The organism is Bacteroides finegoldii DSM 17565 (genome assembly GCF_000156195.1).
Classification (GTDB): domain Bacteria; phylum Bacteroidota; class Bacteroidia; order Bacteroidales; family Bacteroidaceae; genus Bacteroides; species Bacteroides finegoldii.
The window spans coordinates 115343-164691 of record NZ_GG688322.1 but is presented as its reverse complement, the minus strand read 5'-3'; the positions used below and the strand labels follow the sequence as shown (position 1 = coordinate 164691).

Sequence of the window (49349 nt, the reverse complement as noted above, 5' to 3'; positions counted from 1 at the left end):
ACGTTTAATATTAGCTTGCAGCTAAAAAAAATTATAAGTTCATGTTAGCAAAGACACACCCCCCATTAAATATCCTTTGGATATAGTGTTAAGTCTCCAAATGCTTGAAAAGATTCTTCACAAACCCCACTTCAAATTTGTACTTAAAATAAAATCCAACACATTACATTGCTTACATATTTTAAACTTGCAACAAAAATGTTTCTTTTAATCTAAGGTCAAATTTGAGTACTGACAAAATATATTAAAAAGGAGCAGCCAAATAAATTTTGATTGAAAAAACTATTTTAATCTCTACCGAAAATATCGCGTGTATACACTTTCTTTTCTACATCACTTAAACACTCATCAAAACGATTAGCAATAATGGCCTTGCTTAATTCTTTAAAACGAGTAAGATCATTAACGACTTTGGAACCAAAAAAGTTTTCCCCGTTACTAAGTGTAGGTTCGTAGATAATGACTTCTGCCCCTTTAGCCTTTATACGCTTCATAATACCCTGAATAGCGCTCTGTCGAAAATTATCCGAATTAGCCTTCATGGTCAAACGATACACTCCTATAGTGACAGACTCCTTTTGACCATCGTACTGATTGTGTGAATTATAATCGTACCACCCTGCCTTGCGAAGAATGGAATCGGCTATATAATCTTTTCGAGTACGATTACTCTCTACAATAGCAGTTATCATATTCTGGGGTACATCCTGATAGTTGGCAAGGAGTTGCTTGGTATCTTTCGGCAGGCAATAACCGCCATAACCGAATGAGGGATTGTTATAATGTGTCCCGATACGGGGATCAAGACCTACGCCCTCAATGATGGCTTTACTATCCAATCCTTTCATTTCAGCGTATGTGTCAAGTTCATTGAAATAGCTGACACGGAGAGCCAGGTAGGTGTTGGCGAAGAGCTTGACTGCTTCAGCCTCTTTCATACCCATGAAGAGTGTATCAATATTTTCCTTGATAGCCCCTTCCTGCAAAAGGGCGGCAAATATTTTAGCTGCTTCCTCCAACATAGTGACATCCGTGACGGAACGGATCGCCTCATTTTCTTCCGCAAACTCCGGACGGTCGATGATCTTCGGATAACCTACAATGATACGGCTCGGATAGAGATTGTCATAAAGGGCCTTGCTTTCACGAAGGAACTCCGGTGAGAACAGCAGGTTGAACTTCTTTACTCCCTTCTGGGCATATTTTACATAAAGGTTACGGGTATAGCCCACCGGAATTGTCGATTTGATGACCATTACGGCATCGGGATTCACTTCAAGCACAAGATCGATAACTTCCTCCACACGACTCGTATCGAAGTAATTCTTCACAGGGTCGTAGTTTGTAGGAGCGGCTATTACCACAAAGTCGGCGTCAGCATAGGCTAACCTCCCGTCCAAAGTGGCAACAAGATCAAGCGGCTTTTCAGCCAGATACTTCTCGATATAATCATCCTGGATAGGGGAAACCTTGTTGTTCAGTTTCTCCACCTTTTCCGGGATTACATCCACGGCAGTTACATGATGATGTTGTGATAGCAGTGTCGCTATGCTCAGTCCCACATAGCCAGTTCCGGCTACTGCGACCCGAATCTCTTTGAAATCACGCATATTATGTTTGATTTGGTTTTATCAATAGCAGTTTATTTACCCTCCCGACTTGTATGCTGCTCTCCATAACCATAGCCATAACCGTAACGCTTGCCATAGCCATAATACTTGCCGTATTTACCATAACCATAATAATAGCCGTACTTCTTTTTCTGAAGATCCAAGCCGTTAATGGCGATACAGAGGTTAGGCAATTTGTTGTTTTCAGAAAGCTCATTAATCAAAGTAAACTCTGCCTTACGGGTATAATCGGCACGGCATACGTATACCGACAAATCAGCAGTACGCCCTATCAGCAAGGTATCAGTTACCATACCCACGGGGGCAGTATCCAGAATCACATAGTCAAAATTAGCCTTCAACGTTTCGATAGCTTTTTCCAAGCCGTCACGGGCCAATAATTCCGTTGGATTGGGAGGAACTGATCCGCCCGGAAGAATAAACAGATTCTTGTTTATACTGGAAGGCTGTACCAAATCCATCAGATTTTTTGTCGGATTGGTCAGAAACTGGGTAATACCATGTTCCTTTTGGGAAATATTAAAAACCTTATTCAAGCCAGGCTTGCGAATGTCAAGACCAACTATCACAACTTTTTTACCTAATAAAGAAAGACTGATGGCCAAATTGGATGATACGAAAGACTTACCTTCACCACTGATGGTAGATGTCACCAGAATCACATTCTTGCCATTTTCAAGCATAAACTGAAGATTGGTACGTACATTACGGAATGTCTCACTCATCAGGTTATTATGATTCTCAAATACAGCTATAGAACCGGACTTTTCATCCGCCAACGGGATATCGCCAATAACAGGAAGAGAAGTTAGTTTTTCAACATCAGCACGGCCCTCAATCTTGAATTTGGTCAATCCAATCAGATAAATAATACCTACCGGAAATCCTACTCCTAACACCAAGGCGGCAAGATAGACCATCATCCTCTTAGGAGAAACCGGATTGTCGTCCGCTAACGCTTCATCAATAATCTTGGCATTATTTGCTGTAGCTGCCAAAGTGATGGCATTCTCTTCACGTTTTTGAAGTAACATCAAATAAAGGCCGACCTTAATTTCCTGCTGCCGGGCGATACTTACGAACTGACGTTCCTGGGTCGGAGCGTCATTAATGCGACGGGAATAGCGGTTCGCCTCACGGGCAAGGCCTTCTTTGGTTATCTGCAATCCTTTCAATGTAGCATCCAGCGTAGCCTGTACATTGCTCCGCATCGCACGGATACTAGTATCCAAATTTATGATCGTCGGATTATTCTCGGTTGATGTACGGAGCAAACGCTTTCTTTCAACCAACATTTCATTATATCTGTCTATTGCACCAGCTGATGCCGCATCCTGTAATCCAATATTACTTGGTAAGACCTCATATTCATTACCTTGCATATAGCGTTGCAAATCCATCACCAAATTGATTTGAGTCTGGTTTTCCACACGCTTCTTTTCATATTCAGCATTACCGGTTAAGGCTATTTGAGCCTCACTGCTCAAATCTGTAATTCCGGCGCTACGCTTGAAATTCTCCAAGTCTTGTTCGGTACTTCCAAGTTCCTTGGAAATAATGCCGATACGGTCGTCGATGAATTCTGCGGTTTTCTGGGCTACCTCATTCTTGTCATTATTGGCATTGATATTGTACATCTCAAGGAGTTTGTTGATGAAGTCCCTGCCACGCCGGGTATTTGAGTTCTTCAACGAAAGAACAGCTACAGAAGTGGTTTTTGATGTAGGGGCTATCGACAAGGACTGGATATATCCTTTGGCCACAGACATCGGCCGGTTTATAAAAGCTTTTATATGACGCTCTTTACTTTCCTCCTTAGCCTGATTAACCGCCAATGTATCCTTGCTTTCAAAAAAGGCGACCGTCCCCTCATCGGTCGGAAAAACAGCAGGTAATTTATCGAATTGTTTCCGATACTCTTTGTCTTTCACTGTTATCAATACATCCATCCCACCATTGGGAAATAAAGTCATCTCCACTTCCATTGGTGCAGACAGTTTTTCCGCCTCTTGTGGAGTCAAGCTCACCACTACGGGCGAGGTACGGTAAAGTTCCCTATTAGGAAACTCATCTTCATCCTTATAAGTCACAAACAGTCCCAAATTGTTGACCACTTCACGGGCAAGAGACTTTGATTTCAGCACCTCGATTTCATTGTCTACGTTGTTCGACGAGGAAACGAAGCCGTCCAGCCCCATCTTTTCCAGTTCGGAGGACATGCTCGCACCACCGCCTTTCTTGTCATCCTTGATCAAGACTGTAGCGGATATATTATAGACAGGAGTGGCCAGACGCAGGTAACCCCATGCGCAGGCGATACATATTATTACAGAAACCACAAACCAGGGCCAGTGGATCAGGTAACGGAAGAGGATTTCCTGAATGTTCACCTGCTCTTCCGGTTGCTCACCCCGGTTCTCTCTTTTTTCCTCAATCATATCTATATTACTATTTGAAGATTGTTACTAATAAACTTGCCAATGATACCAGAATAGAAGTAGCGGAGAACCACAAGCTGGTACTGTTACCTATATCGGAATTACGGGCTTTTGCTTTATTAGGAGTCACATAAACTATATCATTCTGCTGTAACCAATAATAAGGAGAAAGAATTGTCTCCGCCTTGTTTAAATCCAATGTCACAATTTCCTGTTTGCCATCAGCACCCTCACGAATCAGTTTGACATTGTCACGGACGCCCCAGACCGTCATATCCCCCGCCATAGCCAAGGCTTCTAACAGGTTTACCTTCTCGTTACTGATGGTAAACGTACCCGGACGGGCTACTTCTCCCAATACGGAAATCTTGTAATTAACCATACGCACGGTGACGATCGGAGTCTCCTTGATGTAAGGTTTCAGTTTTTCGACAATCAACTGCTCGGCCTCCTTCTTGGTCAGACCACCAATCTTCAATTCTCCCAATACTGGGAAATCTACCGTGCCTTCGTTGCTGACCAAATAAGTCTGCAAAGAAGGTTGGGATGTTACATAATTATTAGCACTAATATTATTAGGTCCGGCTACTGTCAAATTGAATGGCATAGCCAACTCCGGACTAGTACACGACACCACGATAGTAAGTAAGTCTTTAGGCATTATCTTGGCATCATATAAATTTTCCTGTTGATTGATATCCTTTACAACTCCCGCATCCTGCAAATAAGGTACTTTCTTATAAGACTGACAGGAAGCAAGCAGAAATGCCGCTATCAGGCAAGAAAACAGACTTTCATACAAGCTTCGTACATTCAAATGCGTGCGCAATGATTTATTCATATTAAATGATAATTTATTTATAGAATCTTTTGTTGATTATTTCCTATTTATTCTTTATCCAGTACTTCAAATCGCGGAGAATTTTTTGATTTGAACTCCGGAACTATTTTCTTCATCAACCGCACGGTATCCATGATCTTTACAGCACGCGACAACCTTTCAAACTCTGCATAAGTATCAAGAATATCAGCATATTCATACCGACGAACTTTAGCGATCATGATTTTCTTATTCTCTGTCGGGATTGTATTTTCTTTATCGCTCAATACCTCTTCATAAAGCTTCTCACCCGGACGTAATCCTGTGAATTCTATTTTTATGTCTTCACCTGGACGATAGCCAGCCAATTCGATCATACGAGTCGCCAGATCAACGATCTTGACCGCTTTTCCCATCTCAAAGACAAAGATTTCATTGCCCTCACCCATGGTAGCGGCTTCCATTACCAGACGGCAAGCTTCGGGAATAGTCATGAAGAAACGGATAATATCGGGGTGAGTAACAGTGACTGGACCACCATTCTCTATCTGTTCTTTAAAACGAGGAATAACAGAACCGTTACTACCCAATACATTACCAAAGCGTGTCGTGATAAATTTTGTATGACCTTTCACTTTTCCTTCACGGATAGCACATCCCAGACTTTGAACATAGATTTCTGCCAAACGTTTGGAACAACCCATTACATTAGTAGGATTTACAGCTTTATCCGTAGACACCATAATCATTTTTTCTGCATCATATTCCACAGCCATGTCAGCCACCTGACGAGAACCGGTCACATTGACAAGCACAGCCTCACAAGGATTTTCTTCCATCAATGGTACATGTTTGTAAGCAGCAGCGTGAAAGACGATTTGAGGATGATACAATTCGAATACCATACGAACACGTTCCTTCACACGCACATCACCAATCACCGGAACAAAATCAATATTCGGATATTTTTTCTCAAACTCAAGACGGACATTATGCAGAGGTGTTTCTGCAGAGTCGAACATGATAAGTTTCTGAATTCCCATCTGCACTAATTGACGGCAAAGTTCACTACCAATACTGCCTGCCGCACCAGTCACCAACACCACTTTTCCCCTGAATTCTTCTGCAACTTGACGAAGGTTGATATTAATTTCGGCACGGCCCAGCAAATCCTCAATCTTAATAGGACGTACCCACTGATGAAATTTTCCATCAGAATCCGCCTCACTGATAGTAGGAGCTATCAATGTTTTAAGTTCATTATTTTTACAATATTCCAGAAGGCGTTTTTCTTCCAGACGGGTATCTTCATAACGGGCAAACAGAATCCCCTTAATTCCGCGCTTCCGCATGATATAATCAACATCCGATTCATTTTCAAAGTAATAAACGGGAAGATCTGCCAATCGGCGTCGGCTGTTATTTTTACCATATACATAAAAACCGGCTGCCTTATAATGTGCACTATCCCTAAGACGTAACTTCAGGGCTACACTCTCTTCATTAGTACCATAAATAAGAATACGGGTGTTCTTTTTATTCACCCAATCCAATAAGAAATCATAGATGATTATCAATGATACACGGAAAGTTGTCAAAGTCACTAAGGTCAACAAACCGTCAAATAGAAGATAAGATATTTTATAATTATATGGCAATTGGGTCTCATATATAAATCCGAAAGAAACGATTGCCAAACAAGCTATTTTAAATAATACAGCACACATGATACGCCAAAGTTCACGTGCCTGTGAAAAACGAATCGTATTACGATAAGTATGGAATAATAAAGAGCCAGCAACACTTGCCACCAAAGAAACGCAAGCAAATTTACAAAGCATCCAGTCGGTCATTGGAACATGCGCCATATAATGAATTACCGCATAAGCAACCAATGAACATAATACAGAAATTGCCGTGTCAATACCTAAAATAGACCAATAACTGAAATAATTTTTGCGGGCATATTGCACTATGCCTTTCAATGTCTTTTCCATTATAGTATAAATGAATAAAATAATATTTCGAAATTTGATTTATCTGATTGATTATATCAGCACAAAGGCAATGAGCAGGATTTCAATGTGAGTGTCACCACACCAAGATTCTTTCATCTTTCGATATACACATATATTTCCACACTATATCTTTTACAAGATACAATTCATAATACTGTTATGGATTTTTATTTTTTGAGAGAGATCATCGATAAATATACCCACTGTCTTGTTACCGATGTCAGATAGACTGTCTGCTATTTTACAGACTTTCATTACTATTTTTGCAGTAAAATCCCCCACTACCCCCTATAAAATAGATTGATTACTCACTCACGTAAATCCCCATTTTCAGATACCGGCTCTACACATCCCACCGGTATATCTACACATGCACACCCCAACATTGTCAATCGAACAGCAACTTTAGACTTGCCGTCCACATTTACCAACTCTCCTTCCAAACCTGCCAAAGGTCCTTTTATCACCCGTACCTTTTCTCCCGGTGCCAACGGCGATGTGCTCATACTGATCGTTTCATCCGAATAATCGAGCATAAATTTGAATCGCAACATTTGTTGGTCAGGAATAACAGCTGGAGTACTTTCCCCACGCAGTACCATATAGCGGCTGATAGCGGACAGCGTCAACACCTCTTTTTGTTCTTGAGGGTCGACATGGACAAAAATCATCATCGGAAGTAAAACGCGATCTACCACTTTACGACGATCACTCCATTTATGAACCTCTTGTTGAATAGGAAGGAAATTTTCAATCCCCATTTTCGTTAGTCGCTCACTCGTTTTTTTCTCGTGATATATGCGTACAACCGCCACTAGCCAGCGTTTTGAGCATGCTACGCTTCTGCCAATCACAGTTGTTGGCAGAAGATTTTGATCGTCATTTTTGCTAATGATCATGTATATTTACCCCATATTTCTTGCTACTTCTTAAATGAAGCAACGAAATTTCGTGCAAATATAAATATTATATATCAAACAATATAACAAAAGAATGTTTTTTTTTCACAAATGAAGGCTACCACTTGTAGTTAATACCGAAGCTGAGCAGTTCCTTTAACTGGAAATAGCTGTCACCTTCAGTGGGTTTGGAGCTATCGTCAAAACGGGTGTGAATATAAAGTTTGGTAGAGAGATAACGGTTAAGAACGAAGTTGAACGTGTTTTCCCATTCCACACGTGCCCAATGATAGTTGGTCAGATAGTTGAGACGGGATTCCAATGATACGGCAGAGATGATATTCCAGTTAAACGTAGACTGCAACTGTGAACCGAAGTCATTCTTGGAGCATTTGCCTTTATCCAGACCAAATTTCGTTTCATCCACTTCCGAGTTGTCAATATAACGTAGGTTATAAGTCAATGGCGCCATGAAGACAGAAAGATTGAATTTCTTTTTGTTCAGCTTATAGTCCATACCAATACTGACCGCCAAATCGGCCGGAGACATGAAAGCTGAAACCAGATCTTCGCTGTTGGCCTTGTATCCATTGAAAAACTGGGTCTTGAACTCAGAGGAGATCGTATAATACCAATTCTTAAAAGCTTTCAATCCCAGCTTGTTATAGATGCGAAGTTGGTCGGTTGTGAAAAGATATTTATGGTATTCGTCCGATGGAGTGGAAGTCATACCCACTTTCGCTTCAAGCTGGTTTTCAAACAGCACTTTCTCATTGTCATTATAGTTTGCGAAGATCAGAAAAGTAGCTAATCCGGAGAAGTTGCTCTCCCCTCCCTTATACCAGTTGTCCGAAAGATGGTTCTGGCTGATCTGTAATGAACCGTTACCTCCTACAACCCACCAGTTGGGGCGGCTGATCTTGATATCGGCCTTTCCTACATTATCATTCATATCTTCACGTTGAAACAGATGAATCACATTCGCTTTGGGGGAGATCTTCGGTTTCACATCATGCCGAAAAACATCCCGGCTCATGATACGGTCTTCCGTAGTAACAACCAAATTCGGATGTTGCAGATAAAGATCCATCAAAGCGTTATTGACTAATGTATTGGCACGTCGGGTTTTGGTAAACACCAATGTGTCGTATGGTAAAAGTTCCGATGTCAGTTTGGGGGTAGTGTCCGGCTGCACAGGTTTCCATTCCAGTCTTGAATACTGTTCCATCGGGGCATAGTAATATGCCAAAGGAGTAAACAGACGAAAATAGTCGGGATCCGACGGAATATAGCGTGGCGGTACAGACGGATCATTCAGATAATCCAATTGGGCTATATACTTATTATATAAATAAGAAACGGTATCCAATTTGGGTGTCGGACCGGACATGTTGAGTTTTAACATTAAATATTTCTGGAGTTCTGCCGAAAGTGTATCTGCTTTTATGACTTTGGCCTTAGCCACTACCGTTGAAGATTTGGGAAGTGAAGAATTGCCGGCATTTTCCTGTGCAGAAAGCGATAACGAAAATAACAACAGGATAAAAACTGAATATAAAGTAGTAACTCTCATCATATTTGTTTATGGTTTAGGCTGCAAAGCTACATTATTTTGTTCAGAAATCATAGGATTCTTTCAAAATTGCATTTTTTAATAAAATTGTAGAGACGAAAGTCTGCATTCTTCCTCTTTTTTTATAATTTTGCGCTTTTTAAGTTCATAAGAATACTACTAAGTAAACAATTTTAAAAACAGTTATAGCTGTGGGAGAAACAAAGTATATTTTCGTCACCGGTGGTGTTGCCTCTTCATTAGGAAAAGGTATCATTTCATCTTCCATCGGTAAGTTGCTGCAAGCAAGAGGTTATAATGTAACCATTCAAAAATTTGACCCGTACATCAACATCGACCCGGGAACACTGAATCCATACGAGCACGGAGAATGCTATGTAACGGTAGACGGACACGAAGCCGACCTCGACCTGGGACATTATGAAAGATTTCTGGGAATACAAACGACTAAGGCGAACAACATTACTACAGGACGCATCTACAAAAGCGTCATCGACAAAGAGCGTCGTGGAGATTATCTGGGTAAAACGATTCAGGTGATTCCGCATATCACGGATGAAATCAAACGGAATGTAAAACTGCTCGGTAACAAATACAAATTCGATTTTGTCATCACCGAGATCGGTGGTACGGTAGGCGATATCGAGTCACTCCCCTACCTCGAAAGTATCCGTCAGTTGAAGTGGGAACTCGGTAAGAATGCTCTTTGCGTGCACCTGACTTATGTCCCGTATCTTGCTGCCGCCGGAGAATTGAAAACTAAACCGACTCAACACTCGGTGAAGGAACTCCAAAGTGTGGGTATCCAGCCGGATGTACTGGTACTGCGTGCCGAACACCCGTTAAGCGACGGATTGCGCAAGAAAGTGGCACAATTCTGTAATGTGGATGATAAAGCCGTAGTGCAATCTATCGACGCAGAAACAATCTACGAGGTTCCTATCCTGATGCAGGCACAAGGCTTGGATAGCACCATTCTCGAAAAAATGGGACTGCCGGTAGGAGAAACTCCGGGGCTCGGTCCATGGCGTAAATTCTTGGAACGCCGCCACGCAGCTGAGACCAAAGAGCCTATCAACATCGCATTGGTCGGAAAATATGACTTGCAGGATGCTTACAAATCTATTCGTGAAGCATTGTCGCAGGCCGGTACTTACAACGACCGCAAAGTGGAAGTACATTTCGTAAACAGCGAAAAGCTGACGGACGAGAATGTGGGTGAAGCCTTGAAAGGTATGGCGGGTGTCATGATCGGACCGGGATTCGGCCAACGGGGTATTGACGGTAAGTTTGTAGCTATCAAATATACACGTACACATGATATTCCGACTTTCGGAATCTGTCTGGGGAGTGCAATGTATCGCCATCGAATTTGCCCGCAACGTATTGGGATATACAGACGCCAACTCACGCGAAATGGATGAGAAGACTCCGCACAACGTGATTGATATCATGGAAGAGCAGAAAGCGATCACCAATATGGGCGGAACCATGCGTTTGGGTGCTTACGAGTGTGTATTGCAGAAAGGCTCTAAAGCATATCAGGCATACGGAGAGGAACATATTCAGGAACGCCACCGTCACCGTTACGAGTTCAATAATGACTACAAGGAACAGTACGAAGCTGCCGGTATGAAATGTGTAGGTATCAATCCCGAATCGGATCTGGTGGAAATCGTAGAAATTCCGACATTGAAATGGTTCGTAGGTACGCAGTTCCATCCGGAATATGGAAGCACGGTACTGAACCCGCACCCGTTGTTCGTGGCGTTTGTGAAAGCGGCTATCGAAAACGAAAAGTAATTAGTAATTTGTAATTAAAATAAGAATGGATAAAAATACCATCACAGGTCTCGTTTTAATAGGTATATTGTTAGTAGGATTCAGCTTTCTGAGCCGTCCCAGTGAGGAGCAGATAGCTGCGCAAAAAAGATACTACGATTCTATCGCTCTTGTACAACAGCAGGAAGAGGCGCTGAAAGCAAAAACGGAGGCAGCACTGGCTAACAGCAAGAAAGAGGCGGCATCTGCTGCCGATTCATCCTCCCTGTTTTTCAATGCATTGCAGGGAACAGACTCTAAAGTCAGTATCCAAAACAATGTAGCGGAAATCACTTTCACAACCAAAGGCGGACGTGTCTATTCGGCCATGCTGAAGGATTACATGGCACAGGACAAGAAGACATCGGTTGTACTGTTTGACGGTGACGATGCATCGATGAATTTCAACTTCTATAATAAGGAAGGAGCTATCCAGACAAAGGATTATTTCTTTGAAGTGGCAAACAAGACGGATAGCAGTGTGGTCATGCGTCTGGCGGCAGATAGCGCAAGTTATATCGACTTTATCTATACGTTGAAACCGGACAGCTATCTGATGAACTTTGAAATCAAGGCGACAGGTATGACAGACAAATTGGCAAACACCAATTATGTGGATATCGATTGGTCACAGCGTGCCCGCCAACTGGAAAAAGGATTCACTTACGAAAACCGCTTGGCAGAGCTTACTTATAAGATCAAAGGAGATGATGTGGATAATCTGTCGGCAGCCAAAGACGACAGCAAGACACTGGAAAGCCGCATTGACTGGGTAGCTTTCAAGAACCAGTTCTTTTCATCGGTATTCATTGCCGAGCAGGACTTCGACAAGGTTTCCGTGAAATCAAGAATGGAGCAACAGGGAAGCGGATATATCAAAGATTATTCTGCTGAAATGAATACTTTCTTCGATCCATCGGGTAAAGAACCGACAGAGATGTATTTCTATTTTGGTCCGAACCACTTCAAAACGTTGAAAGCATTGGATAAGGGACGTGACGAAAAATGGGAATTGAACAGACTGGTATACTTAGGGTGGCCGTTAATCCGCTGGATCAATCAGTTTATCACGATTAACGTATTCGACTGGCTGTCGGGCTGGGGCTTGAGCATGGGTATCGTGTTGTTGATTCTGACCATCATGGTGAAGGTTGTGGTTTATCCGGCTACGTGGAAGACCTATATGTCATCTGCCAAGATGCGTGTACTGAAACCGAAAATCGACGAAATCAACAAGAAATATCCGAAGCAGGAGGATGCGATGAAGAAGCAACAGGAGGTGATGAGCCTTTACAGCCAGTACGGGGTAAGCCCGATGGGCGGCTGTCTGCCGATGTTATTGCAATTCCCTATCCTGATGGCTTTGTTCATGTTCGTTCCGAGTGCTATCGAGCTGCGTCAACAGAGTTTCTTGTGGGCGGACGACCTCTCTACTTATGACGCTATCATCACATTCCCGTTCCATATCCCGTTCTTGGGCAACCACCTCAGTTTGTTCTGCTTGCTGATGACGGTGACTAATATTCTGAATACGAAGTACACAATGTCTATGCAGGATAATGGAGCGCAACCGCAAATGGCGGCTATGAAATGGATGATGTATCTGATGCCGATTATGTTCCTGTTTGTCTTGAACGATTATCCGTCAGGTTTGAACTACTACTACTTCGTGTCGACCTTGATTAGCGTAGGTACCATGATTTTGCTTCGCAAAACGACTGACGAAACAAAATTGCTGGCTATCCTAGAAGCGAAAAAGAAAGACCCGAAACAAATGAAAAAGACCGGATTTGCTGCCCGCCTGGAGGCAATGCAAAAACAACAAGAGTTATTGCAGCAGCAAAGACAGAATAAGAAATAAGGAAGAAAATCCTATTATATTCTGAAAGAGCCGGACATCCTACTTGGGTTGCCCGGCTTTCTTTCTCTAAAAATGAAATAAGATGAAAACAAAATATACTTATAAACAAATTTGGACAATAGCCTACCCTATCCTCATCAGTCTGATCATGGAGCAAATGATCGGTATGACGGATACTGCTTTTCTGGGACGTGTCGGGGAAATTGAACTGGGCGCGTCCGCCATTGCCGGTGTATATTATCTGGCTATTTTCATGATGGCATTCGGATTCAGTATCGGTGCGCAAATATTAATTGCCCGCCGTAACGGAGAAGGAAACTACAAGGAAATAGGACCGATCTTCTATCAGGGAATCTATTTCCTGCTGGCTGTTGCCGTCATTCTATTCACGCTGTCCATCGTATTTTCACCACATATTCTAAGGAATATCATTTCGTCACCACATATTTATGATGCAGCCGAAAGTTATATCCATTGGCGTGTATATGGTTTCTTTTTCTCGTTTGTCATGGTGATGTTCCGTGCATTCTTTGTTGGTACGACACAAACAAAGACACTGACTCTGAACTCCATTGTTATGGTGCTTTCGAATGTGGTATTCAACTATATCCTGATTTTCGGTAAGTTCGGTTTCCCGCAACTGGGAATTGCCGGTGCCGCTATCGGTTCTTCATTGGCGGAAATGGTATCGGTGATTTTCTTTATCATTTATACCTGGAAGCGGATTGACTGCAAGAAATATGCATTGAATATATTACCCAAATTCCAGAGAAAGACATTGAAGCGGATTCTCAATGTTTCGGTGTGGACGATGATTCAGAATTTTGTTTCTTTGTCCACCTGGTTCATGTTCTTCCTGTTCGTAGAACATCTGGGAGAACGCTCACTGGCTATCGCCAATATTATCCGCAACGTATCGGGAATACCGTTTATGATTGCAATGGCTTTTGCCGCCACCTGCGGTTCGCTGGTCAGCAACCTCATCGGGGCGGGCGAACAAGATTGTGTTCGAGGGACCGTCAGACAACATATCCGTATCGGATACGTATTCGTATTGCCAATATTGATTTTCTTCTGTCTGTTTCCCGACCTGATTCTGAGTATTTACACGGATATGCCGGATCTAAGGGCTGCCTCTGTACCTTCATTATGGGTGTTGTGCTCCGCTTATCTGGTGTTAGTACCCGCCAATGTCTATTTCCAATCGGTATCCGGTACGGGAAATACGCGGACTGCATTGGCTATGGAACTTTGCGTATTGGCAATTTATGTAGCCTATGCCACGTACTTCATTCTCTATCTGAAAATGGATGTCGCTTTTTCTTGGACAACGGAAAGCGTGTATGGTACTTTCATTCTGCTCTTCTGTTATCAATACATGAAGAAAGGAAACTGGCAGAAAAAGAAAATCTAAATTCTTTTTTCACTATCTTCGCAAGAAAATAAACATTTTATAAAATATATGAGACAAGCTAATTTATTTATGATGTCGGCAGCAATGTTGTTAGCTGCCTGCGGAGGAACCAAAGACGCAGGCAAGACAGATCAGGTGCTTATCGAGAAATCGGATATTAAGATCGAAGGGAAGCGCATGACTCCCGAAGCACTTTGGGCTATGGGACGTATCGGCGGATTCGCCGTATCGCCCGACGGAAAGAAGATCGCGTATACGGTAGCGTATTACAGTGTGCCGGAGAACAAGAGTAACCGCGAAGTATTTGTAATGAATGCAGATGGAAGCGATAACCTACAAATTACCCACACTCCTTATCAAGAGAATGAGGTGACTTGGATAAAAGGGGGCAGCAAACTAGCATTCCTAAGCAATGACAGCGGTAGTAGCCAGCTTTATGAAATGAATCCGGATGGTAGCGAACGCAGACAACTGACTAACTACGACGGAGATATCGAGGGATTTTCCATCTCACCGGATGGCAAAAAGCTTTTGTTTATCTCACAAGTAAAGACTAAAGACAGCACAGTAGATAAGTATCCGGATTTACCTAAAGCTACGGGTATCATCGTTACCGACCTGATGTACAAGCATTGGGATGAATGGGTCACGATGGCACCGCATCCGTTCATTGCAGATTTTGATGGAAACAGTATTTCCAATGTCATAGACATTTTGGACGGCGAACCGTATGAAAGTCCGATGAGACCTTGGGGGAGTATCGAACAACTTGCCTGGAATACGACTTCGGATAAGGTGGCCTATACTTGTCGTAAAAAAACCGGACTGGAATATGCAATCTCTACGAATTCGGACATTTATATTTATGACCTGAACACGAAGAAAACGGAGAATATAACGGAAGAGAACAAAGGATACGACACCAATCCGCAATATTCACCAGATGGGAAGTATATTGCCTGGCAGAGCATGGAACGTGACGGATACGAAGCTGATCTGAACCGTCTGTTCATCATGAACCTGGAAACCGGCGAGAAGCGTTTTGTGAGCAAAGCGTTCGAATCGAATGTAGATGCTTTTGTCTGGGGAGCAGATGCTAAAGTGATCTATTTCACAGGTGTATGGCATGGAGAATCACAAATTTATGCGCTTGACCTGGCAAATGATTCGGTAAAGGCTATTACTTCAGGGATGTATGATTACGAAGGGGTAGCTCTTTTCGGAGATAAGCTGATTGCGAAACGTCATTCAATGAGTATGGGTGATGAGATTTACACTGTGGCACTGGATGGTTCTACCACTCAACTGACACAGGAGAACAAACAAATCTATGACCAGCTGGAAATGGGTAAAGTGGAAGGTCGCTGGATGAAAACAACAGATGGTAAACAGATGTTGACATGGGTGATTTATCCTCCACAGTTTGATCCGAACAAGAAATATCCGACTTTGCTGTTCTGTGAAGGAGGTCCGCAGAGCCCGGTAAGCCAGTTCTGGTCTTATCGCTGGAACTTCCAGATTATGGCAGCTAATGATTATATCATCGTTGCTCCGAACCGTCGCGGTTTGCCGGGATTCGGTGTGGAATGGAACGAACAGATTAGTGGCGATTACGGTGGCCAGTGTATGAAGGATTACTTCACTGCTATCGATGAAATGGCAAAAGAGCCGTATGTGGACAAAGATCGTCTGGGATGCGTAGGTGCCAGCTTCGGAGGATTCTCTGTATATTGGTTGGCCGGACATCACGACAAACGGTTCAAAGCGTTCATTGCTCATGATGGCATCTTCAACATGGAAATGCAGTATCTGGAAACTGAAGAAAAATGGTTTGCCAACTGGGATATGGGAGGCGCATACTGGGAAAAACAGAATCCGGTGGCACAGCGTACGTTTGCCAACTCTCCTCACCTATTCGTAGAGAAATGGGATACTCCTATTCTCTGTATTCATGGAGAAAAAGACTACCGTATTCTGGCTAATCAGGCAATGGCTGCTTTTGATGCTGCCGTGATGCGTGGTGTTCCTGCAGAGTTGCTGATTTATCCGGATGAAAACCACTGGGTATTGAAGCCACAGAATGGAGTGTTATGGCAGCGCACATTCTTTGAATGGCTGGATAAATGGGTAAAGAAAGCGCCGTCCAAATAAAATTTTACGTTAATTACATAGTAGAATAAACATAGTAAACTAAAAGAAGCCCCTGTTCTCAATCTTTTGAGTTCAGGGGCTTCTCCATTGCATTCATCAAAATCGGCTAAAATTATAAAAAAGTTCGCTAAATTTACTCCGAATAAATATTTTCAATTTCTACAATATACATCTTATGGAAACCGCCATGAGCACCACCGTACCACTTTTCCAATGATTCCTTATCCAGAAAACATTCCGGTTTGATAGCGTCAGCATAAAGTTTCTTACATTCCAGGCTCAAACGTGCCTGCTCGAACAGGACATTACCTTTTTCTGTAAATACAGGTTTCAATCCGGTTTCTTTTACTTTATCTATATTACGTCCCGACTTGGAACCACAAACAGCGTGAATCTTCTTATTTTCTTCTCCTAAGAAAGAAAGTGTCAGGTGATCGTTCTCCTCTAAAAACTCGTATGTATACCGTTCGGGACGGATAAAGACGAAAGCAACCGGTTTATTCCACAACCAGCCAATGCCACCCCAACTTGCTGTCATGGTGTTAAACTTCTCTTTTGTTCCCGCCGTTACGAGCATCCACTCTTTTCCGATTGCTTCGAAAAAGTTTTCTTTCAGGTCTTTTACTTCTAATTTCTTCATCTCTTTATTCGTATCTAAGTATTCTTATTTCTGTTTCTTCAATTTCACGATCTCTCCCAAATAAGGAATTTCCACAGAGATCTTCCGTTTCTTTGCCTCTGTTGCAAAGACTTTCGGGGGATCATGCAAAGGCTCGTCAGACAAATCGAATGTGCCATAATGCATGGGGATAGTAAGTCCTGCATGCATTTCTTCGGCAGCAGTCAAAGACTCGTGAGGCGATATATGATTGGGACGCATAAACCAGCGAGGTTTATATGCCCCGATACCCAACAAAGCGTAATCAGGTGCTCCGAACAGATCGGGGATTTCACGAAAGTGGCTGGAATAACCTGTGTCACCACTGTAATAAAGGGAGATTCCATCTCCTTGCAGCATGAAGGCTCCCCACAATCGCTGGCCGCCATCGCGTACGGAACGTTTGCTCCAGTGTTGTGCCGGTAGAAAAGCAATCTTCAATCCCTCATCTTCCATTTGTTGATACCATCCGGCTTCAATCACCTTCATTTCAGGAAACCATCCCTGAATCAGTTCACCGGTTCCCAATCCACAAAAGAGTTTCATTTGCGGGTTATTCTTCAATAGGCGTGCTATACTCTTCTTGTCCAGATGATCGAAATGGTCATGGCTGACAAGTAGATAATCAATCCCTGTAAATATGTCAGGATTAGCAGGAAACTCGCTCTGTCTCTTCACAAAAGGAATACTGCCGAACACAGGATCGAACATGATTCGTTTACCTGCTAATTGCAGAAAGAAAGAATTATGTCCGAGCCATATCAGAGAATCTCCTACCACCGCATCCAATGAACGGAGGTAACAAACTTTCGGGTCCCATTTCACCGTCTTCTTCTCTTTGCGTTGAGGATTGGGCGAAAGACGCCATTTCAGTACACTCCCCATCCCCGGACGGAAGCGATGCTGCCGATTAAAAAAACGCCCGCGCACCATCGGATTTCCTCTCCAATAAGGGTTGACTGTCGCTAAACGTTCGTTTCTCCTAAAACATATATGTTCACCCATTTTTATTTCCTGAATACGTATTTACAAACTTACTAAAAATTTCTCGATTTACGATGAATTAGAGTAAACAAAAAATGTACCCCGGACACACTATCGGGGTACATTTACTTATAAAAGAATAAATATTATCCTTTTTTTAATAGAATGAGACTTCGTTAAGAGCAGTGCAAGCCGTACAAAGGCAGTTGCCAGCCAAGAGCTGAAAAATTAATAATCATTATGACTGCACCCAATATCCATAGAATCAATAGCGACCATTTCAAGCCTGTTCCCATCGGTGACCAATGGAATAATTGCCGCAAGATAGTATACAAGAAAGCTCCTAACGGAATACCGATGAGAGCAACTCCGGCAATCGTACCTAGCAGTGTCATCATTGGAGATACGGAAGCAACCGGCATCCAGTCGATGGCAGGCAGCATCTCGTAAAGCAGTGCTCCTCCGCTAACTACCACGGCAATTGCTGCAAACACCAATACTACCAGTACAACGGCCAGTACGAACAAGACAGGGCAGCAAAGAATAACAAGAGCTACCAGAAATATTTTAAAGAGAACAGCAGCAATGGAAACAAATACATCGCCTATCTTTTGAAGAAAGGTACGAGGTTTGCCGGAATTCATATAGTTGTTGACTCCGTCCGCTACGCGTTCGAAACCGTCTGTCACTGTTTTGCCAATATTCTCAATGGTCACTGCTTCTCCACGCATACTCAATTTTTCCGCAGCAGTACGGGCTTCCGGAATAACGATCCATCCGATAATATAAAGTATAATCATCGGGCAATAAGGTACAAATACCAGGATAATCATCAATATACGCACTAATGTGATATCCCAACCGAAGTAAGCTGCCAATCCTGCCGCTACGCCTCCCAACAATTTATTATCCGGATCACGAAACCAACGGCGTTGAGCAGCGGTTTGCGTACTGCCTTGATTAGCGGACGATGTTTGTTCCGTTCTTTTCTGTGAGTCCATATCCTCATCAGCAATTCCAAAGTCTTCCGGTTTGCCGACACGGGCGATAATTTCTTCTACATCCGAAACTGTGATGACCTGTTTCCCTTCAGTTACTTTCTCGGCAAACAGTTCGGCAATACGCATTTCAATATCGTTTACGATCTCTTCCGCACCCTCCTGTTTACGAAAGTAATGTTTGAGGTTAGACAGATAATTGTCTAACAATCGGTAGGCATCATCATCTATATGATAGACAATTCCTCCTAAATTTATGGTCAATGTCTTTTTCATTTTTATTTCTTCTTTTTCGGATTATCTATTGGCAATATGATTCACTGTTTCATTGAGTTCTTTCCAGGAAATTTCAAGTTCTCCCAAAAAGACTTCTCCCTGTTCGGTCAATTTATAGTATTTGCGGGGAGGTCCTTGGGTAGATTCTACCCATTCATAACTTAACAGGTCGTCATTTTTCAGACGGGTAAGCAATGGATACAAGGTGCCTTCCACCACGATCAGTTGGGCTTCTTTCAATTTTTGAATGATATCAGAAGCATAAGAGGGTTCCTTGTGTAGCAAAAGCATGATGCAATATTCAAGCATACCTTTCCTCATCTGTGATTTTACATTGTCTACTTTCATTATTCACTTCTTTTAGATACACAAATATATGCATTACTTTAGTACCTTGCATTACAAAGTACTATAAATTAATAATAATTAAAACATTAGAGACTCTCCACCTTATTATAAAAAGAAATAATGGCTATATTTGTGCCCATTAAATAATAGATATGTTTACAATTCGAAAAGCAACAGTAGCCGATTGCGAGCTTATTCATAAGATGGCAAAGGAGGTATTCCCCGCCACCTACAAGGAAATTTTATCTCCCGAACAACTGGATTATATGATGGACTGGATGTATGCTCCTTCCAATGTGCGTAAACAAATGGAGGAAGAAGGACATGTGTACTCCATTGCTTATAAGGAGAATGAACCATGCGGATACGTTTCCATTCAACAACAGGAGAAAGATGTATTCCATCTTCAGAAGATATATGTCCTCCCACGTTTTCAGGGCACGCATTGCGGCAGTTTTTTATTCAAGGAAGCAATCAAGTGTATCAAAGAAATACACCCGGAACCTTGTTTGATGGAGCTCAATGTAAATCGTAATAATAAGGCTTTGCAGTTTTACGAGCACATGGGAATGAGAAAGTTGCGAGAAGGTGATTTCCCGATTGGTAACGGGTATTATATGAATGATTATATTATGGGACTGGATATTTGATATACAAAAATGCCCCGGAACATTTATGATACTTGTTCCGGGGCATTTTGTTTATTTAGTTAATGGCAAGATTTTATTTCGCTACACGCTCCAGCCATTTTACCATTGAAAGCATTACAATCATGGAAGCACCTGTTGCTCCTACAAATACCAACCAACAAGCCCAAATAGGAACAGTTGTATAAAGAATACCACCGATAAACAACAGTGAGTTACCCACAGCTGTCGCAGCCAACCAGCAACCTTGCATCAATCCTTGCAAATGAGGAGGGGCTACTTTAGATACAAATGATAATCCCAGAGGAGAGATGAACAGTTCGGCAACCGTAAGAATGAAATACAGGCCGATCATAATCCATGGAGTAACACGGATAGCATTGATTTCAGCAGCACTCATAGTACCCAACACCTCTTTCGAAGGCAATGTAAAGGAGAATACCATCAAGAATACATACGCTAATGCGGCAATACCCATACCGATGGCAATCTTCATCGGGGTAGAAGGTTCCTTACCATTCTTTTTCATTGAGCCGAACATCCACATAATAAATGGGGTCAGGAATACAACGAAGAATGGATTAACGCTCTGGAATATTTCAGCTCCCTTGATCTGCGTAAAACCTAAGTCGATATTAATCACACTTAAATCCACATAGTCACGGGCAAAATAGGTCAAAGAATAACCATTCTGATGGAAAGATAACCAGAAGAAAATAACAACACCGAATACAGCAAACAGGGCATAGATACGCTGTCTTATTTCAGTAGCACTCATCCGAATTTCTTCTTTATTCACCGTTGTCGCTCCTTTATCTGTTTTTGCTTTCGTTGCCGGATCCGGGAAGCGCTTCTTATTTGCCATATAAATAATCAACGAAATAATCATAGCACCGATAGCAGCCATAAAGGCATATTGGAAACCGCGATTAAATACATCAAGGTAATTATTTACAAATACGCCCATATCTGTTACATGAGTTTTATCCAAGACAACACTGTTAGCTAACGTAGTCAGATTTTCCATAGCCTGTGGAGCCATATCTTTTCCTTTTTCCAAATATTGATGACATAACTCCGGCAAAGTGGCATCATAATCAAAGTTATTCACTTTCAACCACCAGTTACGCACACCGATAGCAATAAACGGTGCAAAAACAGCACCGATATTAATAAACATATAAAATATCTGGAAACCGGCATCACGAAGATTGGAATATTTAGGATCATCATACATCTGACCTACCAGAGCTTGCAGGTTTCCTTTAAACAAGCCGTTACCAAAAGCAATCACTAAAAGTCCGAAACAAGTCAGCCCCAAATAAAGAGCCATATTAGGAACCGGAGTAGGAGTAGGAATGGCAATAATCAAATAACCGACAGCCATCAGTATTAATCCCACCAAAATAGTGCCTTTGAAATTTTTCGTCTTATCAGCAATAACACCTCCCGCTAAAGCTAAAATATAAATGGATGCGTAAAATGCGGAATAGATGTATCCGGTAGTCGTCTCGGACAATCCGAATTTCGCTGAAATAAATAACGTCAAAATCGCCATCATAATATAGAAGCCAAAACGCTCTCCCATATTAGCTAAAGCCGCAGCAATCAAACCTTTAGGGTGTTTACTGAACATAGATATAAGTTTTTAGAATTAATAATTGATTGAATTAAATAAATATTTCTTGCAAATATATACTTTTTCCTGAGTTTTTGCACAAATAATTTGTAAAACTAGTCTTCAAACAAACGACAAGTTTCCGCTCCGGATTCACGAATCAAATCGTCCGGAGCTATTTTTATTTGAAGCCCTCTTGTGCCGGCACTTACATAAATATACGGGAATTTCCGGCAAGTCTCATGAATATAAGTCGGAAAATGCTTCTTCATACCAATAGGGGAACAACCGCCACGAATATATCCGGTAAGCGGCAATAGCTCTTTCATAGGTATCAGGTCGCATTTCTTATTGCCGGAAGCCTTAGCCGCCAATTTCAAATCGACTTCGTGCTCTCCCGGAATAACACATACAAAATATCCGTTCTTATCACCGTGCAAAACAAGCGTCTTGAATACTTGTTCAATATTCTCACCCAAACTGGCTGCCACATGCACGGCACTTAAATCATTCTCGTCTACTTCGTATGGGATTAACTCATATATTATCTTTGCTTTATCCAACAAGCGGGCAGCATTTGTTTTATTAATTTTCATCTTCTATAAATTGGCATTTATTATTCAGATCATCAAGGTCACCATTCTTTGCAAAATCAAAGTCCTAATTCTTCGCGAAGAAACCTAGGTGTATATCCTTTAGAACTCTTCGCAACTTCTTCGGGTGTCCCGCAACTAAGGAGTTCTCCCCCGCCTTTACCACCTTCCGGCCCCATATCGATGATATAATCCGCCATTTTTATAACGTCCAGATTATGCTCGATAACGATAACTGTATTACCTTTATCGACTAGTTTGTTCAATACTCCCATCAGCACCCGTATATCCTCAAAATGAAGTCCGGTAGTCGGCTCATCCAAAATATAAAGTGTTTTGCCCGTATCTCTCTTCGACAGTTCCGTAGCCAGTTTCACACGCTGGCTCTCGCCACCGGAAAGAGTGGTAGAAGATTGACCTAACTTAATATAGCCCAATCCGACATCTTGCAGAACTTTAATTTTATTGAGAATCTGCGGAACATTTTCAAAGAATTCCACAGCACGATTGATTGTCATATCCAGCACATCGGCAATGGATTTCCCCTTAAAACGGACTTCCAACGTCTCGCGGTTGTAACGTTTGCCATGACATACTTCACAGGGCACATATACATCCGGAAGGAAGTTCATTTCAATCGTCTTATAACCGTTTCCCGAACACGCTTCGCAACGCCCGCCCGCTACATTGAAGGAGAAACGTCCCGGCTTGTAACCACGAATCTTAGCTTCCGGCAATCCAACGAACAAATTACGAATGTCCGAAAATACGCCTGTGTAAGTAGCCGGGTTGGAACGAGGAGTACGTCCCAACGGGGACTGGTCAACGTCCACCACCTTATCTATATATTCCAGCCCTTCAATAGAATCGTACTCCAAAGGATCTTGCAAAGAACGGTAGAATTTCTGTGAAAGAATCGGTTGCAAGGTTTCATTAATCAAGGTGGATTTTCCACTTCCCGATACTCCTGTTACGCAAATCAATTTGCCTAACGGGAACTCCACATCTACATTTTTCAGGTTATTTCCTTTCGCTCCTTTCAACAAGATAGACTTTCCGTTTCCTTTTCTGCGTTTGGCTGGAACTTCTATCTTCATCTGTCCGTTCAAGTATTGCGAAGTCATTGTACTGGTTTTCAGCATCTCTTGTGGAGTGCCTGCAAAAACCACTTCCCCACCAAGACGACCGGCCTTCGGCCCCATATCAATGACATAATCGGCAGCAAGCATCATATCCTTATCATGCTCTACCACGATCACGGAATTACCGATGTCCCGAAGTTCTTTCAAAGAATTGATAAGGCGCAAATTATCACGCTGATGCAGACCGATACTCGGCTCGTCGAGAATATACAACACATTCACCAACTGCGAACCGATCTGAGTGGCCAAACGGATACGCTGGCTTTCTCCTCCGGACAGACTAACGGAACTACGGTTTAAGGCAAGATAGTCCAACCCTACATCTAACAGGAACTTCAAACGTGTACGGATTTCTTTCAAAATCTCCACTGATATCTTTTTCTGCTTGTCGGAAAGAAATTCATCCACCTTCATCAACCAGTCGTACAACTCGTTGATATCCATATTCGCCAGCTCATTGATATTCTTATCATGGATACGGAAATGCAATGCCTCCTTATTCAAACGGGCTCCCTTACATTCGGGGCAAACAGTGGTTTTAGCAAATTGCTCCGCCCATTTCTGCGCTGTTGCGGAAGCGTCTTTCTCTTGCAACATCTGGATGTACTTCACAACACCTTCATAGGTAACAAAATAGTCAGAGGAAGTACCAATCAACGAGCTTTTGATCTTAATCCGTTCATCAGAACCATAGAGAACTTCTTCGATGGCATCATCCGGCAATTCCTTGACCGGAGTTTTTAATGACGCATCGTACTTTTCCAGCAAAGCACTGATTTGCCAGAAAATCATGGCATTTTTATATTTTCCCAGAGGTGCGATTGCCCCCTCATAAATGGATAGTTCACGGTCGGGAATCACCTTATCCACATCAATCTGATTGACAACGCCCAGCCCTTTACATTTCGGGCATGCTCCCTGCGGGGAGTTGAATGAAAAGTTATGCGGGGCAGGTTCGCGATAAGAAAGTCCTGTCACAGGACACATAAGACGTTTACTATAATGACGGATACTTTCCGACTGGGCATCTAAAATCATCATCAAGCCGTCTCCCTGACGCATAGCAGTCGCCACACTTTGTTTCAGCCGCCGGTCGTCTTTTTCGGTCACCACCAGTTTATCAATCACCACTTCCACATCGTGATTCTTATAACGGTCGAGCTTCATTCCATGCGTTACTTCACGCACTTCACCATCTACCCGGACATATAAATATCCTTTTTTTCGCACCTGCTCGAACAGTTCCCTATAATGTCCTTTACGTGCACGAACCAACGGGGCGAGCAAATAGATCTTCTTTCCTTTATAATCTTTCAGGATCAATTCCAGAATCTGTTCTTCGGTGTATTTCACCATTTCCTCACCGGACAAATACGAATAAGCTACTCCGGCACGGGCATATAGCAGACGGAGGTAGTCATAGATCTCAGTCGTCGTACCCACCGTAGAACGGGGATTCTTGTTCGTCGTTTTCTGCTCAATGGAAATCACCGGGCTCAGACCTGTGATTTTGTCGACATCCGGACGCTCCAAATTACCCAGAAAATTGCGGGCATACGCTGAAAAGGTCTCAATATAGCGGCGCTGCCCTTCTGCAAAAATCGTATCGAAAGCTAAAGAAGATTTCCCACTGCCGCTCAATCCGGTGATGACAGTCAGACTGTTACGGGGAATCTCAGCGTCAATATCCTTCAAATTGTGCACGCGCGCACCGTACACATTAATATATTCTGTTTCCTGCATATTCATATCCTTCATAAATGCTGCAAAATTAATGTTTCCGCCCGAAATATGCTCCTAAAAAAGCACAATATTATTTTCTTAACTCAAATCTTATGAAGATATAGGGCATTATTCGTACCTTTGTTCCTTGATTTCAAAAACCAATAGTTATAATTTGATGAAACCGATAAACCGAATATTCTTATTTCTGCTTTTTATAAGCGTTTCATACGCCGTCAGTTATGCACAGGAGAATCAATCCTATTTCTTGCATACCATCGAAAAAGGACAAAGTTTATATTCTATATCCAAGATGTACAATGTCACAACATCGGATATTATCCATTTGAATCCCGGTTGTGACGAGAAAATTTATGCCGGACAAACCATTAAAATTCCCAAAGGAAAAGAAAGCCAGAAAGGAGAAACATTCCATACAATTCAAGCCGGAGAGACACTGTATAAACTGACAACAATGTACAATATATCTGCTAAGGATATATGTGAAGCGAATCCGGGATTGAGCGCTGAGAATTTCCGTATCGGACAGGTAATTCTTATCCCGCAAAAGGAGAAAGAACAGGTCGTTACCGCCCAAAAACCGACTGAGCAAAGTAATATTCAAGGTCCTGTGGTTCCCAGATGCAAAGAAATGCATAAAGTAAAACGCAAAGAAACAATCTTTAGCGTAAGCCGCGAATACGGAATCAGTGAAGAGGAACTGATTGCCGCTAATCCCGAACTTAAAAAAGGGATGAAAAAAGGACAACTTCTATGTATCCCCTACCCGGTGGCAACAACCACGCAACCCACCCAGAAAGAAGATCCATATGCTATCCCTCCAAGTAACAGCGAACTTTTCCGCGAAAGTAAGGAGACTCCCAAGAAGATGTCGACCATTAAAGCCGCATTGATACTGCCTTTCCAGGAAGACAAACGTATGGTGGAATACTACGAAGGTTTTCTTATGGCAGTGGATAGTCTGAAACGTACAGGTACTTCTTTGGATTTATATGTATATGACAGTGGAAAAGAGGTTTCTACCTTGAATGCGATTCTTTCAAAGAATGAGATGAAGAAGATGGATGTTATTTTTGGGCCGATGCATCAGAAGCAAATCAAGCCACTGTCTGATTTCGCAAAAAAGAATGATATACGTCTAGTGATTCCTTTCTCTCAAAAGGGTGAAGAGGTATTCAATAATCCGGCTGTTTATCAGATCAACACACCACAATCTTATTTATATTCAGAAGTTTACGAGCATTTCACACGTCAATTTCCCAATGCGCATGTTATCTTTATCGAGCCTATCAGTGCCGACAAAGAAAAGGCTGAATTTATCAGTGGCTTGAAACAAGAGCTAAAGAATAAGGGCATCTCCATGCAAACGGTCAACGAGAATGCAACAAAAGAAACGTTGAAAGCAGCGCTCCGCAATGATAAGGAGAACATCTTTATTCCTACCTCAGGAAAAAATGTATTGCTTATTAAAGTACTCCCGCAATTGACGCTGTTAGTCAGAGATAATGCAGGACAGAACATCCATTTGTTCGGCTATCCGGAATGGCAGACTTACACGAGAGATCATTTGGAAAGCTTCTTTGAGCTGGACGTGTATTTCTATTCTTCGTTTTATACGAACACACTATTCCCAGCTGCCGTGCAGTTTACCAACGCTTACCACAAATGGTACAGTAAAGACCTAAGCAGCAAGTATCCCAATTATGCAATGCTCGGTTTTGACACCGGATTCTTTTTCTTAAAAGGATTGTCACGTTATGGCTCGGAACTTGAAAATAATCTGTCTAAAATGAATCTGACTCCTATTCAAACCGGCTTCAAATTCCAACGTGTGAATAATTGGGGAGGATTTATTAATAAGAAAGTGTTCTTCATTCGTTTCACTAAAAACTTTGAATTAGTAAAACTTGACTTCGAATAATACGGAAAATGATAAAGATAAAACCATTTTTGATCGCAGGCCTTCTGCTAACAGGATTCACTCTCTCCGCCACTGCTCAGATCGGAGAGGCACGAAGCAATTTTTCTGTAGGTGTCAACGGAGGTGTCAACTTAAATAGTGTATCCTTCACTCCTACCATCAAACAGAACAGCCTGATGGGAATAACCGGAGGATTGACAGCCCGTTATATTTCTGAAAAGTATTTTGCCATGATTTGCGGGGCACAGGTCGAACTGAACTTCTCACAACGAGGTTGGGATCAATTATTTGAGATTCCAGGAGAAAATGGAGATATGGTAGAAGACCCCACTCAAATTTACACTCGTAAAATGAGCTACATTGATATTCCTTTCCTTGCACATCTAGCATTTGGTAATGAGAGAGGCTTACAATTTTTCATCCATGCCGGACCGCAAATAGGATTTCTCATTGGAGAATCAGAGAAGATTGAAGGAGTCAATATGAATAAACTCAATGATACCCAAAAAGCGGTATATGGTACTAAGATTCAGAATAAATTTGATTATGGCATTACCGGAGGCGGTGGTGTAGAGCTTAGAACGAAAAAGCCGGTAGTTTTATAGTGGAAGGACGTTATTATTTTGCCTTATCCGATTTCTACAAGACAACCAAAAAGGATTATTTTGCCCGTGCAGCGCATGGAACAATTTCAATAAAACTCACTTATTTATTCGATTTGAAGAAATAAACCCCCTCCTACGCAAAAAGAATTTCCACATCTGCAAAGCATCGTTTTAAAGATGCTAAAGCGCAGCTTTAGATAGCAAAAAGCATAGCTTTAACTCCTATAAAGCTATGCTTTTTATCTATCATATTATTAACGAATTATTCAGAGAGTATAGGGAAAATTTTATCTTAATCTATCCGCAGCCTTTACCATCACTTCATCACGTCCGATAGCACGAACAGCCAATATATTCAGAATAATGGAAACAAGCGGCAAACACAAAGCCCACCCCACCCGAAACATATTCGCATCATTTTTCAATGCAAAATAGAAAGCAAGAAAAGCAATGTAATAGCCTACCAGCAATAAGCTGTTGAAAATCGTCATACGTATCTGCAACATACGATTCTTATATAAGAAAATTGTAGCTACGGCAACAATAGTACTAAGCAATAAAATGCAGAATAAGCCCCATGTAGACTCGTAAGCACCGTTTAGTTCTATTCCTAGAGCTTTAAAAGAGTGCTCTCCCATCGTATCAGTAAAATACCCCATCGGCAAGCACATTGCTGTAATCAGCAAACCTGTAACAATCAGTAAATAAACTGTTTGAATTCTTTGAATCATAAATAGTATAAATAGTAGTTGAGTTAAACAATAATAGCCAAGCAATAAGGAGCAGGGATTATCATCCCACTTACTACTTGACTATCAATTCTTTCGTCAGAAAATAAATTACTGAAGTTTTTCCTTCTCTTTAGCCGGATTTCTATAGTATATTTTCCCTTCGATGTATTCTTGCGTAGCAATCAGGTCCGGTTTCGGCAACTTCTCATAATAACGAGAAATCTCGATTTGCTCTCTATTTTCAAACACTTCTTCCATGTTGTCAGTATAAGAAGCAAACTCTGCCAATTTCTTAGAAAGATCGTTCTTGATTTCCACACTAATCTGATTAGCACGCTTACCAATAATGGCAACTGTTTCATAAACATTCCCTGTATCGGAGCAGAGTTCCATCATGTCACGGGTTACCGTTGTAGTAGGAGCATTCGTCTTTTTGTAGTCCATAAATCTATTTAAATTTAGTCTTTAATTACTTTCTGTGATTCATTGAAAATTTTCTCAGCCTCTTTCAGATATTTGCTTTCCGGAAACTCATTCTTAAAAGCATAATATTCATCGATTGTCTCACGATACCGATCCATTTTCTTATCTTCCACGCTATAAATAGCCATCTCATACCTTGCACGCAGAATCAAGATGGAAAGTTCTTCGCGATAATCAGTATAAGGATAATCCTTCAGTGCATTTTGAGCCGTGATTACACAAGACTCATAGTTGTTGCCCAAATAATTACCCAAGTTATAATATAATTTGGCTGAATAAAGTTCTTTCAACACCAACTTATCCTGCAAAGCAAAAATCATATCCTGTGCCTCTTGCTTTTTACTACTGTTCGGGAAATATTCCATGAACATCTGTAATTGTTGGATAGCCTGATAAGTACTTGACTGATCCAAACGTGGCTCCGGAGTATCCAAAAATAACGCTTTACCTGCATGGAAACGTGCCAATTCAGTAAAAGTTCCACGGGGATATGTATTAAAATAGGTGATAAAAGTCTGAGCCGCAGTCTGATAATCTTTTTGATTATAATAACTCATGCCCAACATATACAAAGATTCTTCCGCTTTATCCGTTCCTTTAAGAATAGTAATCAATTCGTTCAACAAAGTAGCCGAACGGTTATACTGTCCTTTTGCAAAATAGTTTTTAGCGGCTTCGTACTTGTATTCGTAATCGGTGCTTTTCAGCAATTTATTATACTCCCCACATGAAGTGAGAGTAGCTGCCGCAAGCAAAGTTATAATGATATTTTTCTTCATCCTATTTTAAAATATTGCGCAAAGTTACTTATTCGCAGGGAATTTAGCAATTAATCTATGTTTTTTAATACATAAAAGGCGTTAAACATCGACAAATGGGGAGAAAAAGACAATTAAAGTTTATACAAATCGCTAGCCGCCAGCAGATCAACTTTCTTTTCTTTCAACACCTCAATACATTTATCCAGATTGCTAGGACGAATCACTACATTGGCCACATTATTATTGGCAAACGAGTACATATATTCGATAAACACCCCTTCAGCGGACAAATATCCCAATACAGTTGCCAAAGCTCCCGGCACATTAGGACAACTGATCCCGACCACATCAGTCACATTTACTGCAAAATGATTATCCTTCAAAGCTTTATATGCTCTATCCGGATCGGACACAATTCCGCGCAAAATACCGAAATCAGCATTTTCAGCGATGCACAAAGCAGAAAGATTGATATCTTCTTTCGCCAGCACTTCAGTCACTTCCGTCAAACGACCTGACTTGTTTTACCAAAAAGATAGAAAGTTGTTTTGCTACCATAATCGTAGAGTATTAATTTTAAGTTTTAAAGTTTTCTGTTATCAATCACCCGTTTCGCTTTACCCACACTGCGTTCAATGCTACGCGGTTCTACCAGCTTCACATTGACTCCCAATCCGAGTACACTCTGCAGACGCGCACCCAATTTCTTCTTCAGAGCCAACATCTTATTGATTTCATCAGAATAGAATTCCGGCCGTACTTCTACTTGAAGTTCCATCGTATCGGTATTATTCTCGCGTCCCACTATCAGCAGATAATGCGGTTCAAATTCCGCCATTTCAAAAATAACGGATTCTATTTGTGTCGGGAATACATTGACACCACGAATAATCAACATATCATCACTGCGTCCCAAGATACGATCCATGCGTACCAATGTACGTCCACAGGAACATTTGTCATAATGTAGAGCGGTAAGGTCGCGCGTACGATAACGGAGCAGCGGCATACCTTCCTTTGTAAGGTGAGTAAACACCAGTTCGCCTGTTTGACCGGGTTCTATCGGCTGTAATGTATTCGGATCAATAATTTCGGGGAAGTAATGGTCTTCATTCAAGTGGGTTCCATGCTGGCATTCACACTCGTAGCCCACACCCGGTCCGGCAATTTCACTCAATCCATAAATATCGTATGCCTTAATGCCCAGCTTTTCTTCAATCTCATGGCGCATATTTTCCGTCCAAGGTTCTGCACCGAAAGCACCGACTTTCAGCTTAAACTCCTCACGTGGATACCCCGAATCCTTAATCGCATCTGCCAGATACAGTGCATAAGAAGGCGTGCAACAAAGTACTGTCGAACCGAAGTCATGCATCAACGTTATCTGCTTTTCAGTGTTACCGCTAGACATTGGAATCACAGAAGCTCCGATATTTTCGGCTCCGGCATGTGCCCCCAGTCCGCCTGTGAAAAGTCCATATCCGTATGATACTTGAAAAATGTCCGATCGGCCTGCCCCGTATGCGGTAAAGGCACGAGAAATACATTCCGCCCATGAAGACAAATCCTTACGAGTATAGCCGACAACCGTCGGTTTCCCCGTCGTACCGGATGAAGCATGGATACGTACAATCTGACTCATCGGTACAGCACAAAGCCCGAACGGATAATTATCTCTTAAATCATGTTTCGTGGTAAACGGCAGTTTCACAATATCATCAATGCTATTGATATCATCGGGAGTGACTCCCATTTCCTGCATCTTCTTCCGATAGAAGGGTGTGTTGTGATAAACGTAATCTACAATTTTCTTGAGTCGTATGCTTTGAATCTTACGAAGACTCTCACGATCCATACACTCAATGCTCTCATTCCAAATCATGCTTTTCATTATTAAAATTAAAAAATAGAGAATCGAGAATGAAAGGGAATTATCTGCTTCTGCAATACTTTTTAATTTTCAATTCTCAATTTTCAATTATTTTGTTGCAAAGTAAAGGATTTATTTGGAAAAATGATTTGTAATCTCGATTATTTTGCCGAATATTGTTCCAATTTTAGAATTAACTATGAATTTTGAACTAACATCAGCTTATAAACCTACCGGAGACCAGCCGGAAGCAATCGCACAACTGACTGAAGGGGTACTTCAAGGAGTTCCCGCACAGACTTTATTGGGGGTCACAGGATCGGGAAAAACATTTACCATTGCCAATGTAATCGCTAATATCAATAAGCCGACATTGATTTTGAGCCATAATAAGACGCTGGCCGCCCAATTATATGGAGAGTTTAAGGGATTCTTTCCGAATAATGCGGTGGAATATTACGTTTCATACTACGATTATTACCAGCCGGAAGCCTATTTGCCTAGCAGCGATACTTATATAGAAAAGGATCTTGCCATCAATGACGAGATAGACAAGCTCCGTCTCGCCGCAACTTCCGCCCTACTCTCCGGACGAAAAGACGTAGTAGTGGTCTCTTCCGTTTCCTGTATCTATGGGATGGGAAACCCTTCGGACTTTTATAAAAATGTGATTGAAATAGAACGGGGACGCATGATTGACCGCAATGTTTTCCTCCGCCGCCTGGTAGACAGTCTGTATGTCCGCAACGATATCGACCTTAATCGTGGTAATTTCCGCGTCAAAGGAGATACTGTGGATATTTATCTGGCATATACGGACAACCTGTTGCGCGTCACATTTTGGGGAGACGAGATTGATGGCATAGAGGAGGTAGACCCAGTCAGCGGAGTCACTGTCGCCCCCTTCGAGGCTTATAAGATTTATCCCGCCAATTTGTTCATGACTACTAAGGAGGCAACCCTCCGCGCTATTCATGAGATAGAAGATGACTTGACCAAACAGGTCGCTTTCTTTGAGTCTATCGGCAAAGAATATGAAGCGAAAAGACTATACGAGCGTGTCACATACGATATGGAAATGATTCGGGAATTGGGACATTGCTCCGGCATTGAGAATTATTCCCGCTATTTCGACGGTCGTGCTGCAGGTACCCGCCCTTATTGTCTGCTGGATTTCTTTCCGGACGATTTTCTGATTGTCATTGACGAAAGCCATGTCAGTGTTCCTCAGATCCGTGCAATGTACGGAGGCGACAGGGCACGTAAAATCAATCTTGTGGAGTATGGTTTCCGCCTACCTGCCGCCATGGATAACCGACCGTTGAAATTTGAAGAATTTCAGGAAATGGCGAAGCAAGTGATCTATGTCAGCGCTACACCGGCAGACTATGAACTCATCCAATCCGAAGGGATTGTAGTGGAACAGGTAATCCGTCCTACCGGACTGTTGGACCCGATTATTGAAGTACGCCCGAGCTTGAACCAGATCGATGATCTGATGGAAGAAATTCAACTGCGTATTGAGAAAGAAGAGCGTGTTCTTGTCACTACTCTTACCAAGCGTATGGCGGAGGAGCTAACTGAATATCTCCTCAACAATAATATAAGGTGTAATTATATTCATAGCGACGTTGATACTCTCGAACGTGTAAAAATCATGGATGACCTCCGACAGGGAATTTACGATGTGCTGATCGGGGTCAATCTGCTACGTGAAGGTCTCGATTTGCCGGAAGTATCTCTTGTAGCTATCCTTGATGCAGACAAGGAAGGCTTCCTTCGTTCCCATCGTTCGTTGACGCAGACAGCCGGACGTGCAGCGCGCAATGTGAACGGAAAAGTAATCATGTATGCCGATAAAATTACGGACAGCATGAGACTGACCATCGACGAGACCAATCGTCGACGAGAGAAACAGTTGGCATACAATGAGGCAAACGGCATTACTCCACAGCAGATCAAGAAAGCGAGAAACTTGGATGTATTCGGCAACGCTAATTCGGAAACAAATGAATTGCTGAAAGAAAAACAAGCCTATATTGAACCGACAACTCCGAACATTGCGGCAGATCCGGTAGTACAGTATATGAGTAAAGCACAAATGGAAAAGAGTATCGAACGTACGCGCAAACTAATGCAGGAAGCAGCCAAAAAGCTTGAATTTATTGAAGCTGCCCAATACCGTGACGAATTATTAAAATTGGAAAACTTAATGAAAGAGAAATGGGGATAGATTTCCCTACTTCTCTTCTACTACAAATTTGATTGTCAAGCATAGAAAATCTTAACAAACCTATATCACGTCATCCATTCCGTTAATTAGAGTTATAAAAACACTTATCAATGGCTGATAATTTGCAAAGTTGCCGGAAGTCCGTATCTTTGCATTGTGTTTTTCATAGTATTAGATTTAAGGTTAACAAAGGTTGGAGCAAGGCGTTGCTCCTTTTTTTATGTCTATACGTTATCTTCGTATTCAAAGTGCTTTATCAATCGCTTTCTTTATCAACGGTTCCATGATATCATATCCTTCACTGTTCGGATGTACTCCGTCTTTTGTATATTGAGGATTCAAGGCCTGGTTTTCATTAACCACCAATGCTTGATAATAATCCACATACGGAATTTTATTTGCTTTTGCATAAGCCTCTATCCGATCATTTAAAGATTTAATCTTCTGAGGAGCATCTTTAATTTCCATTCTCCACTTGAATGCAGCAGCAGGAAGTACGGAAGTCAGAATAACTTTAATTTTATTCGCTTTAGCCAATTCGACCATGGAGATGATATTTCCAAACGTATAATCTTCATTATAAGCCTGTGTATTTTCGGCAACATCATTTGTTCCGGCATTAATCACTACTAAAGCAGGAGAAAGATTAATCACATCTTCCCGAAAACGTAACAAGAATTGATAAGAAGTCTGCCCACTGATTCCGCGACCAATATATCCATTTGTCTTGAAGAAGTCCGGATGAGTCCTTACCCAACCTTCAGTGATGGAATTTCCCATAAAAACAACCCGTTTATCTTTTTTTGTCGCTTGCGGAAGCGCAGCATTTTGTTTTGAATAACGAGCTAAATTTGCAAAATCCTTTTTCTGTGCATAGCTCTCTCCCATTGAGAAGCTTAAACAAATAATTGCCAACAGTAACCATTGGTACATTCTTCTTTTATCCATATTTATATTAGGTATTAGTAATAGATATTGGACGCAAAGATAAAAAAAAATCTCTGTACATAGACAGTAAAATTCCGAATAACCGTTAAGACAGGAATGCATTTTCTTAATCTATGTTATATAACATACATTTTTTCTTGGATTATTTGCAAATATCACAGAAGTCCGTACCTTTGCAATGTGTTTTTCATAGTATTAGATTTAAGGTTAACAAAGGTTGGAGCAAGGCGTTGCTCCTTTTTTTATATCTATACGTATAGGATCTATCGTAAAATAGAAACAATCAATTCAAATAACTAAATCCAATGGAACAACAAATTCAACTCAACGATCACAACAAGCAGGAATACCCTCCTATGCATACAGCAGAGCATTTACTCAATGCCACCATGGTGAAAACCTTTGGCTGCCCACGTTCTCGCAATGCCCACATCGAAAGGAAAAAGAGCAAATGTGACTATATACTTTCGTCATGTCCGACAGCGGAACAAATCCAGTCTATTGAAAATAAAGTGAACGAGGCAATCAGTCAGAACCTACCTGTGACTGTTGAGTATATGACACATGAACAGGCCAAAGACATCGTAGATTTAAGCAAACTACCTGCCGATGCAAGCGAAACTCTTCGCATTGTCCGCATTGGAGATTATGATGCCTGCGCCTGCATCGGATTGCATGTGTCCAATACTTCTGAAGTGGGTACCTTCAAAATCATTAGTTATGATTATGACGAAGAAAGGCAAACACTAAGAATAAGGTTCAAACTGATCGAGAAGAAGTAAACAGGTTATCAAATTAATATCTATCTTATATAAAATAAATAAAAACAGGATACATTTTGTCACTTATATTGCAAAATTGACATTATAAAAATGACAAATAGACAATTTTAGTCTCAAAAATCACTTGGCATAAGGTTTGCACTTATAGAAGCGAAACAACGGTTCGAGAGCAGACGATGGAAACCGGGACAACCGGTGCCATCAGAAGTGAAAATACCGAAGTTCAAGAATAATTAACTGAATGTTTAACTTAAAGATAGGAGACTAAAATTATGATGCCTGTTAGAAGAACTCAAAGTTGGTTACCAAGTATCTTTAATGATTTCTTTGATAACGATTGGATGGTAAAAGCAAATGCTACTGCACCTGCAATTAATGTTTTGGAAACAGAAAAAGAATACAAAGTGGAATTGGCTGCTCCGGGTATGACGAAGGATGATTTCAATGTTCGCATTGATGAAGATAATAACCTCGTTATCAGCATGGAGAAGAAGACAGAAAACAAGGAGGAAAAGAAAGACGGTCGCTATCTGCGTCGCGAATTCTCATACTCTAAGTTCCAGCAAACAATGATTCTACCGGATAATGTAGACAAAGAAAAAATTGCTGCATCTGTAGAACATGGCGTTCTAAATATCGAACTTCCGAAACTCTCTGAAGAAGAAGTAAAGAAGCCAAATAGACAAATCGAAATAAAGTAATACAGTAACCACTTACTATTCACCGGAGACGGTGATGAAAAAGATCAAAAACAGCTCTCTCCCTTAAAGGGAAACGAGCTGTTTTTTTATTGTCTTTGCAGGCAATGCCGCCTTATTAACATAACATACCCACAGGGTTTTCGGACTGCCCCCTTATTATCTTCAGTTGTTCTTCCGATAGCTAATTACCGCCCAACTATTAAACACGACTGCAAAAAGCAACAATATTCCGAACTGCGGCAGCAAATCAAAGAAACCACTCCCCTTCAGATATATCATTCGCATCACCTCCATAAAATACTTCAAAGGATTGAATATCGTTATTATTTGTGCCCATTCCGGCATGCTGCTAATGGGGGTAAACAAACCGCTCATCAAAATCACCACCAACAAACAGAACCACATAACAAACATTGATTGCTGCATCGTTGCTGAATAGTTGGAAATGACTAGTCCGAAGCCGGACATCACCAGAACAAAAAGAACCGCGAAAAAGTAAATCAACAGAAAATGCCCGACAGGTACTATGCCATAAATTAACCAGGCTAATATGAAACACACCGTCAGCACCAGAAAACCAATCAGCCAATAAGGCAAGAGCTTTGCCAGAATAAAGACAAACTTCGGAACCGGAGTCACATTGATTTGCTCTATTGTCCCGACTTCCTTCTCGCTAACCACATTCAACGCAGGCAGGAAACCACAAATCAAAGTCAACAACATAACCATCAATGCCGGAATCATATAGAGCTTATAGTTCAGATTCGGATTAAACAATCCCTGCGTATCAACCTGTATGGAAGGGAAAGCACCAGAAACAGTAGCTGCTTCGGGATGTTCCGAACGTAGTTCGGCTGCATAATCATTAATGATAGAAGACAAATAAGAACTGCCCAGACCGCCTTTCGTTCCATTCACGGCATTGGCTGCTATCAAAACATGAGCATCCTCTCCATTCATCCAATCCCGTTCCAAATGCCTTGGAATTTCCATCACAATATCAGCCGTTCCAATTTCAATGTTTCGAAGACCTTCTTCATACGAGGCCGGTACTTCTACCAAACGAAAGTAAGTGGAGGCAGCAATCTTATTCACTAAACGTTGTGAAATAGCCGAATGATCATTATCCACAATATTCAACTGTATATTCTTGATTTCCAAATTTACCGCCCAAGGCATCAATAGCATAATCATGCATGGAAATACAAGAATCAATTTCGGAAGAAACGAATTGCGAAGCAATTGTTTAAACTCTTTTTCTATCAGGAACTTTATCATCAATAATTCTTCAATTTGCTGATATGTTTATATGTCAATGCCATGTAGTATAACACAGCCAATTGGCACATTAACATATTATTCTTATCTACTCCAATCTATACTTGAATTTCTTGATACTAACCGTAATAAGTACCGTCGCCATCAATAATAAGATACCAATCTCCTTATATACCAATACAACAGGCACTCCTTCAATCATCAACTTTCGCACAGCCTGAATATACCAACGTGCCGGAAGTATATCCGAAATCCACTGAAGTATCAACGGCATACTCTCAATAGGGAAAATCATCCCCGATAAAAGCATCGTGGGCATCATCAACATCAAACCGGAAACCAGCATGGCCGCAACCTGTGTACGCGTGACTGATGAAATCAATAAGCCCAACGCCAAGGATACGAAGATAAACAACAAAGAGACGGTTATCAACCAGAACAAACTTCCTACTACCGGAACATCCAGCACAAAGACCGAAAGTAAAAGGATAGTGATCAGATTGACAAAAGACAATACAAAATAAGGCACAGCCTTTGCCAAAATAATAAATAGTGGCTTCACAGGCGAAACCAGTAATACTTCCATGGTCCCCGTCTCTTTTTCACGAACGATGGAAATCGAGGTCATCATAGCACAAATCAGCATCAAGATCAACCCCATTACCCCCGGAACAAAGTTATAAGCACTCTTCATTTGCGGGTTATACAACAGTTTTATATCCGACGTTAAACAGGCAGCCGACATATTGGGCGGCATCATTTCCTGACCTACCATAGAAACAATTCCCGTTGCATAATTAACCTGCGAAGTCGACATATTCGGATCTGTCGCATCTACTACCAGCTGCACACGAGCATCACCCGTATAGAGATCATCTATAAAACGTTCGCTAAAAACAATCGCCATATCAACCTTATTCTTCAGAAAAGCAGCTTCCATTTCCTGGGGCGAATGAAAACGTGCAGTAACGGTGAAGTACTCACTGGCGTCCAAACGATCAATTATTTTTCGCGTCACCACATCATTAGAAGGATCGAGTACCGCCAACCGGACATTTTTCACCTCTGTACTGATGGCAAAACCGAATAGTACAATTTGTACAACCGGCATCCCCAACAAAATCAGCATGGTTCGCCGGTCACGGAAAATATGATAAAATTCCTTCTTTACAAAAGCTATAAACTGTCTCATAATCAATCTGCTTTGCGCACCGCACCGCGGGCTAATTGCTGAAAAACATCATCCATCGTTTCCGCACCGAATTGTTGCTTCAGACGGGCAGGTGTATCAAGAGCTTTAATCTGACCGTCCACCATGATAGATATCCGGTTACAATATTCCGCTTCATCCATATAATGGGTAGTGACAAACACGGTGATTCCCTGATCTGCTGCCTGATAAATCAATTCCCAGAACTGCCTTCTCGTAGCAGGATCTACTCCACCCGTCGGCTCATCCAGAAAAACAATTCTCGGCTCATGGAAGATTGAAACTGAAAAAGCTAATTTCTGCTTCCACCCCACCGGAAGGCTTTTCACCAGAGTATCCCGTTCGGCAGTAAGCTCCAGGCGATCCAACAATTCTTCTGTCTTCCGCTCTATTTCTTGCTCTTTCATCCCATAAATCCCGGCAAACAGACGGATATTCTCCCACACTTTCAAATCTTCATACAGCGAAAACTTCTGACTCATATAGCCGATATGCTTCTTTACTTGTTCAGCTTCCCGGAAAATATCATATCCTGCCACCTTTCCGATGCCTGATGTCGGTTTACTTAATCCGCAAAGCATGCGCATGGCCGTAGTCTTTCCGGCACCGTTAGCACCCAGGAAGCCAAATATCTCTCCCCGGTTCACCTGAAAAGAGATATGATCTACCGCTGTAAAATTGCCAAAACACTTTGTCAGCAGCTCCACTTCAATGACCGGAGCGGTTTCATGCCTCACCTCCTCCCGTTCCAAAGAAGGCGGGCAAAGGATGGATGCAAATTGCTGAAGAATACGCTCGGGAGTATCAATTCCATGAATCTTTCCATGATTGATAAAAGCAATCCGGTCACATTGCCGGGCTTCATCCATGATGGGAGTAGAAACAACAATGGTAATACCCTGTTCCCGCAAGTTACGAAGCATTTGCCAAAATTCCTTGCGCGACACAGGATCCACTCCGGTAGTGGGTTCATCCAGAAATAAAATATCCGGTTTATGGATCAAAGCACAACTCAATGCCAATTTCTGCTTCATACCACCCGACAAAGCCCCTGCCCTTCTTTTCCTGAACGGTTCTATCTGCTGATAGATATCTTTAATTAAATCATAGTTCTCCTGAACAGTCGTATGGAATACGGTAGCGAAAAACTCCAGATTCTCCTCTACTGAAAGATCCTGGTAAAGTGAAAAACGACCGGGCATATATCCAACCTTCGTACGAATCTGTCTATATTCTGTTGCCACATCCAGTCCGCCGATCGTGGCCGTTCCCTTATCTGCCAGCAGCAAAGTAGTCAGAATACGGAATAAGGTACTCTTACCGGCACCGTCAGGACCTATCAGCCCAAAGATCTCTCCCCGTTCTACCACAAAAGAAACATCTTTCAGCGCTTCCACCGTTCCATAGCTCTTGCCGACTTCTTTCACAACCACTATGGGTGCATCCTTCTCCATCTCCCAGACTTTAATTTTTAATCTTCATTCTTTAATTTTACTCCGCCATACATACCAATCTTCAACGCTCCGTCATTCTTCACCGCAATCTTCACTGCATATACCAGATTAGCACGTTCATTCTTCGTCAGAATTGTTTTTGGAGTGAATTCCGAACGATCGGAAATCCAGGTCACTTCCCCCGGATAAGCTTTCTGCTCCGAGTTGCCATAGTCAGCATACACAGTCACTTGATCTCCCAGTTTCACTTTTGACAACTGTTCGGAAGTGATGTAAGCCCTCAAATACATACGATCCACTTCGCCCACCTTAAATAAAGGCTTACCGATAGCCGCCAATTCACCGGCTTCCGCATATTTAGCCAATACTGTACCTGCGATAGGTGACTGAACATGACATTTAGCTAACTGATCCTCCACTTGCGCTACCTGTATAGCAACCGAATTGCCTTGTTCTGTAAGGCTATTCGTACTATTACGCAACGATGATTCCTGTGCAACGAGCTGTCGTTCGAGTAATTTGACTTGCGCGTCCCAATCATCCAGTTGTTTCTGATTGGCCGCACCTGCAGCAAGCAAGTTTTCCACCCGTTTCCTCTCACGCTCTGCCGTGACAATTTGCTGCTTGGTAGCGGCAATCTGTTTGGCAAGATCAGGACGCTGGTTTTCTACCGATTTCATACTGGCTTCCAATTGCAATTTCTTTAAATACAATTGTACCGTATCTACCAACCCGATCTCCTCACCCGCTTCCAGCTTTGTTCCCTCTTCTACTTCCAGTCGTAGCAATTTTCCGGCAGCCTCGGCGGACACTATTACTTCCGTAGCTTCAAATGTACCGGTTGCGTCATAATCAGGTGTTCCATTTCCACAGGCAGATAACATCATCAGCGTTATCCCCCACATTCCTATTTTTGTTATTCTTTTCATACCCGGAGAAGTTATATTAATCATTCGTTGTATATTTCAATTGATAAATTCCCATTAACCGTTGAATCTCATGCATAGCTTTCGACTGACGCGCCAAGCTCTCATTAGTCAGTTCACGTAACATTTCAGTCACGGTCAATGTTCCATTTGCCACCTTTGCTTCGGCAGCTTTACGGATATTTGTACGCAACCGGATTATTTCATCATCATCCCGCATTTGCTTCTCCAAAGAATGGATAACCTGATCCTGCTGCGTCATTTCCAGTCTTGTATTGAAAAGGAATATATCCCGGTTATTATCCAGTTGCTGTCTTTTCTTCTCGATCACCCGACGGTCATTTTTCAAAGTATACAGACTACCGAAATTCCATGAAAGCCGGACACCTGCCATATAATAAGGAGAGAATTCATTCTTCAGCATATCCAATCCGGGATTTCCGTATGCCCCCTGCACAAACAGTCCGAACTGCGGAAGATGACGCACATTCAAAGCCTTCTCCTGCACTTGCAGTCCAGCTCCCTGTGCATCAAACAAAGCCAACTCCGGCCGACGAATCTCACTGACAGCCGAAACCGTACTTTGAGGTACAGGTTTCTCCAGCACCGTCTCCGGAGACAGTGCTTCTCCTACCAACAGCGAAAGCATTTTCAAATAAGCTGCACGTGATGATACTAAATCCACTCTTTTCTGTTTTGTATTCAGCTGCTCCACTTTCACTGCATCCAAATCAGCTTGATTGGCTATTCCATTTTCCACATAAGCAGTAATCTGACGATAATTTCTCTCTAGCTCATCTTGTAACAATGTATTCTGTTTGATTTGCTCGTCCAGCAGGAGAATTCCAAAATAAAGATCATTCACGCGGTCATTCAGCGCATACATATCTACATTCAGTTTTTCTTTCTCCACTTCAGCCTCTGCAATCGTCTGCTTCTTCTGCATACGGATTCCTCCCCCGTCCCATATCTTCTGTTGCAACTCCAACATGACCTGATATTGGTCTTTGGGCAATCCTTTTAAATCTACTCCGGGAAGTTTTGCCGGAATTTCTGTCACATCACTCTGATAAGAGGCCTTAGCCGAAAGAGCAAATTGAGGTAAATATCCCTTGGCTGCATTTTCCAGATTATATTCCTTTGTCTTCTCCACTAAACCATACTGATGTACCAGCGGATAATTGTCCTGCGTCTTCCGCAGACATTCTTCCAATGTAATCTGCGCATACGCTCCTGCTACATACAGTAAAAAGGAGAAACTGAAAATCATTCTTTTCATATCCATTATTTCTTTGGTTTCTTCGAAAGACAAAGATAGGGATTTCAAAGACACTGGTCATTTCCAAGAGTTGGCAAATATGTCCCATTAGTTCGATAAAACAGAAAAAAGAAAATAAATATGCCGCATTTTATTACCTTTGCCGGAAAAGAGAGAAAGAAATGGAACAAAAAGGACCGATAGAGTTAGCACTTAAATTATTAGACAATCTCAAAATTGTCCGACATAACGAGCATCGTTATATATCTTCTGATTTCGGATTCGTCAATAGCTTTGTAAAAATGGAAACGACTCTTTTCTCACTCGGTCAACCGTATCGTATTAAAGAAGGGCGTATTGCATTCGTCAAACAAGGTTCTGTCCGAGTTCTCATTAATCTGATCGAATATACCATCCAACCGGGATACATCGCAGTGATCGCTCCTAACTCCATTATTCAAATCACAGAAGTGTCTCCTGATTTTGATATGCAAATGATAGCAGCCGACCACAATTTCCTTCCTATATCCGGAAAAGACGATTTTTTCTCTTACCTTCTCCATCATCAGAAAAGCATCATATTGTTACTATCTCCGCAAGAACAGCAACAAGTGGAACATTATTTCACCTTGATATGGGGAGTATTGCAGGAACCGCCATTCCGCAAAGAAGCTATACAACATCTTTTGGCCAGCCTCCTCTATTATTTAGAATATATCGCTCAAAACAGCATTGAGCAGAATCCTGCACAGTTGACAAGACAGGAAGAGATTTTCCAACGCTTCATCTCTCTTGTCAACACACACAGCAAGAAAGAGCGTAACGTGAACTTCTATGCGGATAAGCTATGTCTCACTCCGCGTTATCTGAATACAGTTATCCGGCAGGCCAGTCAACAAACAGTAATGGACTGGATAAACCAGTCCATTATACTAGAAGCAAAAGTATTGCTAAAACATAGCAATCTGCTCGTTTATCAAGTTTCTGATGAATTAAATTTCCCTAATCCTTCTTTTTTCTCGAAGTTCTTCAAACGAATGACAGGAATGACACCACACGAATATCAGCAAACGAAATAATCTTTATTTCGAGAACTCTGAATACAGTCAGCCACTTTCTATGAGTTGGCAAAATGTTCTGAAGAGATAATGGATAAAATGATGAGAAAAATTAAAGAAAAAGTAGTCTAAAATTGCTTTTATGTAATTTATAAGTTACCTTTGTAAAATGAAAGTAAGAGAAGTCATAACATATAAAGAATATTTTGATGATTTTTTCAAGAAACAACCACAGAAGGTTCGCGATAAAATCATCAAAGTGCTAGATATTATCGAGCAGATAGACCGAATCCCAACGACATATCTAAAATACATAGAAGGTACTAATGGACTATTTGAGGTTCGCGTGCAACTAGGCAATAATATCTTCCGCATTTTTTGTTTCTTTGACGGTAATAAATTGGTTGTTTTGTTAAGTGGCTTTCAGAAAAAGACACAAAAAACGCCACCAGAAGAAATAAAAAGAGCAGAACGGCTTATGACCGACTATTATAAAGAAAAAGAAAAGGAGATTTTAGAATGAATACAAAAACATTAGACCAAATTAAAAATGAGTATTACGGTGAAGTTGGAGCACCGGAACGAGACAGGCTTGAGAGAGAACTTGAGGCTTTGCGCATTGGCTTTAAGATACGAAGTGCCAGAGAAAAATTAGATATGACACAAGCAGAGCTTGCAAGTCGCATTGACAAGAAACGTACATTCATATCAAAAGTTGAAAACGATGGAGAAAATATTACTCTCAAAACATTATTTGATATTGTAGAACGTGGACTTGGTGGAAAATTAAATATCGAAGTGCAATTATAAAAATAATGCCGGAGTGCTTAACTCCGGCTTTCAATTGAATATCAGCTGAATGACAGGAATGACACCACACGAATATCAGCAAACGAAATAATCTTTATTTCGAGAACTCTTTAATCCGTTGTTCCTCTTCCAGTTTACAAATCAGTAATGTATTATCTTTCTCCGCGATGATATATCCATCTAATCCTTGAACAACAACTCGTTTTTCTTCGCTGGCATGCACAATACAATTCTTACTGTCATACAAACGTATATCGGTTCCTACCGTAGCATTTCCCGATTTATCCTGTGGCAAAAGACCGCGAAGTGCTCCCCATGTACCTAAGTCCGACCAGCCGAAAGAAGCCGGTAACACGTAAATTGCCTCCGCTTTTTCCATCACCGCATAGTCGATAGAAATACTTTCGCAAGTCGGGAACAACTTTTTGATTGTTTCATTTTCTTTTTCCGTATAGAAATCCGGGAAAATACGGTCAAAAATCTGTGCGATACCCGGAGCATATACACGCATCACGGAAGTGATAGTACGCACGTTCCACACAAAGATTCCCGCATTCCAGAAGTAATTACCTTCCGCCAAATACTTTTCAGCTGTCTCTTTATCGGGTTTTTCCTTGAATGCGTCTACTGTATAAATTTCTTTATCTGTTTGAAGCTGGTTGGCAGCAGCAATATATCCGTAGCCTGTCTCCGGACGAGTCGGCCGAATACCTATTGTGACAATAGCACTGCTATCATCCGTAAAACGAAGTGCTTTCTCCATCACTCTACGGAACTCGCCCGTATCGATGACTAATGCATCCGAAGGAGTTACTACAATATTAGCACGGGGATGCTTCTTTTTGATTTTCCAGCAAGCAAATGCGATACAAGGTGCAGTATTTCGTGCACAAGGTTCCGCTAAAATATTACTTTCCGGAATTTCCGGCAACTGCTCCCGAACAATATCAATGTATTTTTCAGAAGTTACCACCCACATATTTTCTCTGGGGCAAACACCATCAAACCGGTCTGCCGTCAATTGAATCAGTGACCGGCCACATCCCATTACATCAATAAATTGTTTAGGACATTCCGGAGTGCTCATCGGCCAGAAACGGCTCCCTATGCCACCAGCCATTATTACAACATGATTATCCATACCTATCATCCTCCTGTAAAAAAAAATATTATTTAAATAAGTGCGCAAGTTACATTAAAATGTCCAAAACAGCAAATAAAGACCAAGAGTATTTAATTTTCCAACTGAATAATCGAATAATTGTATTTCTACAATAAAAGACAAAGGCCGCTCCCGAATAACAGGAACGACCTTTGTCTTTTCATTTCAATAGAATATAATCATCTTATTTATATTCTGCCCAGCTCTTGATAGCTATATCATCCACACTCATCGTACAGAAGGCATTGATAAATGCACTAGCCAGACGAGCGTTCGTAATCAACGGAATATTTAAATCGATGGCGGCACGACGGATTTTATACCCATTGCTTAATTCTCCGGCAGTCAAGTTCTTTGGTATATTGACTACCATATCTATTTCCTTACTATGAAGCATCTCCAACGCTTGCGGATGCCCCTCTTCACTCGGCCAATAAACATGAGTACTCTCAATACCGCTCTCGGCAAGCGCTTTATGCGTACCGCCTGTCGCAAAGAGTTTATATCCCTTATTCACCAACATACGGGCTGCATCCATCATATCCGCTTTTTGCTTCATGGTACCTGTAGAAAGCAGGATATTCTTCTTCGGAATACGATAGCCTACAGAAAGCATTGCTTTCAATACGGCACAAGAAGTATCCATACCAATACAACCTACTTCACCAGTGGAAGCCATATCTACTCCCAACACCGGGTCGGCTTTCTGCAAACGGTTGAAAGAGAACTGTGAAGCTTTGATTCCCACATAGTCCAGTTCGAAAAGATTCTTTTCCGGTTTTTCAACAGGCAGGCCGAGCATAACCTTAGTTGCCAATTCAATAAAGTTGATCTTCAATACCTTGCTGACAAATGGGAAAGAACGACTGGCACGCAAGTTACATTCAATCACCTTGATATCATTATCTTTCGCCAAATACTGAATATTAAACGGACCAGAGATATTCAAAGCCTTGGCAATCTCACGGCTGATACGTTTGATACGGCGAACAGTTTCTACATATAGCTTCTGTGGCGGGAACTGAATAGTCGCGTCACCGGAGTGTACTCCTGCAAATTCGATATGCTCACTAATCGCGTATGCCACAATTTCGCCATTCTGCGCCACGGCATCCATTTCTACTTCCTTGGCATGTTCAATAAACTGACTTACTACTACCGGATGTTTTTTCGATACATTGGCGGCCAGTTTCAGGAAGCGCTCCAGCTCTTCCTGATTGGAACAAACATTCATCGCAGCTCCCGAAAGCACGTATGACGGACGGACAAGTACAGGAAAACCCACTTCTTCAACAAACTCCTGAATGTCATCCATAGATGTTAATTCACGCCAACGGGGCTGATCCACACCGATACGGTCGAGCATGGCAGAGAATTTTTCACGATCTTCAGCGTTGTCAATGCTCTTGGCACTTGTGCCAAGGATATTGATATTCTGTGCATCCAGACGCAAAGCAAGGTTATTTGGAATCTGACCACCGGTAGATACAATTACCCCATGCGGATTCTCAAGCTCCAGAATATCCATCACGCGTTCGAAAGTCAATTCGTCGAAGTACAAGCGATCGCACATATCGTAGTCCGTAGATACGGTTTCGGGATTATAGTTAATCATCACGCTGCGCCATCCTTCTTTACGAATAGTATTTAAAGCCTGCACTCCACACCAGTCAAATTCTACGGAAGAACCGATACGATAAGCGCCGGAACCCAATACAACAATAGACTTATGATCTCCCAGATAATGTACATCGTTCGCTACACCGCTATAAGTAAGATACAGATAATTGGTCTGTGCAGGATATTCGGCAGCCAGCGTATCAATCTGCTTCACTACCGGAAGAATACCCGCCTCTTTACGATGTTTGCGGACATAAAGAATACCATCCTCCATATCACCTTCGTAGCCGATGGCACGGGCAACCTGGAAATCAGAGAAACCTTGAACCTTGGCTTTACGAAGCAGTTCGTTTGGCAGATCGGCTATTTGTTTGTGATTATTTCCCCAGCTATGCAGTTCTTCGGAAGTCTGCATGATATTCATCAATTTCTGAAGGAACCATTTATCAATCTTAGTCAGTTCGTGTACCTGATCGATGGTGTAGCCGGCACGAAAAGCCTTCGAGATAACAAAAATACGTTTATCAGTCGGTTCGCGCAAAGCCTTGTCGATGTCGGAAATAACTAGCTCCTTATTTTCTACAAATCCGTGCATTCCCTGTCCAATCATGCGAAGCCCTTTCTGGATAGCTTCTTCAAAAGTGCGACCGATAGCCATCACCTCACCGACAGATTTCATAGAAGATCCCAATTCTTTATCTACACCGTGGAATTTACCCAAATCCCAACGTGGAATCTTACATACGACATAATCCAATGCCGGTTCGAAGAAAGCAGAAGTAGTCTTTGTTACAGAGTTCTTCAGGTCGAAGAGTCCATAACCCAGTCCCAATTTAGCCGCAACGAAAGCCAGCGGATAACCCGTTGCCTTAGATGCCAAAGCCGATGAACGGGAAAGGCGCGCATTTACTTCAATGACCCGATAGTCTTCGGATTCGGGGTCGAAGGCATATTGTACATTACATTCGCCCACAATACCGATGTGACGGATGATACGTATTGCCAGTTCCCGGAGTTTATGATATTCTTTGTTCGTAAGCGTTTGTGACGGAGCAATAACGATAGATTCACCGGTATGAATACCCAGCGGGTCGAAGTTTTCCATATTACAAACTGTAATACAGTTGTCGAAACGGTCGCGCACCACTTCATATTCCACTTCTTTCCAACCACGAAGTGATTTTTCCACTAATACCTGTGGGGAGAAAGAGAATGCTTTTTCTACCAGAATATCCAGTTGCTGTTCATTATCACAGAAACCGGAGCCCAAGCCTCCCAAGGCGTATGCGGCACGAACAATCACGGGATATCCCAATTCTTTTGCTGCGCGACGAGCATCTTCCGCATTTTCTACGGCTTCACTCTTAATGGTCTTTACATTGATTTCATTCAATTTCTGAACGAAAAGTTCGCGGTCCTCGGTATCCATGATGGCCTGCACCGGAGTGCCGAGTACTTTTACATTATATTTTTCAAGAATACCTTCCTTATACAATGCCACTCCACAGTTCAAGGCTGTCTGACCGCCGAACGCCAGCATAATGCCTTCCGGTTTTTCTTTCTGAATCACTTTCTCTACGAAATACGGAGTCACCGGGAGGAAGTAGATTTGATCCGCCACTCCTTCGGAAGTCTGTACCGTAGCAATATTAGGATTGATAAGAATCGTTTCAATGCCTTCTTCTTTCAAGGCTTTGAGTGCCTGCGAACCGGAATAGTCAAACTCACCGGCCTCACCGATCTTCAGGGCACCGGAACCCAACAACAATACTTTCTTTATATTTTCTTTCATTGATTCTACTTTCTGGTTCATCACAGATTACACAGATTGACACAGATTTTTTATAATCCGTGATGAATATGGGTTACAATAGTTTTACAAATTCGTCGAACAGGAATTCCGTA

General features: G+C 41.8%; 37 protein-coding genes and 3 pseudogenes (1 of these 40 cut by a window edge). 13 read left to right on the top strand and 27 right to left on the bottom strand.

What is annotated here, in order from left to right; all coding sequences use genetic code 11:
- Positions 1 to 287: 287 nt before the first annotated feature.
- The 6 genes from BACFIN_RS11345 to BACFIN_RS11370 form a co-directional block, all read right to left on the bottom strand.
- A complete protein-coding gene (locus BACFIN_RS11345; protein ID WP_007752444.1) occupies positions 288 to 1610 on the bottom strand; it encodes a nucleotide sugar dehydrogenase in 1323 nt (440 codons plus the stop codon).
- Between the two features lie 32 nt (positions 1611 to 1642).
- The gene (locus BACFIN_RS11350) at positions 1643 to 4069 is read right to left on the bottom strand and encodes a GumC family protein (protein WP_007752442.1); all 2427 of its coding nucleotides are present in this window, start codon (positions 4067 to 4069) and stop codon (positions 1643 to 1645) included.
- A 10-nt stretch (positions 4070 to 4079) separates the two neighbouring features.
- Positions 4080 to 4910, bottom strand: coding sequence for a polysaccharide biosynthesis/export family protein (locus BACFIN_RS11355; protein ID WP_007752439.1), 831 nt, complete (start codon positions 4908 to 4910; stop codon positions 4080 to 4082).
- Positions 4911 to 4957: 47 nt separating this feature from the next.
- Positions 4958 to 6886, bottom strand: a complete 1929-nt coding sequence (locus BACFIN_RS11360; protein ID WP_007752437.1) for a polysaccharide biosynthesis protein — start codon at positions 6884 to 6886, stop codon at positions 4958 to 4960.
- A gap of 329 nt (positions 6887 to 7215) precedes the next feature.
- Complete coding sequence (locus BACFIN_RS11365; protein ID WP_007752428.1) at positions 7216 to 7806, bottom strand: UpxY family transcription antiterminator; 591 nt, start codon at positions 7804 to 7806, stop codon at positions 7216 to 7218.
- 118 nt (positions 7807 to 7924) lie between these two features.
- Complete coding sequence (locus BACFIN_RS11370) at positions 7925 to 9382, bottom strand: DUF3078 domain-containing protein (protein ID WP_007752426.1); 1458 nt, start codon at positions 9380 to 9382, stop codon at positions 7925 to 7927.
- A gap of 188 nt (positions 9383 to 9570) precedes the next feature.
- Between BACFIN_RS11370 and BACFIN_RS20720 the strand changes: the two are divergent.
- From BACFIN_RS20720 to BACFIN_RS11385, 4 genes and pseudogenes are all read left to right on the top strand, one after another.
- Positions 9571 to 11182, top strand: a pseudogene (locus tag BACFIN_RS20720) (CTP synthase).
- A gap of 25 nt (positions 11183 to 11207) precedes the next feature.
- Complete coding sequence (yidC, locus tag BACFIN_RS11375; protein WP_007752418.1) at positions 11208 to 13061, top strand: membrane protein insertase YidC; 1854 nt, start codon at positions 11208 to 11210, stop codon at positions 13059 to 13061.
- A gap of 82 nt (positions 13062 to 13143) precedes the next feature.
- Positions 13144 to 14475, top strand: coding sequence for a multidrug efflux MATE transporter BexA (gene bexA, locus BACFIN_RS11380; protein ID WP_007752400.1), 1332 nt, complete (start codon positions 13144 to 13146; stop codon positions 14473 to 14475).
- 48 nt (positions 14476 to 14523) lie between these two features.
- Positions 14524 to 16626 (top strand): S9 family peptidase, encoded by a 2103-nt coding sequence (locus BACFIN_RS11385; protein ID WP_007752398.1) that lies wholly within the window; start codon positions 14524 to 14526, stop codon positions 16624 to 16626.
- A 133-nt stretch (positions 16627 to 16759) separates the two neighbouring features.
- Here BACFIN_RS11385 and BACFIN_RS11390 read toward each other — a convergent pair whose 3' ends face one another.
- The 4 genes from BACFIN_RS11390 to BACFIN_RS11405 form a co-directional block, all read right to left on the bottom strand.
- Complete coding sequence (locus tag BACFIN_RS11390) at positions 16760 to 17266, bottom strand: flavin reductase family protein (protein WP_007752396.1); 507 nt, start codon at positions 17264 to 17266, stop codon at positions 16760 to 16762.
- A gap of 24 nt (positions 17267 to 17290) precedes the next feature.
- On the bottom strand, positions 17291 to 18289 hold the full coding sequence (locus BACFIN_RS11395) for an MBL fold metallo-hydrolase (protein WP_032839514.1): 999 nt from the start codon (positions 18287 to 18289) through the stop codon (positions 17291 to 17293).
- Positions 18290 to 18444: 155 nt separating this feature from the next.
- Positions 18445 to 19542 (bottom strand): PspC domain-containing protein, encoded by a 1098-nt coding sequence (locus BACFIN_RS11400; protein WP_007752392.1) that lies wholly within the window; start codon positions 19540 to 19542, stop codon positions 18445 to 18447.
- Positions 19543 to 19563: 21 nt separating this feature from the next.
- A complete protein-coding gene (locus tag BACFIN_RS11405) occupies positions 19564 to 19890 on the bottom strand; it encodes a PadR family transcriptional regulator (RefSeq protein WP_007752390.1) in 327 nt (108 codons plus the stop codon).
- A 152-nt stretch (positions 19891 to 20042) separates the two neighbouring features.
- Here BACFIN_RS11405 and BACFIN_RS11410 point away from each other — a divergent pair, with 152 nt between their 5' ends.
- A complete protein-coding gene (locus tag BACFIN_RS11410; protein WP_004299981.1) occupies positions 20043 to 20540 on the top strand; it encodes a GNAT family N-acetyltransferase in 498 nt (165 codons plus the stop codon).
- Positions 20541 to 20613: 73 nt separating this feature from the next.
- Here the strand turns inward: BACFIN_RS11410 and BACFIN_RS11415 are convergent, their stop codons facing one another.
- The 3 genes from BACFIN_RS11415 to uvrA form a co-directional block, all read right to left on the bottom strand.
- A complete protein-coding gene (locus tag BACFIN_RS11415; protein WP_007752386.1) occupies positions 20614 to 22173 on the bottom strand; it encodes a peptide MFS transporter in 1560 nt (519 codons plus the stop codon).
- A 98-nt stretch (positions 22174 to 22271) separates the two neighbouring features.
- Complete coding sequence (gene ybaK, locus BACFIN_RS11420; RefSeq protein ID WP_007752384.1) at positions 22272 to 22751, bottom strand: Cys-tRNA(Pro) deacylase; 480 nt, start codon at positions 22749 to 22751, stop codon at positions 22272 to 22274.
- Positions 22752 to 22807: 56 nt separating this feature from the next.
- Positions 22808 to 25633 carry an excinuclease ABC subunit UvrA gene (gene uvrA / locus BACFIN_RS11425; RefSeq protein ID WP_032839532.1) on the bottom strand — a complete coding sequence of 942 codons (2826 nt, stop codon included), beginning with the start codon at positions 25631 to 25633 and terminating at the stop codon, positions 22808 to 22810.
- A 157-nt stretch (positions 25634 to 25790) separates the two neighbouring features.
- Between uvrA and BACFIN_RS11430 the strand changes: the two genes are divergently transcribed.
- Positions 25791 to 27554 (top strand): LysM peptidoglycan-binding domain-containing protein, encoded by a 1764-nt coding sequence (locus BACFIN_RS11430; RefSeq protein ID WP_007752380.1) that lies wholly within the window; start codon positions 25791 to 25793, stop codon positions 27552 to 27554.
- An 8-nt stretch (positions 27555 to 27562) separates the two neighbouring features.
- Positions 27563 to 28284: pseudogene (locus tag BACFIN_RS20715) on the top strand (porin family protein).
- Between the two features lie 162 nt (positions 28285 to 28446).
- On the opposite strand, the gene BACFIN_RS11440 reads toward BACFIN_RS20715, so the two are convergent.
- The 5 genes and pseudogenes from BACFIN_RS11440 to BACFIN_RS11460 form a co-directional block, all read right to left on the bottom strand.
- Entirely contained in the window at positions 28447 to 28890 is a 444-nt protein-coding gene (locus tag BACFIN_RS11440) for a DUF4293 domain-containing protein (RefSeq protein ID WP_007752375.1), read from the bottom strand.
- 108 nt (positions 28891 to 28998) lie between these two features.
- Positions 28999 to 29334 (bottom strand): DNA-directed RNA polymerase subunit omega, encoded by a 336-nt coding sequence (locus BACFIN_RS11445; RefSeq protein WP_007752374.1) that lies wholly within the window; start codon positions 29332 to 29334, stop codon positions 28999 to 29001.
- Positions 29335 to 29348: 14 nt separating this feature from the next.
- Complete coding sequence (locus BACFIN_RS11450) at positions 29349 to 30152, bottom strand: outer membrane protein assembly factor BamD (RefSeq protein ID WP_007752362.1); 804 nt, start codon at positions 30150 to 30152, stop codon at positions 29349 to 29351.
- 113 nt (positions 30153 to 30265) lie between these two features.
- Positions 30266 to 30692, bottom strand: a pseudogene (locus BACFIN_RS20710) (amino acid-binding protein).
- A 25-nt stretch (positions 30693 to 30717) separates the two neighbouring features.
- Complete coding sequence (locus tag BACFIN_RS11460; protein ID WP_032839513.1) at positions 30718 to 32016, bottom strand: phenylacetate--CoA ligase family protein; 1299 nt, start codon at positions 32014 to 32016, stop codon at positions 30718 to 30720.
- Between the two features lie 187 nt (positions 32017 to 32203).
- Here BACFIN_RS11460 and uvrB point away from each other — a divergent pair, with 187 nt between their 5' ends.
- Entirely contained in the window at positions 32204 to 34237 is a 2034-nt protein-coding gene (gene uvrB / locus BACFIN_RS11465) for an excinuclease ABC subunit UvrB (protein ID WP_007752351.1), read from the top strand.
- Positions 34238 to 34480: 243 nt separating this feature from the next.
- On the opposite strand, the gene BACFIN_RS11470 is transcribed toward uvrB, so the two are convergent.
- Positions 34481 to 35185 carry an SGNH/GDSL hydrolase family protein gene (locus tag BACFIN_RS11470; RefSeq protein ID WP_007752344.1) on the bottom strand — a complete coding sequence of 235 codons (705 nt, stop codon included), beginning with the start codon at positions 35183 to 35185 and terminating at the stop codon, positions 34481 to 34483.
- A gap of 305 nt (positions 35186 to 35490) precedes the next feature.
- Here BACFIN_RS11470 and BACFIN_RS11475 point away from each other — a divergent pair, with 305 nt between their 5' ends.
- Both BACFIN_RS11475 and BACFIN_RS11480 read left to right on the top strand, forming a co-directional pair.
- The gene (locus tag BACFIN_RS11475; protein WP_007752343.1) at positions 35491 to 35967 is read left to right on the top strand and encodes an alanyl-tRNA editing protein; all 477 of its coding nucleotides are present in this window, start codon (positions 35491 to 35493) and stop codon (positions 35965 to 35967) included.
- A gap of 272 nt (positions 35968 to 36239) precedes the next feature.
- Positions 36240 to 36668 (top strand): Hsp20/alpha crystallin family protein, encoded by a 429-nt coding sequence (locus BACFIN_RS11480; RefSeq protein ID WP_004300008.1) that lies wholly within the window; start codon positions 36240 to 36242, stop codon positions 36666 to 36668.
- A gap of 162 nt (positions 36669 to 36830) precedes the next feature.
- On the opposite strand, the gene BACFIN_RS11485 is transcribed toward BACFIN_RS11480, so the two are convergent.
- The 5 genes from BACFIN_RS11485 to BACFIN_RS11505 form a co-directional block, all read right to left on the bottom strand.
- Complete coding sequence (locus BACFIN_RS11485; protein ID WP_007752332.1) at positions 36831 to 37946, bottom strand: ABC transporter permease; 1116 nt, start codon at positions 37944 to 37946, stop codon at positions 36831 to 36833.
- Positions 37947 to 38034: 88 nt separating this feature from the next.
- Entirely contained in the window at positions 38035 to 39138 is a 1104-nt protein-coding gene (locus BACFIN_RS11490; protein ID WP_007752313.1) for an ABC transporter permease, read from the bottom strand.
- A 2-nt stretch (positions 39139 to 39140) separates the two neighbouring features.
- Complete coding sequence (locus tag BACFIN_RS11495; protein ID WP_007752311.1) at positions 39141 to 40610, bottom strand: ATP-binding cassette domain-containing protein; 1470 nt, start codon at positions 40608 to 40610, stop codon at positions 39141 to 39143.
- 17 nt (positions 40611 to 40627) lie between these two features.
- The gene (locus tag BACFIN_RS11500) at positions 40628 to 41539 is read right to left on the bottom strand and encodes an HlyD family secretion protein (protein WP_022275049.1); all 912 of its coding nucleotides are present in this window, start codon (positions 41537 to 41539) and stop codon (positions 40628 to 40630) included.
- A gap of 16 nt (positions 41540 to 41555) precedes the next feature.
- On the bottom strand, positions 41556 to 42815 hold the full coding sequence (locus tag BACFIN_RS11505; protein WP_032839531.1) for a TolC family protein: 1260 nt from the start codon (positions 42813 to 42815) through the stop codon (positions 41556 to 41558).
- A 161-nt stretch (positions 42816 to 42976) separates the two neighbouring features.
- On the opposite strand from BACFIN_RS11505, the gene BACFIN_RS11510 reads away from it, so the two are divergent.
- From BACFIN_RS11510 to BACFIN_RS11520, 3 genes are all read left to right on the top strand, one after another.
- Positions 42977 to 43873, top strand: coding sequence for an AraC family transcriptional regulator (locus BACFIN_RS11510; protein ID WP_007752306.1), 897 nt, complete (start codon positions 42977 to 42979; stop codon positions 43871 to 43873).
- 148 nt (positions 43874 to 44021) lie between these two features.
- Positions 44022 to 44375: a type II toxin-antitoxin system RelE/ParE family toxin gene (locus BACFIN_RS11515; protein ID WP_007752298.1), complete on the top strand. Its 354-nt coding sequence runs from the start codon at positions 44022 to 44024 to the stop codon at positions 44373 to 44375.
- Positions 44372 to 44662, top strand: coding sequence for a helix-turn-helix transcriptional regulator (locus BACFIN_RS11520; protein ID WP_007752287.1), 291 nt, complete (start codon positions 44372 to 44374; stop codon positions 44660 to 44662). The genes BACFIN_RS11515 and BACFIN_RS11520 overlap by 4 nt, the downstream gene beginning before the upstream one ends.
- 94 nt (positions 44663 to 44756) lie before the next feature.
- Here the strand turns inward: BACFIN_RS11520 and BACFIN_RS11525 are convergent, their stop codons facing one another.
- From BACFIN_RS11525 to carA, 3 genes are all read right to left on the bottom strand, one after another.
- Positions 44757 to 45803, bottom strand: coding sequence for a mannose-1-phosphate guanylyltransferase (locus BACFIN_RS11525; protein ID WP_032839530.1), 1047 nt, complete (start codon positions 45801 to 45803; stop codon positions 44757 to 44759).
- Positions 45804 to 46008: 205 nt separating this feature from the next.
- Complete coding sequence (gene carB, locus BACFIN_RS11530; protein ID WP_032839529.1) at positions 46009 to 49236, bottom strand: carbamoyl-phosphate synthase (glutamine-hydrolyzing) large subunit; 3228 nt, start codon at positions 49234 to 49236, stop codon at positions 46009 to 46011.
- Between the two features lie 73 nt (positions 49237 to 49309).
- Positions 49310 to 49349, bottom strand: partial view of a glutamine-hydrolyzing carbamoyl-phosphate synthase small subunit gene (gene carA / locus BACFIN_RS11535; protein ID WP_007752280.1) — the 3' portion only. Its footprint extends 1094 nt past the window's final position; 40 of the gene's 1134 nt are visible here — the last part of the coding sequence; the start codon falls outside the window, past its right edge; its stop codon occupies positions 49310 to 49312.

What these genes read in the sequence shown, in the direction of transcription:
- BACFIN_RS11355 (WP_007752439.1), bottom strand. Translation starts at nt 4,910, where the DNA reads ATGAATAAATCATTGCGCACGCATTTGAATGTACGAAGCTTGTATGAA.
- BACFIN_RS11390 (WP_007752396.1), bottom strand. Translation starts at nt 17,266, where the DNA reads ATGAAGAAATTAGAAGTAAAAGACCTGAAAGAAAACTTTTTCGAAGCA.
- BACFIN_RS11510 (WP_007752306.1), top strand. Translation starts at nt 42,977, where the DNA reads ATGGAACAAAAAGGACCGATAGAGTTAGCACTTAAATTATTAGACAAT.
- BACFIN_RS11505 (WP_032839531.1), bottom strand. Translation starts at nt 42,815, where the DNA reads ATGAAAAGAATGATTTTCAGTTTCTCCTTTTTACTGTATGTAGCAGGA.
- BACFIN_RS11445 (WP_007752374.1), bottom strand. Translation starts at nt 29,334, where the DNA reads ATGGACTACAAAAAGACGAATGCTCCTACTACAACGGTAACCCGTGAC.
- BACFIN_RS11360 (WP_007752437.1), bottom strand. Translation starts at nt 6,886, where the DNA reads ATGGAAAAGACATTGAAAGGCATAGTGCAATATGCCCGCAAAAATTAT.
- BACFIN_RS11480 (WP_004300008.1), top strand. Translation starts at nt 36,240, where the DNA reads ATGATGCCTGTTAGAAGAACTCAAAGTTGGTTACCAAGTATCTTTAAT.
- BACFIN_RS11470 (WP_007752344.1), bottom strand. Translation starts at nt 35,185, where the DNA reads ATGGATAAAAGAAGAATGTACCAATGGTTACTGTTGGCAATTATTTGT.
- BACFIN_RS11515 (WP_007752298.1), top strand. Translation starts at nt 44,022, where the DNA reads ATGAAAGTAAGAGAAGTCATAACATATAAAGAATATTTTGATGATTTT.
- carB (WP_032839529.1), bottom strand. Translation starts at nt 49,236, where the DNA reads ATGAAAGAAAATATAAAGAAAGTATTGTTGTTGGGTTCCGGTGCCCTG.
- BACFIN_RS11405 (WP_007752390.1), bottom strand. Translation starts at nt 19,890, where the DNA reads ATGAAAGTAGACAATGTAAAATCACAGATGAGGAAAGGTATGCTTGAA.
- BACFIN_RS11365 (WP_007752428.1), bottom strand. Translation starts at nt 7,806, where the DNA reads ATGATCATTAGCAAAAATGACGATCAAAATCTTCTGCCAACAACTGTG.
- uvrB (WP_007752351.1), top strand. Translation starts at nt 32,204, where the DNA reads ATGAATTTTGAACTAACATCAGCTTATAAACCTACCGGAGACCAGCCG.
- BACFIN_RS11350 (WP_007752442.1), bottom strand. Translation starts at nt 4,069, where the DNA reads ATGATTGAGGAAAAAAGAGAGAACCGGGGTGAGCAACCGGAAGAGCAG.
- BACFIN_RS11395 (WP_032839514.1), bottom strand. Translation starts at nt 18,289, where the DNA reads ATGGGTGAACATATATGTTTTAGGAGAAACGAACGTTTAGCGACAGTC.
- BACFIN_RS11440 (WP_007752375.1), bottom strand. Translation starts at nt 28,890, where the DNA reads ATGATTCAAAGAATTCAAACAGTTTATTTACTGATTGTTACAGGTTTG.
- BACFIN_RS11490 (WP_007752313.1), bottom strand. Translation starts at nt 39,138, where the DNA reads ATGAGACAGTTTATAGCTTTTGTAAAGAAGGAATTTTATCATATTTTC.
- uvrA (WP_032839532.1), bottom strand. Translation starts at nt 25,633, where the DNA reads ATGCAGGAAACAGAATATATTAATGTGTACGGTGCGCGCGTGCACAAT.
- BACFIN_RS11385 (WP_007752398.1), top strand. Translation starts at nt 14,524, where the DNA reads ATGAGACAAGCTAATTTATTTATGATGTCGGCAGCAATGTTGTTAGCT.
- BACFIN_RS11460 (WP_032839513.1), bottom strand. Translation starts at nt 32,016, where the DNA reads ATGATTTGGAATGAGAGCATTGAGTGTATGGATCGTGAGAGTCTTCGT.
- BACFIN_RS11370 (WP_007752426.1), bottom strand. Translation starts at nt 9,382, where the DNA reads ATGATGAGAGTTACTACTTTATATTCAGTTTTTATCCTGTTGTTATTT.
- BACFIN_RS11450 (WP_007752362.1), bottom strand. Translation starts at nt 30,152, where the DNA reads ATGAAGAAAAATATCATTATAACTTTGCTTGCGGCAGCTACTCTCACT.
- BACFIN_RS11345 (WP_007752444.1), bottom strand. Translation starts at nt 1,610, where the DNA reads ATGCGTGATTTCAAAGAGATTCGGGTCGCAGTAGCCGGAACTGGCTAT.
- BACFIN_RS11430 (WP_007752380.1), top strand. Translation starts at nt 25,791, where the DNA reads ATGAAACCGATAAACCGAATATTCTTATTTCTGCTTTTTATAAGCGTT.
- BACFIN_RS11485 (WP_007752332.1), bottom strand. Translation starts at nt 37,946, where the DNA reads ATGATAAAGTTCCTGATAGAAAAAGAGTTTAAACAATTGCTTCGCAAT.
- BACFIN_RS11525 (WP_032839530.1), bottom strand. Translation starts at nt 45,803, where the DNA reads ATGGATAATCATGTTGTAATAATGGCTGGTGGCATAGGGAGCCGTTTC.
- ybaK (WP_007752384.1), bottom strand. Translation starts at nt 22,751, where the DNA reads ATGAAAATTAATAAAACAAATGCTGCCCGCTTGTTGGATAAAGCAAAG.
- BACFIN_RS11415 (WP_007752386.1), bottom strand. Translation starts at nt 22,173, where the DNA reads ATGTTCAGTAAACACCCTAAAGGTTTGATTGCTGCGGCTTTAGCTAAT.
- BACFIN_RS11475 (WP_007752343.1), top strand. Translation starts at nt 35,491, where the DNA reads ATGGAACAACAAATTCAACTCAACGATCACAACAAGCAGGAATACCCT.
- BACFIN_RS11495 (WP_007752311.1), bottom strand. Translation starts at nt 40,610, where the DNA reads ATGGAGAAGGATGCACCCATAGTGGTTGTGAAAGAAGTCGGCAAGAGC.
- BACFIN_RS11520 (WP_007752287.1), top strand. Translation starts at nt 44,372, where the DNA reads ATGAATACAAAAACATTAGACCAAATTAAAAATGAGTATTACGGTGAA.
- BACFIN_RS11500 (WP_022275049.1), bottom strand. Translation starts at nt 41,539, where the DNA reads ATGAAAAGAATAACAAAAATAGGAATGTGGGGGATAACGCTGATGATG.
- BACFIN_RS11400 (WP_007752392.1), bottom strand. Translation starts at nt 19,542, where the DNA reads ATGAAAAAGACATTGACCATAAATTTAGGAGGAATTGTCTATCATATA.
- yidC (WP_007752418.1), top strand. Translation starts at nt 11,208, where the DNA reads ATGGATAAAAATACCATCACAGGTCTCGTTTTAATAGGTATATTGTTA.
- BACFIN_RS11410 (WP_004299981.1), top strand. Translation starts at nt 20,043, where the DNA reads ATGTTTACAATTCGAAAAGCAACAGTAGCCGATTGCGAGCTTATTCAT.
- bexA (WP_007752400.1), top strand. Translation starts at nt 13,144, where the DNA reads ATGAAAACAAAATATACTTATAAACAAATTTGGACAATAGCCTACCCT.